A 48484-nucleotide genomic window follows, 5' to 3' on the forward strand; every position below is an offset into this window, starting at 1 on the left:
GAGTAGGACGTCGCCAGGCAAATTATTTTTATATCGTCGCGGGGTGGAGCAGTCTGGTAGCTCGTCGGGCTCATAACCCGAAGGTCGCAGGTTCAAATCCTGTCCCCGCAATAAATAACCATACAATAAAAAATCCTTAGGTTTTGATCCTAAGGATTTTTTATTGTATAAAAACTAAAATATTCTTTCTAAAACATAAAACTAACATAAAAAATCTCACTGTAACTTAAGAAGAAAGTATCAAACTAAGCTAAAACAAAATAATAAGAATAGACAGTATAAATTATGGTATATAAGAATGACGGAACAAGAATTCTTCCTGTATTATCTAGCGAATAATCCATAAAAAAGATTACATGCTTTAGACCAGCAGACGAATTGAGTATAATAAAAGATAAGATAAAAATAGAAAACATAAGGTGATTATATGGATAAATATGAATGGCTTGCAAAAAATGCTGAAGACACGCAAATAATAGCAGAAAAGTTAGCAACCTTATTAGATAGTGGTGATGTCATCACATTAGAAGGAGATTTGGGAGCAGGAAAAACTACTTTTACAAAAGGGCTGGCTAAAGGATTGCATATCAACAGAACGGTAAACAGTCCTACCTTTACCATTATAAAAGAATACAACGGTCGCCTGCCTTTATACCATATGGATGTATATCGGGTCAAAGACTCATTTGAAGATTTAGGATTCGATGAATATTTTGAAGGAAATGGTGTTTGTGTAGTTGAATGGGCACATTTAATACAAGACCAGCTGCCTCAGGATTATTTGAAAATTAGTTTATTATATGAACAAGAAAACACGAGAAAAATTATTTTTGAACCAAAGGGTGCAAGATATATGCAAATATGTAAGGAGCTATTTTAATGAAAGTACTTGCGATAGACACATCTAATTTTGTTTTAGGAATTTCTATATTAGATAACGATAAAATAATTGGTGAATATGTAACAAATTTAAAAAAAAATCATTCAGTACGAGCTATGCCAGCAATTGAACAGTTAATGCGAGATTGTGATGTAAAGCCAAAGGATTTAACAAAAATAGTTGTTGCAAATGGTCCAGGTTCTTATACTGGCGTAAGAATTGGTGTTACGATTGCTAAAACACTTGCATGGACATTACAAATACCATTGGTCGGGATATCAAGCTTAGAAGTTCTTGCTGCATCAGTGGGTCGTTATTATGATGGATCTGTATCCCCTATTTTTGATGCAAGAAGGGGACAAGTGTATACAGGTTTGTATAGATTTTCAAATAACTCTTCTACTCCATTAAAAAAAGACCAGCTAATTTTAACCACAGATTGGGTAGAGCAGTTAAAAGAAAAAAAAGAAAAAATTCTGTTTGTTGGCAATGATGTCTCTTTACACCAAGAAGTTATTGCTACTGCTCTTTGTGAACAAGCACAATTTGCGCATGTGGCGGATCAAAATCCAAGACCATCTGTTTTAGCTGCTTTAGGGTCTGAAAAAGAAGGGCAAGATATCCACAGCTTTACACCGAATTATATTCGATTAGCAGAGGCAGAGGCAAATTGGTTAAAAGCAAATAAGGGAAAAAAGGACGAACAGGCATAATGGAGAAGTATGATTTTCGTTATATGACGGTTAAAGATATTGAGGAAGTTTATACTATAGAATCCATCTCTTTTCCTACTCCTTGGAGTAAAGAAGCATTTTATAATGAATTGACACAAAACCGTTTCGCTACATATGTAGTTATTGAACATGAAGAACATTTGGTAGGATATTGTGGTGTATGGATTGTAGTGGATGAAGCCCATATTACCAATATTGCGATACTTCCACAATTTAGAGGATATAAATTAGGGGAGAACTTGCTAAGAAAAATTATGCAGGAAGCGAAAAACCGAGGAGCTAATACAATGACATTAGAAGTAAGAGTCTCGAATATTATCGCACAAAACTTATATAGAAAATTAGGTTTCCAGGATGGAGCCATTAGAAAAAGGTATTATACAGATAATCAAGAAGATGCATTAGTAATGTGGGTGAAAATATAATGGAAAATAACTTAATCATATTAGGAATTGAAACAAGCTGTGATGAAACAGCAGTATCTATAGTGAAAAATGGCACAGAAATCCTTTCAAACGTAGTTGCTTCACAAATAGAAAGCCATAAACGATTTGGGGGAGTAGTGCCTGAAATAGCTTCTAGACATCATGTGGAACAAATTACTCTAGTAATAGAAGAAGCATTACAGCACGCTAAAATTACTTATGAGGATATTGATGCAATTGCAGTAACAGAAGGACCAGGACTTGTCGGGGCGTTATTGATAGGTGTTAATGCAGCAAAAGCAGTTAGTTTTGCACATGATATCCCCATAATAGGTGTACATCATATAGCAGGGCATATATATGCAAATCAACTTGTGGATAAATTAGAATTCCCTTTATTAGCTTTGGTTGTTTCAGGTGGACACACAGAGCTAGTATATATGAAAGAACACGGTCATTTTGAAGTTATAGGAGAAACAAGAGATGATGCGGCAGGAGAAGCTTATGATAAAGTAGCAAGAACATTAAATATGCCTTATCCGGGCGGTCCACATATTGATCGATTGGCTCAAGTAGGTTCACCTACTATTAAACTTCCTCGTGCATGGCTGGAAAATAGTTATGATTTTAGTTTTAGCGGATTAAAATCTGCAGTTATCAACACTGTGCATAATGCTGAGCAACGAGGTGAAATGATTAAGCCAGAAGATTTAGCTGCAAGTTTTCAAGCGAGTGTTGTAGAAGTGCTAGTGACTAAAACGATAAAGGCTGCAAAAGAGTATGGTGTCCAACAAGTGCTATTGGCTGGAGGTGTTGCTGCCAATAAAGGACTTAGAACAGGGTTAGAAAATGCATTCCAACAATTGCCTACAGTAAAATTAACGGTTCCTCCTCTGTCACTTTGTACAGATAATGCAGCAATGATTGCAGCAGCAGGTACTGTTTTTTATCAAAAAGGCCAAAGATCAAGTTTTAACTTAAACGGTAATCCTGGGCTTGATATAACAATCCATAATTAATAATGAGTTTCGTATAAATAATCCCTGTAGTGTGAATAGGGATTATTTATACTTTAGAAAATTATAAACATAAAAATTGTTGATAACATTGTGTGCGACAAAAGAAAAAATCTATAAGAAATTATTTGTCCTGTGGATAAAAAGCGAGAAAAGTTAGAAAACTGTGGATATTGTGAATAATTAACAAGTCTATTGTGGATAATGTGTATAAATATGTGGAAAGCTAGTGTTATCACTGTTGTATTGTGGATAATATTGTGGAAAAAAACCGGATACATGGATATCCGGTTTTTTATCTAATTATCTGATAATTGTGTCCATTCTTCCATTAATTCATCTATTTGATTTTTAAAGGATTGGATTTCATTATTTAAGGAATAAACCTTTTCATGATCCTGAAATACCTCTGGATCACATAATAATTCTTCTTGCTTTGCAACTTTTTGTTCTAAGTCTTCAATAAACTTTTCAATTTCTTCAATGCGTCTTAGTCGCTGTCGTTCTACTTTTTTTGCTTCTTTATCTAGTTGATAATTGCTTTTATCTGTGTCTGCTGCTGTGGCTTTATTATCAGCATTCATTTTAGCAAGTCGCAATAATTCTTCTTGTTCTAATTTTTTTTCTACATAATAGTCGTAATCACCTAGAAATTCAGTAGAACCTCCCCTTTGCAATTCGATTACTTTTGTAGCAATACGATTAATGAAATAGCGGTCATGGGAAACAAAAAGGATTGTTCCTGGATAATCGATTAGAGCGTTTTCCAACACTTCTTTACTATCTAAATCAAGGTGGTTTGTTGGCTCATCTAGAATTAAGACATTAGATTGTTCCATCATTAATTTCGCAAGAGCAAGCCTAGCCTTTTCTCCACCGCTAAGAGAGTTAACGGTTTTTAGTACATCATCTCCAGAAAATAAAAAATTTCCTAGTACTGTTCGGATTTCTTTTTCATTTTTTAAAGGAAAGTCGTCCCATAATTCATTTAACACTCGTTTATTAGAAGAAAGTTCTGCTTGTTCTTGGTCATAATAGCCAATCATCACATTAGATCCAAAAGATATAGAACCAGTGAAATTTGGAATTTTTTTAATAATAGTTTTTAAAAGAGTAGATTTACCGACACCATTTGGTCCAACTAAAGCGATGCTGTCTCCTCTATTGATATAAAAATTAATATTTTCTGAAACAATTTTTTCATCATAGCCAATGGTTACATCTTTGATTTGCAGTACATCATTTCCTGTTTGCTTTGCAATATTGAAACCAAAGTTAGCTGATTTTTCGTCTCCATCAGGTCTATCTAGCCTGTCCATCCGATCTAGTTTTTTTCGTCGGCTTTGTGCTCGTTTAGTAGTAGAAGCTCGAGCCAGATTTTTTTGAATAAAAGATTCTAATTTTGCTATTTCATCTTGCTGTTTTTCAAATAATTTCATATCGTGCTCGTAATTTTCTGCTTTTTGTTTAAGATAATTGCTATAGTTGCCAGTAAAGCGCTGAATATGATGACGTGATATTTCATAGACCTGTGTTACAACTTTATCTAAAAAGTAGCGGTCATGGGATACAATTAAAACAGCACCATTATAGCCTTGCAAATATTGTTCTAGCCATGATAATGTTTCAATGTCTAAATGGTTTGTTGGTTCGTCGAGTATTAGAATATCAGGTGTTGTCAGCAATAATTTTGCGAGAGCAAGTCGTGTTTTTTGCCCACCACTTAAACTGGAAATTTTTGTGTTGTAATTAAAGGAACTAAAGTTTAAGCCATGGAGAACGGATCTAATATCTGCTTCGTATTGATATCCCCCATCTTCTTTAAAGTTAAACTGTAGGCGATCGTACTCTTTCAGTATTTTTTCAAATTTGCTTGGTTCGGCTATTGTTGCTGAATCAGACATTAAGTGCTCTAACTTGCGTAGTTCTACTTCTTGTTTTTGCAGATTTTTAAATACAGTAAGCATTTCATCCCAAATCGAAAGCGTGGATGCTAATCCAGTATTTTGAGCAAGATAGCCGATTTCGATTGTTTTAGGCTTAATGATTTCTCCAGAATCATAAGATAAGTGACCTGCAATCATTTTTAATAGGGTGGATTTTCCTGCACCATTTCTGCCTACAAGGGCAATTCTATCCTGTGTTTGAACTTCTAATTTTATATTGGATAAGATAAGATCAGCTCCAAAATACTTGGATAGCTGATTTACTTGTAAAAGTATCATTTTTGCTTCACCTCAGGGAAATATGTACCATAAGTGTAACTCAAAAGAGAGGAAAACTGCAATAAAGTGCATATGACATTGATTGGTCACCACTTTTGTCATTACGGGTGTATATGCTTTAGAGTATAATTAGAATAAAGAATATACATACACATTAGGCAAAAAATAGTGTATGATTTTGCATAGAGGTGTTTATAATGAGTGAATTTACGCACTTTAATAAAGATGGCAGAGCGAATATGGTAGATATAAGCGACAAGCGTGAAACGGTTCGGACAGCAATTGCAAAAACAAGCGTTAAAGTAAATTCTGAAATATATAAGAAAATAACGATGCAGGAAATGAAAAAGGGAGACGTTTTGGGAGTTGCGCAAGTAGCAGGTATTATGGCAGCTAAAAAAACGTCTGATTTAATTCCAATGTGTCATCCTATTCATTTAAGTGGAGTAGATATTTCGTTTAAATGGGAAAAGAGCCATGAGAATTATGAAGTGGGGATTACTGTACAAGTGAAAACTATTGGCAGTACGGGGGTAGAAATGGAGGCATTAACAGCAGCCGCTGCGACAGCCTTAACCATCTATGACATGTGCAAAAGTGTAGATAAAGGAATGGTTATTGGACCAACTTATTTAGTAGAAAAAACTGGCGGCAAAAATGGGGATTATAGAAGATAACATCCAGTTAGCTGTTTTAGTTGTAGATTTAAAAAATAAAATGTTTTTTTAAAAATTACGGGTAGGGGATAAACATGAATAATGAGGTAATGAAGATTCCGCAGGCAACAGCAAAACGGCTGCCTTTGTATTATCGATTTTTAAAGAATTTGCATTCTGCCGGTAAACAGCGAGTTTCATCAGCGGAGTTGAGTGAGGCTGTTAAAGTAGACTCTGCGACAATTAGAAGAGATTTCTCTTATTTTGGAGCGCTGGGAAAAAAGGGATATGGATATAATGTGAATTATTTACTGTCCTTTTTCCGAAAGACATTAGATCAAGATGAATTAACAAAAGTGGCTTTGATTGGTGTAGGTAATTTGGGTGTTGCTTTTTTAAAGTATAACTTTCTGAAAAACAACAACACAAAAATTGAAGTGGCATTTGATGTGGACGAAGCAAAAATCAAGGAAAATATTAGTGATGTAACCATTTATCATATGGATAATTTAGAAAAAATCATTAAGGAAAATGATATTCAAGTAGCGATTTTAACTGTTCCTGCAAATGTTGCCCAAACAATTACAGATCGATTGGTGGAAAGTTCAATAAAAGGGATTTTAAATTTTACACCTGCGAGGTTAAGTGTACCCCCAAGTGTTCGTATCCATCATATTGACTTAGCAGTAGAATTGCAATCGCTTGTCTACTTTTTAAAGCATTATCCAAATGTGGAAGAGGAAGAAGAGTGAAAATAAAAAAGCGCAAGTAAGAAGAGAAAACGTTCTTATACTTGCGCTTTTTCTATTTCTTTTTATTCTTATTAGCTGACTTTTTAATAAAAAAATGAAAAGCGATAAGTCGAATGCCTGAACCTATATCGAAGGTTGCAAGTATAACTAGAATATAGGTGAAAAATCCCCAGCCCTGATTTGTTTGTATATTCTCAATGGCAAAGTATGTAAACACAATTCCCAAAAGAATATATAAAAAGCCGGAAAATAAAGCAGATTGCTTCATCTAAAATCCTCCAATAAATTTTGTAATCTGATTAGACTGCTCCATCCATTTTTGTATAGTATCTTGATTTAATTGGATGACAACAACCAGTGTGTTCATGGATACGTGTGCAAATATCGGCACTAAAATTCTTTTTGTTTTCACATACAGATAGGCAAATGTAAAGCCCATGCTTGCATACAAAAGAATATGGGAAAATTCATTATGCGCTAGTGCAAATAGGATGGAGCTTATTAAAGCAGATAAAAAGAAATTTAAACGTTTATATAATGTTCCGAAGATTATTTTACGAAAAACTACTTCTTCTAATATTGGCCCAATTATGCTAATCACAAGAATAACAATGGGAGAGCGTTCTACAAAAGTCATTAGTCTTTCTGTATTTTCGGATCCTTGCGTAACCCCAAATAAACTCTCAATCATGCCAGCAGCACTTTGAGCAAATAAGGATAAGAAAATGCCTCCTACTGCCCAGGAGATAGAGGTGCTTAAATTTGCTTGGTTATTTCGCACAGGATTTTTGAATTCATGACGCAATAATAGTAAGACTATTATCAGGGTCGCGGCAAAACTTAATATTAGCCAAATAACAACAGCAGAAAACCTCATCTCTTCTTGCTGGAAGCCGAAAAATGAGCCAAGCAAATAAAGAAGAGGGATGCCTATAATGGAAGAAAATTGCATCGCAATATAAGTGGTTAAAATAATCCAATATTCTTTTTTCAATGCACAAAGCTCCTTTTATTATCAGGTTTTCATTTATCACTTTAAAGGGGCAAGTTTCCACAAACTTTCACTTGTTATACTAAAGGTATTCTAGAGGGAGACAAAAATGGCACTAATAGACCAATTGTAGTATTGCTTTCGTTATGAAAGCAATTTCCTGGTTCTATAATAACTAGAAAGCTTTTAGAATCCCTAAATCATAAAAGAGATTTTCAATAAAAAAGTGCCCATACTTACTATTTTACTAATAAATGCTGCCATCTTTCAAATAGAAGCTACTAAAAAACGCGAAATGTATAAAATTAGTGGAAGTGTTAATACTTTTTAGGAATAAAAAAGTATTAAAAAAATGTAAAAAATAATGCTTGTCTCTTGCAAAATAATAAAAGATTAATTAATATAATACTTGTGTTAGCACTCGAGTCGACTGAGTGCTAATAAATAATTATTAAATTACATATTATTTGAGGAGGTTGTTTCACTTGTTAAAGCCGTTAGGAGATCGTTTAATTATTGAATTAGTTGAAACTGAAGAAAAAACTGCAAGTGGTATCGTATTACCAGATTCTGCTAAGGAAAAACCTCAAGAAGGTAAAGTGGTAGCTGTAGGTAGTGGTCGTGTTTTAGATAATGGTGAGCGCGTTGCTCTTGAAGTATCTGTTGATGACCGCATCATCTTCTCAAAATATTCTGGTACAGAAGTGAAATATGAAGGAAAAGAATATTTAATCCTTCGTGAAAGTGATATTTTAGCAATCGCAGAATAATCTACTATTTTAATCATATAAAACAAATTAACCAAATGAAATAGATAAATTAACCATCAATTTGAGGAGGTTTTACAAAATGGCAAAAGATATTAAATTTAGTGAAGAAGCTCGCCGTGCAATGCTGCGTGGAGTTGACGCTCTTGCAGATGCTGTTAAAGTAACACTTGGACCAAAAGGACGCAATGTAGTATTAGAAAAGAAATTTGGTTCACCACTTATCACAAATGATGGTGTTACAATCGCAAAAGAAATCGAGCTAGAAGATGCATTTGAAAACATGGGTGCAAAATTAGTTGCTGAAGTTGCAAGCAAAACAAACGATGTTGCTGGGGACGGTACAACAACTGCAACTGTATTAGCACAAGCGATGATCCGTGAAGGATTAAAAAACGTAACTGCTGGAGCTAATCCAATGGGTATCCGCAAAGGGATGGACAAAGCGATTGTAACAGCAATTGCAGAGCTGAAAGCAATTTCTAAACCAATCGAAAGCAAAGAATCTATTGCACAAGTTGCTGCAATTTCTGCTGCTGACGAAGAAGTAGGTAAACTAATTGCAGAAGCAATGGAACGTGTTGGAAACGACGGTGTTATCACTATCGAGGAATCTAAAGGTTTTACAACAGAACTAGATGTAGTAGAAGGTATGCAATTCGATCGTGGATATGTATCTCCTTATATGGTGACAGATTCAGATAAAATGGAAGCAGTTCTTGAAAATCCATACATCTTAATTACAGACAAAAAGATTTCTAACATTCAAGAAATCTTGCCTGTATTAGAGCAAGTGGTTCAACAAAGCAAACCATTATTAATTGTTGCTGAAGATGTAGAAGGAGAAGCAAATGCTACATTAATCATGAACAAACTTCGCGGTACTTTCAACGCAGTTGCTGTTAAAGCACCAGGATTTGGAGATCGCCGCAAAGCAATGCTAGAAGATATTGCTGTTCTTACTGGCGGTGAAGTAATTACAGAAGATTTAGGCTTAGATCTTAAATCAGCAACAATCGAATCATTAGGACGCGCTGCAAAAGTAGTGGTAACAAAAGAAAACACTACAATTGTAGAAGGTTCTGGCGAATCTGAGCAAATCGCTGCACGCATCAACCAAATCCGTGTTCAATTAGAAGAAACTACTTCTGAATTTGACCGTGAAAAATTACAAGAGCGTCTTGCTAAACTTGCAGGCGGTGTAGCAGTAGTAAAAGTTGGAGCAGCTACTGAAACAGAATTAAAAGAACGCAAACTACGCATTGAAGATGCATTAAACTCAACTCGTGCTGCTGTAGAAGAAGGAATTGTAGCAGGCGGTGGTACTGCACTTCTAAACGTATACAATAAAATTGCTGCTATTCAAGCAGAAGGCGACGAAGCAACTGGCATTAACATCGTTCTTCGTGCAATTGAAGAACCAGTTCGCCAGATCGCACACAACGCAGGTCTTGAAGGTTCTGTTATTGTAGAGCGCTTGAAAAACGAAGCAGTTGGCACAGGATTCAACGCTGCTAACGGCCAATGGGTAAACATGATCGAATCAGGAATTGTTGACCCTACAAAAGTTACTCGTTCTGCATTACAAAACGCAGGTTCAGTTGCTGCAATGTTCTTAACAACAGAAGCAGTAGTAGCTGACAAACCAGAACCAGCTGGTCAAGGTGGAATGCCTGATATGGGCGGCATGGGTGGAATGGGCGGCATGATGTAATATAGGTGTAAAAACCTTGTTATATCAGTGTTTATAAGTCTTTACACCTTGTATAGTGTCCGAAAAAGTGACCGATATTAGTTAATAAGATTTTTCGAGAGGTCTTTCATTAAGTTACTGAACTTATTGGAAGCCTCTTTTTTTATGTTCTTAGTCATATGTGCGTATATATCCATTGTAGTGTTAATATCTGAATGCCCCAAGCGTTCTTGTATTTCTTTTATGTGTACATTTGCTTCAATTAGTAAAGAAGTATGAGTATGTCTAAATGAATGGGGCGTTACTTGTTTTTGTATAGATGTTTTCTTTAGTATTCGCTGCATTCTAATGGATAAATGTTTTATTGTTTTAGGGTAACCCTCATTTGTTGCTAAAATAAAATCATTATCTTTATAAAAAGGTCTGTTTTCTTCCTTCACCTTATCTTGTTCTTGTTTGTGTAGCTGGAGCAGGTCAACTAAAAGAGGGTCTATTGTTATTGTGCGTATTGACCCCTCTGTTTTTGGTGTCAGTAATGTGTATTTTAGCTTGTTATTTGTAGGGTTATAGTAAGTTTTTATTACCCTTAGTGTATAATGGTCAAAGTCAATATCAGACCATTTTAAAGCCACCATTTCCCCAATTCTTAAACCAGTATAAGCTAATATAGTAAAAGCTAGTAGATCACCTTCTAAGCCTTCATTTTTTGCTACTGTTAGAAATTCTTCTAATTCTTCCTTTTCGAGAAACTTTTCATTTATTGAATTGTCATTTTCAAGGTCTGAAACAGTTTTTTTCTTTTTAGGTAGTTTAATTCCTTTTGTTGGTATCTCCTTAATTAAATTAAGAGAATGTGCATACTCAAATACCATGTTTGCAGAAGTATGGATACTGGAAATATAGTTTGTACTAAATTGAGTAGCCAGCTTATCTATAACATCTTGATAGGCTTTTTTATTTATTTTTTGAATTGGAGTTTGTCCATATTCATTTATTATATGTTTTAAAGCAATATGCCTAGCTCTTAAGCTACTTTCTTTAGCATCTTGACTATAATATCTTTCCCAGTCATTACATAGATCAGCAAAAACCATTTTAGAGGGCTGTATATATTCACCATCATTGATTTGTCTTTCAAATAAAGCTGCTGCAAGTTTAGCGTCCTTCTGTGTTAAAAATCCTTCTTTACTTTTTCTTATATCTTTGCCCGTTACTGGATCAGTCCCCATGTAAACACGAAAGCCCCATCTAATGCCTTTTTTAGTTTCCTTTTTGTAAATACGAGCCATTGCTATTCACCTACTCTATTAATGAAAAACGTTTTTTTATAAATTTTTCAATATCTTTTAATTCTCCATTAATGAAGTCTTTTAATTCTTCTTTAGTAATTGAATTATCCGTTTTCACTTCAATAGAACTATTAAGCATACGAATGATACTGGCTAAAATCATTACATCATCTTTATCGGAGTATTTTAAAAAATTCAATACATTAGTCAAATAAGTAGTTTCAACAAGGTCTAAATCACTATTTAAGATATGTTCGAATTCTAATTTAATATATTCTTCTTGATCGTTTTTAGCCTTTTCGAAAGATTCCTTCATAGTTTTGAAAGCTGCTTTTTTTTCATCATCGGATAAATCTGAAAGAACCTTTTTACCAGTCGTTAAGTAAAGCATTGAAATATTTCCTAACTCTGCAATTTTTTTTAATCGTTCATTATTAGGTGTGCTTATGCCACGTTCCCAACGAGAAACAATACTATCGCTAGCAGGTGGGTCGAATTTTTGGCCAAACTCTTTCATGGTTAGCCCTAATTCATTTCGTATAAGTTTGATCCTTGAGCCTATTTTCTTCTTTTGCAAGTTCTTTTCGTCCATTTTTTAGCCTCCTTGATAAGATAATAGCACACCGACAAAAAAAAAGCGACGTAAACCGACGGAAATTAGTTGCTTTTTTAAAAGTCGTTTGATAATATAAAATTACAAACCGACGTAAACAGACGTATGTTAGGAGGTGTATTGAATGAATAGAATTGTTGGTTATAGAAAAATGATAGGATTAACTCAAAAAGAAATGGCGAAAAGATTAAACATTTCAGAAGGGACTTACAGAAATAAAGAAAAAGGAAAAGTAAGTTTTAAAGATGGTGAAATGAAAATCCTTTTCGATCTAGTTAACAAAGAACTTCCAGGGGTTACTATTAATGATATTTTTTTTACTAATGAACCGACGTAAAACGACGTTTATTAAGGAGGGTGAATATGCTTAACATTCAAATTGACGATAAAGTTGTTAATTCCATGCTTGAAAAAGCCATTAATGAACGAGTTGAGGAATTAGCAAAGCAAAAATACTTCTTAACTTATAGTGATTTATCCGAGTATCTAAATATTAGTAAACCAATTATTGAAGATCGCCTAATAAAAAACGGATTGAAATATTACAAAGTCGGTAGCAAATATTTGTTTAAAAGAAGTGAAGTAGATGAATTTTTAGATGATATGACTTCAAACATGAACGCTACCAATAATGACATTAAGTATTATCAAAAAATGAAAAGGGGAGCTGCTAATAGATGAAATTAAATCTTTCACGACCAGAGGCTTATAGTTTAATGAGTGAAGCAGATCATGAATATATGAATCAAAAAATCAAGGAATTAGAAAAAATTATTGGCAATTGCTCTAATGTTAATTTGCAATTTTATCTTATTGAGCAAGAGCTTTTTCTTGAAATATCATCAGGCAAACGATTATTGTATCGGTTAATGTTTAGCGTAACTAAAGAGGTTGACCTGCCTTCCCTACATACTAATAAAGAAAATGTTATTCAATTATCTAAGAATAACGAGTGTTTTAAGTGTGTAGATAATGAAGCAGTTTTAGAAGTGGCAGAGGTACTAGAAAATGCTTTAACAAGAGAACCGCCTTTTATTATGACAGTAAAAAACGGTGTAGGAGAATATCAAGAGATTGCGAGCAGAGAAGAATTTTTAGAACACTACCTAAGTTGGGCAATCGGAACGCTTTACGACCTTACAGATACAGAAGAATAAACTTCACAGATTTAATAATAAGGGGGTGAGTAACTATGCAAACTAAAATAGCCAGTTATACATCAAAGATAACCGAGTTATTACCTAACAGTAAGGTTATAAAGCTTATAGGATACACTAAAGGCAATACAGATTACCAAAAAGCTAAAAGTCCAGTAGGTTCATGGAAAAACAGTGATTCCCTAAATGAAGAACAGATAAGTGGCTGGATAGATCAAGACGGCTGGATAGGTGTAAGGATACCTAAAGGACGTTTTCTTGTAGATGTAGACGACACGCAGGAAGGGGAGTTATTGAAAGAACTTCTTGAAGGCGAAAATATTCATCACCATGCTATAAAAACTCCTAACGGATTTCAGTTTATTTTTAAAGGTGAAGATAAAAAGACAATCGAACAAGGGCAATATCAAAAATATGTTAATCGTTTAGGGATTGCTCAAGATACAAGAGCAGCCGAAAAAGGTTATATAGTTTTCCCAACAGAAACAACAAAAGGGCGTTATGTATTAACTCAAAGCATGGGCGAATTAGATGAAGTGCCACATTACCTTTATAAAGTGTGGAACGGTCAGAAAACACCTTCCCCTATGTCCTATCCTTATGATGGTAGTGGGTCAAGGGATGGCGATTTTTACGACTTGTCTAGAAGGCTATTAACATGCGGTGTAAGTAAAAAAGATGCACTGGAAAGCCTTCAATTAGCTTATAAATATTTTGTACCATATAAAGAGGATTTCCCCCTTAGTACGATAAAAGAAAAAGTCGAATCAGCCTTTAAAAAGGTAAAAGAAGGAAAAGATGAATCAACTAATGAAATTGCAGACTTTGAAACTCATGTAAATGATACAAGCGATAAGAAAGTTATTCCTAAACCTTTTAAGGTAGGCGCAAATGCTACTCTTTTTGAAGAGAAGGAGGACAAGGACGGAAATTTAATAACAAAACTTGTATCAAGAAAAACACCTTATATAACAAAAGAATTTCATAATGTAGAACGTCCACAAGTTCTTTACGAAATCGAATGGAGGGAACAAAACAGAACAGTTAAAGAAGTGGTGCCAGCTTCAACTATTGCTATTAGAAAAGAGTTACTAGAATTAAGTGATAAAGGCTTTTCTGTTAATGATAATAATGTAAAAAAAATTATCACTTACTTTGACCAGTATTTATTGATTAATACCATAGACCAACATTATGCAGTAGAGCGTTTAGGTCATATCAAGGACACGTTTATTCATCCTGCTATAACTAAAGATGTTGAGATTATGGCAATAGATCATGGTGAAAAGCAGCTACTTGAGGGGTTTAAAGTAGCAGGAACAGGCGACACATGGAAAAAGGAAGTGTTTGAGCGAGTTAAACAGCAGCCTAAAGCAGTTTTCTTTATACTTTCTAGCTTTGCAAGTGTCATTACTAAAGATTTACGTCTACAACCTTTTGTTGTTGATTTAAGTGGAACAACTTCACAAGGTAAAACTACAACATTAAAAGCGGCTGGAAGTGTTTGGGGAAACGAAAGCTTAATTAGTGAATGGAACGCCACAAAAGTATCCATTGAGAGAAAGGCGGCATATTTAAACAGTTTTCCTTTATTACTGGATGATACACGAAAAGCAGACGAACGAATATTAAAAGATGTTATTTATCAGTTTAGCGGTGGGCGGTCAAAAGGTAGAGGGTCTTTAAAAGGCAGCCAGAGAGAATACACTTGGAACAATATTTTATTAAGTACAGGTGAGGTATCTTTAAATGAATATGCTAAAAATCAAGGTGGAGCTGCAGCAAGGATAATTCCTTTAATTGATGAACCGTTAAAAAAAGATCATGAGAACATCATACAGCTACATGAAGCAATGGAAAGTAATTATGGGGCAATAGGAATAGATTTCTTGAAAGTGTGGCTAGAGAATAAAAAAGACCTTATCACCGAATATCATAATTTTAGAAAATTCTATGTGGATAAGGCAAAAGGTAATGAAGTGTTAAACCGTTTAGCTGGATATTATGCAGCAGTTCATTTTACCGGAAGTATATTAAAAGACAAAATGAACTTTGATATAGACCTAAAAGCAATAGCAGGTTTATTTGACGATATAGCAAATGAAAATAAGTCAACAGATAAGCCAATGCAATTTTTAGAAGAAATTCTAACCGATCTAGACAGCAGCAGACAAGATATATATTATGACTATTTACCGCAAGTTCATAAGGCTATATATAAAAAGGGTCAGCTTTATTTAATTCCTGCTTATCTTTCAAGGTTTTTAGGAGTAGAAGAAAAGGCGACACGTAGAGAATGGTTAAAACGTGGACTAACAGTTGGAAAGCAAGAAAAAAACTCTTATGTTGATTATAAACCATTAAAGCACAAAGGAAAAACATATAGAGTGATACCAGTAAACATGGATATTGTTAAGGAATTAGGCTTTGATTTTGAAGAAGTGAGTGGAAATGATTTTCTAAATTAGTAAACTTGTAACCTTCATAAAGCCTATTGTATCAAGTGTTTGAGGTCTAACGGTTACAAAGGGTTACAAGTGAAAAGTAATAGCTTGTAACCTTGCTAAGCCTTAGAGCCACAAGGGATAGAATATAATAGGTTACAAAAGTTACAAGTATTTAGTTATATACTCATATAAGAAGATGTTAATAATAAAAAAAACTAAAGCTATATATACAGTATTTTTTATAAAAAAGTTGTAACCTTGTAACCATGAAGGGGAAAACCCTTGGGAGAGTAAGGGATATTAGGGTTACAAAGATTAGATTTTAATTGTAACCTTGTAACCTTGTCTTGTAACCTTTTATGGTTGAAATAAAAAGAAGAAGAGCAACCAACAATGAAGGAAAACATCATGCAAATTATTTTTTATGTCAAAAAACCGACGTAAAACGACGTAAAAACAACGAGAGTGTGATATAATAAAGTCAAATAAATGTACGAATATCAAGGGGTTGACCAATTTTGGACAAGGTACTGGAACGATTAAAATACCAATTAGAAAATAATAGTTACAAAGATGAAGTATTAGTGAGTTATTACGATCTTGTAGAACTTATCCAAGAATATGAAATAGCAACAGGCAAAAAGAAAAGGTGGACAGATGAAAGGTGGTGAGTAAATGGCGGGTTTTTTCGATAAGATTTTTAATCGCAGAAAAGAGCCACAAAGGACAGAAAGAGCGGACGTAATGAACGGGGGAGCGGCAATCTTTACACCTTTTAGCGGAAATGCTTATGAAAGTGATATATACAGGGCGGCAGTCGATAGCATAGCGAGAAATGCTGCAAAGCTAAAAGGAACGCATGTTATAACGTCACCAGAAAAACGTAAAGAAGGAGATCACTATTTAAACCGCATTTTACAAGTAAGACCTAATCCATATATGACAGCTTATGATCTTCTTTATAAACTGGTAACACATTATTACTTGTATAACAACGCTTTTGCGTATTTACAGAAGGATGATAAGGGCTATTTAGTTGCTATTTACCCCTTATCCCCGCAAAGCGTGGAATATATAACAGACACATTAGGTAATTTATATTGTCGTTTCTTATTCGCTAATGGTCAGCAAGTTACATTGTCATTTTCAGAGGTTTTTATAGTAAGGCGTTTCTTTAACTCTAACGATCTATTAGGTGATACTAACACGGCAATATTGCCAGCTTTAGACCTAGCACATACGCAAAATGAAGGGTTAGAAAATTCTATAAAAGCTAATGCAACAATAAGAGGTATTTTGAAATATAACCAAGTATTAAGCCCAGACAAACTAAAAGAGGAAAAGGAAGCCTTTATAAACGATTATTTAACAGTAAGTAATAATGGCGGAATTGCAGTAATTGACAGTAAAGCAGAATATACCCCATTAACACTTACACCGACAGCCATTGATGACAAGCAGCTAGAGGCGGTTAAAAAGAAAATTTACGAGTATTTAGGCATTAGTCAAAAAATCGTAAATAGCACTTATACAGAAGATGAATGGGCAGCATTTTACGAAAGCGTCCTAGAACCTTTAGCCGTTCAATTTAGCCTAGAACTAACAGACAAGCTTTTTACCGAGCGTGAACAAGCTTTCGGCAATTCCATTATTTTTGAAGCAAACAGGTTGCAATTTGCTAGTAATGCAACCAAAACAAACATTATCAAGGAATTGACTCCTTTAGGGTTATTTACGATTAATCAAGCATTAGAAATATTGAATTTACCACCAGTAGAGGACGGCGACAAACGACTGCAAACCTTGAATGTAGTCAATGCAGATAAAGCCGATCAGTACCAGTTGAATGAAGGAGGTACAAAGGAATGAAAGAGCTTAGAGTAGCAGAATTAAGAGCAGTCGACCCACAAGGGGAAAGCAGCCTTATTTTAAATGGTAGACCGATTGTTTACGATCAGCCTACCACCATAAAAGCACCATTTGGGGAGTATATCGAGATTATACAAAGGGGCGCATTAGATGGGGCAGACCTATCAGACATTCGCTTATTGTATAACCATGATATGAATAAAATTCCACTAGCAAGAACACCTAAAACCATGTCCTTTTCGTTAGATTCGGCAGGATTAACAATGAGGGCAGAATTACCAGACACCGAGGAAGGGAAAAGCGTTTATACGGCAGTAAAACGACAAGACCTTTCAGGCATGTCATTTGCTTTTAAAGTACCAGAAGGCGGCAGCCACTTTGACGCAAAGACAAACACTAGAAGCATTAGCAAGATAGAAAAAGTTTATGAGGTTTCAATCGTTCCATTCCCTGCATATCCTCAAACAAGCATTGAAGCAAGGGCAACAATTGAAAGCACATGGGCGAAGCTCAAAGCACCAGAGCGACAAGCAGCAAAAATAAAAGTAAATCAAATATTACTAAGGAGTTTTTAAAATGAACAAAGAACTTCTTGCATTCTTAAACGAGATTGCAAAAATAGCAGAGGAACGAGATCTATGTATTTCAAAATTTGAATTTGATGATTTCCCTGTCGCAGATAGTACACCAGAACAACCAACATTAGTAATTACAGTAAAAACAAAATAAAGTGAGGTATATAAACTATGAATTTTAAAACAGTAGCAGAAGCATTTAATTATTACAAAGGCCATTCCTTAACTGATATTGAAAAGAGAGCAGCAGAGATCGGCAATCTTATTGATAGTGACCCAAACGCAAGCGTTGAAGCTTTAAACATTGAATTAGATGGATTGAAAGAAGCTAAAAAGAATTTAGAAACACGCAGTCAACATAATCAAGGTGGAACATTCAATCCAATCACTGGAATGAACTTCAACCAACAACAAACAGTACCAACAGAAAACATTTTTGAAAGTACAGAATACCGCAGCGCATTTTATAAAACATTATTAGGGCAAAAGCTTACAGATGTTGAAACAAGAACTTTTAATAAGGCAATGGAACTCCAAGAGGCAGAACGTAGAGCAGATGCCTTCAACACTACAACAAATAGCGCAGCAGTATTACCAACAACAACATTAAATGAAGTAATTAAGAAAGCTAGAACAATGGGTGGCTTAATTGCACATTGTAGAAACTTCAATATTCCAACAAATATCAGCGTACCGATTGGAACACCAACAAATAAAGCGCAATGGCACGTAGAAGGGGCAGTCGTAGATAGTGAAAAACTTCAAACAGCGGCAGTAAGCTTTGCAGGCTATGAAATTATTAAAGTATTCTCTATTTCAGCAGCAGCTAAGAAAATGACAGTCCAAGCATTTGAAGCCTACATGATTGATGAATTAACTAATTGTGTAATGGAAGCTATTGCAGACGCTTTAGTGAATGGTACAGGTGCAGGACAAGGTACAGGATTACTCACAGGCATTACATGGGATGAAAGCAACAGCCTAGACCTTACAGGCCAATATACGGACTTTACAAAAGCATTAGCAACCTTAAAACGTGGATATGCAGCAGGAGCAAAATTTGCTATGAGTAACGCTACACTATACAACAAGGTTTATAGTTTGGTAGATTCTAACGGCAGACCGATCTTTATAGCAGACCCTAAGAATGAAAGCATTGGCTATATTCTAGGTAAGGAAGTAGTCATTGACGATAACTTAGCAGATGACACAATCATTTTAGGAAACTTCAACTATATGGGTTATAACATACCGCAGGGAGTTATGATCGAAACGTCAAGGGAAAGCAGCTTCAAGAGTGGGCTTATTGATTATCGAGCTATGGCGATTGCAGATACTAAGCCATTAGTTAGTGAAGCTTTTGTAAAACTATCAGCACCAGCAGGGGCATAAGCCTAACTACATTAAGGGGGTATCAGTGATAACGCTGGTATCCCTTTTTTAAAAGGAGAGATCATATTGTTAATTGATATACAGGAAGCAAGGGATGCATTAAGACTTGATGGTCCAGACAATGACACGATCATTATTCCGTTATTAGAATCTATTCCTTCTTATCTGGAAGTAACCACAGGTAGGACATGGGATACAGAACCAGTACACCCATTAGCACAGACTGTTACTAAGTTTATCTTACAGCTATGGTATGACCCAGAAGGGCAGGACAAGGACAGACTACAACGCACCATAAACAATCTATTAACAGCCTTAACGGCGATAGGCAGGGGCATGTAATGGCTAAGGATTATGCAGCATCCTTTTATAATGGCACAAAGTGGCGCAAATGTTCAAAGGGATATATGCAAAGCATGAATTATATTTGTGAAAGGTGTGGTGATCTAGCAAGCATATGCCACCATAAAGAATATATTACACCACAGAATATAAATGACTTTAACATAACATTAAATTGGACTAACCTTGAAGCTTTATGTCAAACATGTCACAACCAAGAACATCATAGCAGCGAGATATGTGTTACTGGATTAGCGTTTGATAGCAAAGGAAACTTAATACAAAAGTAACACCCCCCACTAAGAAAAGGTAAGGATAAGGCTTAAACACCGATTGCCGAACCTTTCGTGACCCCTCCATGAGTTTTTATATTACGGGAGGGGTAAAATCGACACTAAAAAACGAATAAAGGAAGGTGATTTTATGGCGACTTCAAAAAAGAATATAACAGTTTCCAGTGATATGAAAAAACTTAAAACATTATTGCGGCAGATTCCAAAAGATAGACTACCGATAGCCCAGAGCCTTTATAATGAACTTGTTTTCATGCAAAATACGCTAGACACCTTAAAAGCTCAAGTAGATAAAGATGGCCCAACAGCCATGTTTAAACAAGGAAGTCAAGAATTTTTAAGGGAACATCCAGCATTAAAGGGCTATAACACCACTGTACAGCGTTACAGCCTTCTTTATAAGCAATTAGTAGACTTATTGCCCCCATCAGACACAGGGCAGAAAAATGACGCTTTAATTGACTTCATAAAGGGGTGATAAGGTGAATTATGTATTAGAATACTGGAATGCAATTAAAGAAGAGAAAATAATCGTTTCCCGCCGAGTATATCGACAGTATGAAAGGCTGGTAAACGAGATCAATAATCCGGAACAATATATTTTTGATGAAACAAAGGCGAACAAGCCTATTGAGTTTATAGAGCGTTTTTGCAAGCACAGTAAAGGAGAATGGGCGGGTAAGCCAGTCATACTAGAACTCTTTCAAAAAGCTTATATTGCTGCCTTATTTGGCTTTATAGACAAAGACACAGGCTTAAGGCGTTATCGTGAAAGTATGTTTTATGTAGCAAGAAAAAATGGTAAAACGACCATGCTTGCAGGATTAGCAGCTTATATGCTTATAGCAGATGGAGAGGGAGGAGCAGAAGTTTACAGCATAGCTTCAAAGCGTGACCAAGCCCGCATTTTATTTGATGAAACACACAACATGATACAGCAAAGCCCAGACCTATCCAAGCATATTAAGAAGCGCAAGAGTGATCTTTATTTTCCCCTCACTATGTCAAAGCTTATGCCATTAGCAAAGAATAGTAATACATTAGATGGGCTTAACAGCAGCATGGTTATTATTGATGAGCTGCACAGCATAGCGGATCGTAACTTATACGAGGTTATGAAGCAAAGTCAATCAGCACGGCAGCAGCCTATTTTAATTATGATTACCACGGCTGGAACGGTGAGGGAAAATATATTTGATGATATGTATTCCTATGCTTGTAACGTAGTAGACGGCAAGTTTGAAGATGATAGCTTTTTACCTATTCTTTATGAGCTAGACAAAAAGAAGGAATGGACAGATCCAGCAGCATGGCAGAAGGCAAACCCAGCTTTAGGAGCAATTAAGAAATTAGACGATCTAGAGCGCAAAGTAGAAAAGGCAAAAAACAACCCTAATGACATTAGCGGCGTGTTAACAAAGGATTTTAATATTAGAGATACCGTAAAGAGCGCATGGCTTACATTTGATGATATAAACAACGAAGAAACCTTTGATATAGAGCATTTTAGAAATTGTTATGCCATAGGCGGTGCAGACTTGAGCGTAACCACAGATTTATCTTGCGCTACTCTTTTACTGGTGGATAAGGACACGCATAAGCGTTTCATTCATCAAATGTACTGGTTGCCTCGTGATAGCTTTGAAAAGCGTGTACAAATGGACAAGATACCTTATGATAAATGGCTTAATCAAGGGCTATTAAGACTTTGTAACGGAAATAGTATTAATTACGGTGATATAACAGCATGGTTTTTAGAAATGCTTAATATTTACGGCATAACGCCGTTATGGATTTATTATGACAGTTATTCGGCTAAATATTGGGTAGAAGAAATGGAACAACACGGCTTTAAAATGATTAGATGTATTCAAGGGGCGAGAACCTTAAGCTTACCTATGCAAATGATGGGCGCAGACTTGCAAGCTAAAAAAATAAATTATAATAACAGCCCTATTCTTAAGTGGTGCTTAACCAATACAGGCGTAGAAACCGACAGGAACGGAAATATTGTACCAGTTAAGAACCAAGCGGCTAAGATGAGGATAGACGGAACAGCATCCATGTTAGACGCTTATGTAGGCTTATTTGAACACTATGAAGAATTTTTAAGGGCATTGTAAGGGGGATAAATCATGAAGTATATAAAGGACAAAAAAATAACTATAATGACAATGGCTGCAAACAGCGGCCCCGAACCTGGGGAAACATCACAGCCGTTAAAAAACGGTAAAAATATTTGGGTTTATTATCGGCAAGCTTCAGCAAATGAAATTTCCATGTATTCCACAACAGTTTACAAGGTGGAAGTTGTTTTTAAAATTGCATGGCGCAATGATATTGATACCACTATGAAGGTACTCTTTAGGGGAAAAGAATATGCTATAACTCGCATAGATGACTTTGAAGGCTATAAAGAAGATTTAACAATATATGCTTATAAAACAGGGAGATGACAAAAAATGAAAGAGAGCAGCCGTTGATTTTTTATCAGCGGTTTTTTTATTTGTCATAAACCAGCCTTCCCGCCCATACCTATGTAATATCAAGGTGGGGAGGAGGATGACCGATTGAGTAAAAACAAGATTAAAAAGACCGTATCACTAAATATTACTAACCCAGATGACGCAGAGATCATCAAAAAAATTAGTGAGCCTAATTTTAATTTTAACAACTATGTAAGAAAGCTAATGTTAGATGATATTAGAAGGGAAAAGGCAAGAGTAGTCCAGAAGAATAAAGGGGGCATTAAAATTGTGTTAGGGTAGCCATACCGAACATAAAGCCCCCTCCCACTTTATCGCTTGAGTAACACTGTTACACAATTGACACCGTCAAATGTCACGACAAATGGAAGGAGTTATTTTTATTATGATAGAAGATAAGGGGTTAGGCAACAAAAAAATAAAAAGAGTGAATGTAAGTTTAACAAACAAAGTCAACTATAAATTAAATCGTTTGGCCACAGCTTGCAATGTTCGTCCAACTACATTAGCTGGGATGTTAATTGAAACGTGTTTAAATGACCCGCAAATCGTTAATAGATTGCAAGATATATATAATGTCCATACACCTTATAAAGTCATTCCAGTGCAAAATAAAGGCGAAATAGACTTTATTATAAGGGGGTAATAAGTATGGAATGGCATAGTTTTTTTATTGGTTTGTTATCAGCTTCTTTTGCTTATGCTTTATTCAGCCAAAATGAAGATGAAGAACCTATTATAGAAAAAGATCAGAACGATGATGATATAGAGATAAATGATTTTACAGCTAGGCACGTTACATTAAGCTGCCAAACGTGCAGGAAGTTAAAAAGGCATAAGGAAATAGAGCCTAATTTATTTCAATGTGTAAAATGTAAAAGGCATGTAGATATACGAGTATCGTAAATGAATATGTATGATTGATAATGCAGTTTGTGCTGCATTATTTTTTTTGATCGGGAATGTACTCAAATAAATCTCCTACTTGGCATTCAAAGGCCTTACATAACGCATACATTTGTTCTATTTCAATTCGCTTAACATCTTCATGATAAAGTGCGGATATAGTTGCAGGACGTATTCCGGTTATTTCAGCTAATTGTTTTTGTGTCCATTTCTTTTTACCTAACCATTCTGAAAGATGTATTCTTATAGGCATTATATTTTCCCCCTGAACATATTATGTCTTTTTTCTACATAATACCACATAGGAGTAATATAATTGTATGGTTTGATTGACATATTACGACAGGGGTAATATAATTACTTTATAAGTTATTTTGATACCGAAAAAAAATGTTGAAAAATGGAGGTTAAAAAATGTCACTTTTAACAATGGAACAAAAAACACTTGCAGTAGACTTTATTAGAAAAGGAAAAAGTGCCGAAGCTATCGATTATCTTAGTGGAATTCTTACCATTAATCGTTACTCTGGAAAAGAATCTAGAATATTTTCTAAAGGTTTCGTAAAGGGATATGCGGTTGCTACCGAAGTAATAGCATTCTTGGTAGAAGATATAGATAACGGAGGATTACATAATGACTGAAACATTAAAAAATCTTACTTGGGACTTAACTAATGAGATTGCAAGTGTTGGTACTAAAGTGGAAACCTTGAAAGATGTTCAGGTTCTTATGGCGCATTTAAGGGAAGATATGGATGGAGCTGTTTATCGAAATGAAGAAGCAGCTTATTACAAAGAAAACCATCGTATGGTAAGAGTGTTATCTGAGCTTTTATACTACACAGTCAATGATCTTAACCGGATTTATGACAATGCTGATAAAATTGGAGAGCGAATCCATCGCTTATCTAGAAAAAATGAAGAAAACTAAAGTGGCTAGATAGAACCATTTATTTAGTGTCCGAAAAGTGTCCGAAAGGGTTTGGAAATGTACTTTTTCCTAGAATAAGATCGAAGTAAAATGTTGATATAATAACCTTTGTTAATGACTATTTCCTTCTATTATATATGTGCCTTTATGGGCGGCATGATGTAATAAGCCGCTTCGCCCCTTGATATATAAGGGTTTTATGTAAGATGAGCGTGAAATGATACCATAGAGGATTTTAAAGAAGGCTTCTCATAAGTTGACTAAACTTATGGGAAGCCTTTTTCTTTGTTATATCTGATCAATAAATTCGAGTATCCAAGAAAGACCTTACTTTTTATATTTAATAGAGATTATAATAACATGCAAAAGTAGGTTTTTGAGGCTTTATTCCTCTTATAAAAGCAGAAATCATTAGAACCATACAATTTCTTTAGCTATCCAACGACTTTTTTATCATTCCTCTGAGCTGCCCCCAAAAGCTTCCGGAATCATCGTAAATCCTTCAATAATTGTATTTTCTTCCACCTCGATCATCAGATAACGTTTTCCACTTAGTTCCACTTGTTTAACGTACTTTAAATCTGGTGGACTGATCGAAATATTAGCGATTTTTGTTTGAATCTTAATTGATTTGGAAGTGAATTTCGGCAAGATGCTACTTGCCTTTATCTCATATTTGTCATCATCAATAATTTTTTTGAAGGCTGTTTCTACCTTTTCTGTGCTTATATCTTCAATGCCGCTCATCTTTAAGACTTGTTCAATGTCTTTTGAGTCTAATTTTGGTTGTTCTTCCTCTTCGTTTTCTACAATCATCCGATTAATTTCTTCATAGACATTGGAGAGGGTGGAGGTATTTAATTGATCTCCTGTTACGTCTTTAATGATTTCTTCAAACACAATTTTATCGTCTTGAGCGGTCATGATTTCTTCTCCATTTAACACTTCTTCAATAAATTGATAATCTGGTTCATATACTTTGCCTGCTGAATAGAGTATGTGGTTGACGTCTGCTGCATTGTCCGTAAAACATGGGAAGAGAAATCCTGCCATTGGAGATTGGAGGTTAATGATTGGGTCAACAATAATATTGTATTTGAACTCTTTCTCCACATAGTCAAAAAGCAGCTCTTTTTTTGGCTCTTGTGTATTATTTATGCTGCATAAAATAAAGGGATGGGAGTAAACAGTATCTCTTTCACTCACCTCAGTCTCTTCATTTCGGCGTTTTGTTGGCTTTAAATACTCCCCGTGAATGAATGTGACAACAATATCTTTCTCATATTGTCTACTCGTCAGCATTTTGTCTACAATTTGAAGCATTTGCTCTTTCCATTCATCTGCGTCTTTGCTAAGTAATCCTTGATGTAAAATAAGCTGACTGTTATTTACAGCATCTCTTTGAAACTTTAATTCAAAAAGCTTCTCATCCAATTGACCAGCAAGCAATTTTTTAAAGTTATTCAAAAATAACTCTTGCTGATCTTGGTCAAGCATCCCAAATGGTTGACTTTGGTAATGATAAATGTCACTAGATTCCTTCATAATATATACATTAAAAATGTCAGAGATTTTGAGTAAATCATTGTTTATTTTGAATTGTTTTCGAATATTGGCTATATCTTTCTTGTTCATGATTTTTTACACTCCTAAGCTAACTCGATTGCATTGCTATAAAAATATAAGTATTTTCTAACTTCTAGTAATTTATTTATTTTACCATATTTGTTTTGTGAATTATAAGTAACTAAAGGGAAACGGCATTTTTTACAGAGAGGTAAAATATGAAAGAACTTGAGGGTCCTTAATAGGAAATGTAGTCACCTATAAAACCACTTCCTATATAAATTAGAAGTGGTTTTTGTGCTGGCAAACTTAGTTTATAATGTCTCAAAACGGGCCTCTCAACCAATTATTAGAAAAACAAAGGTTGTTTAGTAAAAGGAAAAAAGGGAGGGGCATTTAAATTCTGCAAGTTTTTGTTTTTTTATAGGAATTATAAATTTAACTTAATTAATGCAAAGAATGATTATACACTTAAAAACAGAGGTCAAGCAGCCTTGTCCTCTGTTTTTAACAATCCTATAGTTCCTGTCCATTTGTTGCAATTACGTTTTGGTACCAGTAGAAAGATTTTTTCTTTTTGCGTTCGAGCGTACCGCTTCCATCATCATTTTTATCTACATAAATATAGCCGTAGCGCTTCGACATCTCACCTGTTGATGCACTTACTAGATCGATACAGCCCCATGACGTGTATCCCATAAGTTCTACACCATCTTCAATTGATTCACCCATTGCTTTAATATGCTCTCTCAAGTAGTCAATGCGATAGTCATCGTTGATTCTTCCATCTTCTTCTATTTTGTCATATGCTCCAAGGCCATTTTCAACGACAAATAAAGGCACGCGGTAGCGATCATATAATTGGTTTAAAGCGAGGCGGAGGCCAACTGGATCAATTTCCCAACCCCAATCACTTGCTTGGAGGAATGGATTTTTTACACCTGAGAAGATGTTTCCAGCTGCTTTTTCTTCTGCTGTCTTCTCTTTCTTTTCTGTACGAGACATATAGTAGCTAAAGGAAATAAAGTCAACAGGGTATTGCTTAATTATTTTAAGATCTTCATCTTCCATTTTTATGTTGATTCCATTCTCTTTAAAGAAGCGCTTGGAGAATGCCGGATATTCTCCTCGAACTTGAACATCTCCACAAATATAGTTAAACAATTGCTCTTCTTGAAATGCATACAGTACATTTGCTGGATTACAGTCGATCGCATAAACAGGAGCATAGATAAGCATGCAGCCAATTTGTGAGCCAGGAATGATTTCGTGACATGCCTTTACTGCCAGGCTGCTTGCTACAAACTGGTGATGCAGTCCCTGAAAACTTTCCTGCAGGCGAACATCTTCAGTAGCTGGAGAGAAGCCAAGTCCAAAAATCGGATGGAATACCGCCCCGTTTATTTCATTAAATGTTAGCCAGTACTTTACTTTTGTTTTATAACGGTTGAATAGAGTGGTTGCATAGCGCTCGAAGAAGGTAATCACTTCACGGCTTCTCCAACCGCCGTATTCTTTGATTAAGTATAATGGCATTTCATAGTGGGAGATTGTTACAACTGGCTCAATGTTATACTTTAGGCACTCGTCGAAAACTCGGTCATAAAATGCTAAGCCTTCTTCATTTGGCTCAAGCTCGTCTCCATTTGGAAAGATACGTGACCAGGCAATAGACATACGGTAAGCTTTGAATCCCATTTCAGCAAATAGTGCAATATCTTCTTTATAACGGTGATAAAAATCAATGCCATCATGGTTCGGATACGTATATTTTTCTTTATCGATCTCAAAATTAAATCCAGGAGTAGAAATTACTTTTAGACGAACTTTTCCACCGGGCATTACATCAGCAAGGTTCATGCCTTTACCGCCTTCAAGATAGGCGCCTTCTAATTGATTGGCAGCTGTTGCACCGCCCCATAAAAATCCATCTGGAAATTGATCATTTGATTTACTCATGTAGAATCCCTCCGATATTTTTTTGTTGCGCTCTTTCTATGTAGAAAAGACAAATAAAAAAACCTAAATCATGTAATGAAGACATAGCTGTCTCATTTTTACGCGATTTAGGTTTTGCCTGCATGAGCAGTAACAATCCTACTAGGAATTTGTTTAATTGTGTTTACTATAACATCATTTTTTCATTCAATCAAGAATTTTGCAAACGTTATCTTTTTAACTTTTTATATAGTAAGATAGTTCTAGAGAACGTAAAAAAATAAAAAAAGAAAGCGTTGACATTATCTCGATATCCATGCTAAATTACAGGTAACAAATAAAACATAATAAATTCCTTGAAGGAATGTTACCTTAAGTGGGCATAACCTGAACTGATTAAAAACACGCTATGGCTATTCGTGTGTTGTTTATAATCGGCTCAGGTTTTTTATTTGCTATAAATACAAAATTCCATATAGAAAGAAGGGGCAAAGATGAAATATGAACAGTTAGCAAAAGATATTCTTGCAAATGTGGGTGGAAGAGAAAACGTTTCTAGTGTGGTTCACTGCATTACACGTCTGCGCTTTAAATTAAAAGATGAAAGTAAAGCAAATACAGAAGTGTTGAAGAATATGGATGATGTTGTTACTGTTATGAAAAGCGGAGGGCAATATCAAGTAGTTATTGGAAACCACGTACCAGATGTGTACAAAGCAGTTACTGCTGTTGGTGGCTTCCAAGGTCAAGCACCTGTCGAAGCAGAAGAGGAAGGTCCAAAAGGTTCACTTTTCAGTCGCTTTATTGATATGATTTCAAGTATTTTTACACCAGTACTTGGTGTATTAGCAGCAACGGGAATGATCAAAGGCTTTAACGCATTATTTGTAGCACTTGGATGGTTGGAAAATACGTCAGGTACGTACCAGATTTTAAATGCAACAGGAGATGCACTTTTTTACTTCCTACCAATCTTCTTAGGTTATACAGCTATTAAGAAATTTGGTGGTAGTCCATTTGTTGGGATGGCAATAGGCGCAGCATTAGTATACCCAACATTGTCAGCATTAACGACTGGTGATCCTTTATATACTGTATTTGCAGGAACAATGTTTCAATCACCAATCTACATTACATTTTTAGGTATTCCGGTTATTTTAATGTCTTATTCTTCATCCGTTATTCCAATTATTATTGCAGCTTTTTTTGCAGCTAAAGTGGAAAAATGGCTAAAGACAGTTATTCCAGATGTAGTGAAAGCATTTGTGGTACCTCTATTAACATTAGTTATCGTTGTGCCAGTTACATTTATCGTTATCGGTCCTATTGCAACATGGGCAGGAAGTCTATTAGGTCAAGGAACATTAGCAATTTATAACTTAAGCCCAATCATTGCAGGTCTACTATTAGGTGGCTTTTGGCAAGTATTTGTTATCTTCGGTCTTCATTGGGGATTAGTTCCGATTGCATTCAACAATGTTGCAACTATGGGTTATGACACGATTCTTGCAACTGTATTTGCAGCATCTTTTGCCCAAACGGGTGCGGTTCTAGCAATCCTAATTAAAACGAAAAATCAAAAGTTAAAATCATTAAGTATTCCAGCATTTATTTCGGGTATCTTTGGTGTAACTGAGCCAGCTATTTACGGAATTACACTTCCATTAAAGAAACCATTTATTATGAGTTGTATCGCTGCTGGAGTAGGTGGAGCTATTGCTGGCGCTACAAATGTAAAGGGTTTCATAATTGGTGGTCTTGGAGTATTTGGTATTCCTTCATATATCAGTCCAGAAGGAATTGGAATGGATTTATACGGTGCAGTAATTTCAATGGTCGTAGCTTTTATAGCAGGTTTAGTTCTAACATTATTATTCGGTGGAATTAACAAGGAACAAAAAGCTACAACAGAAACAAAGGCAGCAGCAAACGAAGTAGCTGCAACAAAAGTTGATAGTGAAGAAGTGGTTAGTCCGTTAAATGGAGAAGTAAAAGCATTGTCAGAAGTAGAGGATGGGGCATTTTCTTCAGGGGCGCTAGGCTATGGTGTAGCAATTGAGCCGATTGAAGGAAAGTTGCTTGCTCCTGTATCAGGAACAGTCTCAGCATTATTTCCAACTAATCATGCCATAGGTATCACAACTGACTCAGGTGCAGACATTTTAATTCACATTGGAATGGATACCGTTCAGCTCGACGGTAAGTACTTTACTGTACACACAACTCAAGGTGATTACGTAGAAAAAGGGCAATTACTTATTGAGTTTGATATCGAGCAAATCCAGCAGGCTGGTAAACTTGTCACAACACCCATTGTTGTGACAAACTATAAGGAATATAGTATCGAGCTAACCAATCAAAAGCAAATGAAAACAGGCGATGCATTATTTAAACTAACTACTAAATAATTGGAAGTTTCAGGGGGAAGGGAAGATTTTGTTCCTTTCTTCCTGGTTATTCAAGAAAGGAAGGATATTATTATGGCTTTTCAAAAGGGATTTTTATGGGGTGGCGCAATTGCTGCTAACCAAGCAGAAGGGGCTTATTTAGCTGAAGGAAAAGGGTTAACAACAGTAGATTTATTGCCGAAAGGGGACAAACGCTTTGATATTATGTTTGGTAACCTTACTTCGTATGAACCATTAGAAGGGGAATTCTATCCATCCCACGAGGCAATTGACTTTTATCATCGCTATAAGGAAGATATTGCACTATTTGCTGAGATGGGCTTCAAAGCATTGCGCTTATCCATCTCTTGGGCTAGGATTTTTCCAAACGGAGACGATATGGAACCGAACGAAGCAGGCCTTCAATTTTACGATAATGTATTTGATGAATTATTAAAACATGGTATTGAACCAGTCGTAACAATTGCTCACTTTGATGTACCAATTAATCTAGTGAAGAGTTACGGCAGCTGGAGGAATCGCAAGCTGGTTACTTTTTTTGAAACTTACGCTACGACCCTGTTTAAGCGATATAAGGACAAGGTAAAGTACTGGATGACGTTTAATGAAATCAATATGCTCTTACACTTGCCATTTGTTGGAGCAGGACTTGTGTTTGGAGAGGGAGAAGATAAGGTGCAAGTGAAGTACCAAGCAGCCCATCATCAACTAGTTGCCAGCGCATTAGCAGTAAAAGCTGGCCACGAAATTATTCCAAATGTCAAAATTGGCTGTATGCTGGCTGCTGGTCAGACGTATCCTTACTCTTGCAATCCAGATGATGTAATGGATGCAATGGAAAAAGATCGAGACTCTTTCTTTTTTATTGACGTTCAATCTCGAGGTAAATATCCTGGTTATGCAAAAAGATTTTTTAAGGACAATAATTTAACGATTGAAATGGAAGAACAGGATGAAGAGCTTCTTCAAAAATATACAGTTGATTATATTGGCTTTAGCTATTACGCCAGCAGGACAACAAGTACAGATCCGGAAATTAATAAGAAGACATCTGGAAATGTATTTGGCTCTATTGAAAACCCTTATTTAGAAAAATCGGAGTGGGGCTGGACAATTGATCCTAAAGGCTTCCGCATTACTGCAAATCAATTATACGACCGTTACCAAAAACCTTTATTTGTTGTAGAAAATGGTTTAGGTGCTGTTGATGTTCTGACAGAAAATGAAGAAGTTAATGATGATTATCGCATTAACTACTTACGAAAGCATGTTGAAGAAATGTCAGAAGCAATTGAAGATGGAGTCGAAATTCTTGGATATACAAGTTGGGGGCCAATCGATCTTGTAAGTGCATCAACTGGTGAAATGAAGAAGCGCTATGGCTACATTTATGTGGATAAAGATAATGAAGGAAATGGAACACTCAATCGTTTAAAGAAGAAGAGCTTCGACTGGTATAAAGAAGTTATTGAAACGAATGGAGAAAAACTATAAGGTCTATAAAATGGGAAAGCACGCTTGTGGCTTTCCTTCTTTTTCTAAAACATACAATCACGATCACTTTTCCATTATAATAAAGGAAAGAGTACCATATTAAACTTATAGGTGGTCAAATGAAAATAGTCCAAGTATATAATAATAATGTTATTAGTACATTTAATGAAAAAAATGAAGAATTAGTTGTTATGGGAAGAGGTCTCGCTTTTCAAAAAAAGCCTGGAGACTTAGTGGATGAGGAGAAGATTGAGAAGACCTTTGCTTTAAAAAATAAAGACATGTCCGAAAAATTTAAGACTCTTTTATACGAAGTGCCTATTGAATATATGGAAATAACAGAGGAGATTATTAATCGTGCTAAAAGCAAGTTAGGGAGAACTTTGAGCGACAGCTTCTATATCTCTTTAACAGATCATATTCATTTTGCGGTAAAAAGGAAAGAAAAAGGATATGAAATTAAAAATGCTTTATTATGGGAGATCAAAAGGTTTTACAAGGAAGAGTTTTCCATCGGAATGAAAGCGCTGCAACTAATTGAGGAAAGGCTAGGTATACTTTTTCCAGAGGATGAGGCTGGTTTTATTGCTATGCACCTTGTTAATGCTGATCTGAACCAGGAAATGCCCAATATCGCTAATATTACGAAAGTGATGCAAACTATTTTAAACATTGTGAAATACCATTACAAAATGGAATTTGATGAAGACTCTTTAAATTATTTTCGATTTCTCACCCATTTAAAATTTTTTGCCCAAAGGCTTTATAGCAATACTTATATAGAAGATGATGACCCATTTTTATATGAGCTTGTTAAGCAAAAACATAAAGAGGCATTTGAATGCACAGAAAAAATTAATGAATACATTGAAAAACAATTTAACTATAATCTTACGGATAATGAAAAGTTGTATTTAGCTATCCATATACAGAGAGTGGTCAATCGCTGACTGCCCCCAAAAAAGTTGCAGGAGATAGTTTAATACAGAGAGAATCTGTTATTGCTAGAAAAAAGGTTCGCAAATAAGCGGAGAGTTAAATAATAAGGGGATAATTAATCGAGGCTTCTCAAACGTTTAAGCAAATTTTTGGGGAAGCTTCTTTTTCGTCTTTTTTTTTGAGAAATGTGGGGGGAACTTGTCTTGATGTCATAGATGCTTGGTACGAGGAAGAAGAACGAAAGAAGAATCGATTGAACAATAAAAAATTGCTCTTTCATTTGAGTACAAGTAATTTATCATGCATTAGCGGGCTTTTGCCCTCCACCTAAGGGAGGATAAGAGTCTAGGTGGGGGGGAATTTGCTGAGTAAAAGCCTGATTGAAATTTTACTTTATCAAATGTTATTTATTTCTCCATTTCAATCGGAAGAAGCCAATAGAAGGTTCGAGCGGGCATTCATTGCTTCCTTAAAAGGTACTTTGGTTCAATAATAAAACGATGATATAAATAATTTAGCAAAGCTACAAATAAACTTAAATAAAATAGATGTTTCCTTTTCAGGTTTACCATTTTATATATATTAAATTTTTCCGCAAGAGTGGTTAGTGGGTAAGCGAATAAATAGTCAGCAAATACATTAGTAATAATATAAAGCCATATTTTTTGGTAGGTTAATTTAAATATCCATAAATTTAATGTGAAAAAGAGACCAAATACAAATGTTATATCTGAAGCAAGACTTGGAATAATTGGTTTATGTACTTTCCACCATTTATGGCTTTTGGAAAACTCGCTTATTAAGCATATTAGCAATGAGCTAAAAGTAGCGGTAGGTAAAAATCTTCTGAATGATTTTGTTCCAAAAAGAAAAAAGGTGAACCATGGACCAATAAGAAGTATGTACATTTTCCAGTTTTTCATAATAATTCCTCCGTAAGTAATTTTAATATATGGGGTCATCTTCTTATACTCAAATTAAGTATGTACTCCAAAAAATATACTTCTTGTAATACTATTATACTTTCCTTAATATGCGGACTTATGTAAAAATCAATTCATTATAATGATCCCAATGTTTTTTAACCAGCTATTTTATATTCTCTTTACAGTAGCAAAATTACTCATTATCATATGGCGGGATAGATAAAAGAATAGATTTAGTTGATTTGTCAGACAAGAAAGAAAATCTTCTTTTTAATAATATTCATTAATACAGGTTAATAGAAAAGGCTTTCTCCATTTAAAATGTTATTCACAAAAGTACAATTTAAATGGGGAAAGCCTTTTGGGATGGAATATATATAATAAAAATGGATTAAGCTTTTTAAGCTTAATCCATTCTCATTGGTTCTTGTTGTTTTTCTACTACTTCTTCTTTTATTTTTTCATCGCTTATTTCCTGATGCTCTTTGCGCATTTCACCGCATGTGATGCATTGACCACTATAATAATAATTAAATTTATGGTAACCTCTCAGTTTACATATTAATTCTCCAAAGATCATGCTTTGCCAACTCCTTTATGTATAGATTTATTTTACAATAAAAAGGAAAGTCTCTATCGTTAAATAATGGTAACGTTGCTGGCAAGTTAGTAACAATAAGTCATTTTTTTTAACACTCTGCGTCAAAATGATCAAAGTATAACAAATAGAAAACTATTGTGTTACATTTTTTTAACTTTTGCAGGAAAATAAAAGGTAAGGTATTATTTTTGGAACTTTTTTCATCGTTTCTCGTAAATAGGAGAAGATTCTTTTTAGAAGGGTCTGAAAATTCCTAAAAAGTGCTAATTCATGTAAAATAAATATAACTGTATACAAAAAGAAGTTTGCATTTTAGTAAGAAGTAAATGGAGGGAATAAAATGGGTGTTATGCTAAGCAAAGGGCAAAAGGTGGATTTAACGAAGGTTCATCCAGGTTTAACAAATGTGGTAGTCGGATTAGGCTGGGATATTGCGCAAAATGGCAGCAACTATGACTTAGACGCATCTGCGTTTCTGTTAGGACAGAATGGTAAGGTGCATAATGACCTGGATTTTATTTTCTATAATAACCCTAGTGGTGCGAACGGTTCTATCATCTATAGCGGAGATAACAGAACAGGTGCAGGAAATTTTGATGATGAGCAAATAAGAATAGATTTATCAAGAGTGCCTCAAAGTATTCAGCGTATTGCCTTTACAATTACGATACATAATGCATATGAGAAAGGGCAAAATTTCGGGCAGATCTCTAATGGCTATGTCCGCATATTTAATGAGAGAGATAATGTAGAGCTAATTCGTTTTAATCTTGGAAGGGATTATACGGTAGAAACCGCTATTGTAGCGGCAGAATTATATCGCCATAATGGGGAATGGAAATTTAATGCGATCGGCAGCGGTTTTCAAGGGGGATTGGCAGCATTATGCCAGAATTTTGGCGTAACAGTTGATGATGAACCAGTTCAACAGACGATTAATCAGTCTGTTTCCCAACCACAATCCTTTTCATCTGCTCAAGCAACACCATATAATAACCAAAATCAATTGGGCCAAACAAACTATCAAAATCAATCAAGTCCGCCTAACTATGGACAAGCTCAGCAATCTCCACCATACCACACGCCAAATAGTGGATATCCAGATTCTTCTTATAATCAGCCTGTTGCAGCTTCCCAAACATACGGAGGAGATGATGTTGTTTGCCCTCGATGCCATGGAACGAATATACGTACAGGGGAGAAGGGATTTGGCCTAGGAAAAGCGGCAATTGGCGGGTTGATTTTAGGTCCAGTAGGTTTATTGGGCGGATTTATTGGCAAAAACCAATTAAAGTTTACTTGTAATAATTGTGGGAATGTCTGGTCTCCTTCCAATACTGATTATGCAGAATGGGGCAGACAGCAAAAACAAAAAGCAAAAGAATTATTTATGCGATTTAAAAGCCCAGATGTGCTGGATGCGGTGGTTGCCGCTTGTGCATTAGTGGGAATGGCCGATGGAAAATTAGATCCTTCTGAAGAAAGAAAAATGATGGAATTTATTCATCAAAGTGAAGAACTGCGCGTTTTTGATACAAATAAAGTGCAGCAACAATTTAATCAGTTTGTAAGGAGACTAGAGTACGATCAGATTATCGGCAGAGCAGAGTGTTTCAGAGCACTTGGCAAAGTTCGTTCAAAGCCGGAAGTTGCAAGATTAGTTGCAAGATACTGTATAGCGGTTGGATATGCAGATGGTCATTTTGATCAACGGGAAAAACAAACAGTTATCGAAATATGTCAGGAGCTTGGGTTAAATCCAAATGAATTTTTGTCATAAGAGATAAAAAGGAATCAGTTTCGGTCTTCATGGAGTTGGGCAAGTTTTATGAAGGCCGAAAAATATTTATTTATTCTAGAAATAAGTTACACTATTAATTTTTCTAGAATAATAAAAAGGAGAAAAATATGCCTAATTCTGAATCTAATATTAAAATTAACAGAATAATTAAAAATATAGAAAAGGTCATGATTGGCAAAAGAGAGGTTGTAGAATTAAGCATTGTAGCATTATTGGCACAGGGGCATGTTTTATTGGAGGATGTTCCAGGCGTTGGAAAAACCATGATGGTCCGGTCTTTGGCAAAGTCAATTGGAGCAAGTTTTAGAAGAATCCAATTTACCCCTGATTTGCTTCCTTCAGATGTAACGGGAGTATCTATCTACAATCAGAAAGAAATGGAATTTCAATTTGTTCCAGGTCCTATCTTAGGAAATATTATATTAGCAGATGAAATTAATAGAACCTCTCCGAAGACGCAATCTGCATTATTAGAAGCTATGGAAGAAAGCAGCATCACTATCGACGGGATAACCCACTCTTTAAATAAACCCTTCTTTGTTATGGCTACACAAAATCCAATTGAATATGAAGGAACGTATCCTTTGCCAGAAGCGCAGCTAGACCGCTTTTTATTAAAAATGAATATGGGCTATCCAACGATGGAAGAAGAAATGGAATTGCTGACAAGAGTACAGATGCAGGCGCCGATTGAAAATTTGCATTCTGTCGTTTCAATAGAAGATCTGGTATTGCTTCAAAATGAAGTAAAGCAAGTTTATATTGATGACATAATTAAACGATATATTGTGGAATTATCGATGGGAACACGCAGCCATCATCATGTCTATTTAGGCGCAAGTCCGAGAGGATCCATTGCTTTAATGAGGGCAGCACAAAGTTATGCCTTTATTAAAGGTCGAGATTATGTGATTCCAGATGATATTCAATATTTAATAAAAGCGGTGGTTGCACATCGAATTATTGTAAAGTCAGAAGCAAAATTTGAAGGGGTTTCAGCAGAAGATATTATAGATGATGTTGTATCGCAAATTGCTGTTCCTGTACAGAGGCTTGTAAGTAAATGAGTCATTTGAAAAAAATGTTAACTCCTTTATGGAAGTTAATTTTGTTATTTATGCTAATTGGAGCTGCTTTTGCTTATGCAATGTTTCAAGGAGGTTTTGTCAGCTGGTTTTTATTTTACAGTTTTCTTCCTTTTGCCGTGTATGGTTTACTATTAGTCCTTTATCCGCTTAGAGATTGGGAGGTCACAAGAAAGCTTGCAAAACATGAATATAATGCGAAAGAAGTATTAACGGTAGAAATAGAACTGAAAAGAAAAACTTTTATACCGCTTTTTTATTTGCTTGTTGAGGATGGTATAAGTTCTCTATTAACAAATAAATCAATGAGTAAAAAACTCTTTTTCCCAGGGTTTAAAAGAACGATTCACTTTACGTATCTACTTGATGAACTGCCTAGAGGAGAGCATGGATTTTACCATACTACTATTAAAATAGGTGATCCCTTTGGGTTTATGGAAAAGGAATGGGAAATTCGGAATTTAGAAAAAATTATTGTTTTTCCTGAATATGAGGAAGTTATCTATAAACCTTTTACCAATCAGTATGAACAGGGAATGGCAGCATCAAAGAATATAATACAAAGAGATACTACTATGGCGGTGGGGATAAGAGAATATCGCCCTGGTGACCGTTTTTCATGGATTAATTGGAAAGCAAGTGCTAAACGAAATGATATAATGATTAAGGAATTTGAGCAAAGACAAACAGATGATATTTTTGTTGTGTTGGATTGTAAGGAACATGCTGCTTTTGAAACTATGGTTTCTTTTACAGCTACATTAATTAGATCGATATTAAAAAAAGGAGCACAAGTTGGCTTTTTATCTATGGAGAAAGAAAAAACAGTTTTTTCGATAAGAGGAGGAGAAGTGCAGCAGCGCCTGCTTTTCCATCATCTAGCGAAACTAAAAAATAATAGCCCGGTTTCCCTTGTACAATTACTGGAAAGTGAATTTTTTACTTTTCAGCAAAACACAACGATAATGCTAGTTACTGCTGATCTTTCAAAGGAACTAATAAAGGCAGTGAGTTTGTTGGCTGGCCAAAAATATAATCTGAATATATTTTTGGTCAAAGACAGCAATAAAGGGTTATCAAATGAAGAGATGCTTTTAAAAAGCGAGGCATTTAGAAGTAGGGTCCGTGTAATTCTTATCGAAAAAGGCAGGTTTCAGGATGCGTTTTTGGAGGTGGAAACACGATGAATCAAAAGCTGGAATCGAAGAAGACTATTTTCAATTTTATTCTTTATGCATTAGGTTTTTTTCTTGTTTGGGAATGGTTAAGGCCAATTGAAAAACTAACGAATACTGGCCATATTGCTGTTTTCATTTCTTTTCTATTGCTTGCACTTATACTTGCTTTTTTACAAGTTCCACCCATTTTAAGTGGGGGAATAAAAAGCGTTTATATTCTCTTTATGTTGCAGCATTTATATGATGAATCTTCTTTTCTTACCTTTCATTGGATAAGTATGTTTTTAGAAGAAATAGCAGCAAATTTTGCAATAATGTTTGATACGAATTGGCCGGAGATGTCTAATTTATTCAAAAGTTTATTGTTTTTTATTTTATTATGGCTAATGTGCTATTTAATTGACTACTGGTTAATAAAAAAAAGAAAAATATTTACTTTTTTGTTATTAACAATGATTTATATAACGGTATTAGATACCTTTACTCCTTATAGTGCAAATGAATCGATAGTAAGAACCGTTATTATTGGGTTTATTATAATGGGGATGTTGACGTTTTTACGTTTAAAGGAGCGAGAAGGAGGAGTTTTGAGAGAGCGATACCTTTTTAAGTGGATGCTGCCATTATTAGTTTTTATAGCAATAAGCGCAATTTTGGGCTATTTGGCTCCAAAAGCAGAACCAAGGTGGCCAGATCCAGTTCCTTTTATCCAATCATTAAATGAGAATGCTGGTGGAGATGATCAAACAAAAGGTGGTCAGCGGGTAGGGTATAGTGTAGATGATTCTCAGTTAGGAGGACCTTTTAAAGGGGATGATACTGTTGTGTTTCAAGCGCAGACATCAGCTCCTCATTATTGGAAGGTAGAAACAAAAGATACCTATACTGGAAAAGGGTGGATCCAGTCGGAGCAATCTATCGAAGCAAATGAACTGGGCAAAGAAACGATAGAGGAAGGGGCGGAAATACCGTTTGTTTCTTTTGAAGAAGGTGGGAAAGTAAAGTTTGCTGAATATAAAAGCAGTGTGGAGTTTGAGGAGCCTTTCTCTTATCTTTTATATCCTTTAGGTGTAGAATCTATAATAGATGTAGAATCGACACTTGAACTAGAGAAGGGGATCGAACGGATTACGCCTACGTTTCCTGTGAAGAGTTACAGTGTAAGATTTAATAAGCCTGAATATAGCCTAGAGGCTTTGACGACTGACAATTTCAGCACATTTGTTCAAGAGAATCAAGAGATGGCTCAAAGGTACTTGCAGCTTCCAGATACTTTGCCCAAGCGGGTGATAGATTTAGCAGCAGAGATTACTGCGAACGAAGATAATTCGTTTAGTAAAGCACGTGCAATTGAAAAATATTTTTCCCAAAATGGGTTTGTATATAGTAAGGAAAATGTAGCAGTGCCAAGTGAAGAAGATGATTATGTCGACCAGTTTTTATTTGAAACAAAAAGCGGGTACTGTGATAACTATTCTACCTCTATGGTGACATTACTGCGGTCAATTGGCATTCCTGCAAGATGGGTAAAAGGTTTCACAGAAGGAGAAGCAATTAAAAAAAGCACAGATGGCGATGTATATGAAGTAACAAATAATAACGCCCATTCTTGGGTAGAAGCATATTTCCCCAATGTTGGCTGGGTATCATTTGAACCTACTCAAGGATTTGCGAATGAAAATACGTATATAAATGATGTCCAAAATGAGGTCAACCAAGAAGAATCTAATCAGCAGACAGAAGAGACAGAAAAAAAGCAGGAAACGCCACAGGCCTCTCAAAAGGAAGAACAACAAAATGCTTTTACGGAAAAAGAGGAATCTTCTGTTTTGGGAGCAAAGGTTAAAAGGTTTGTTGAGGATAATTGGAAATGGATGGTGCTAGGTGGAGCGTTGATTCTTGTAATAAGCTTGTTGCTTTACAGATACCGCTATAAATGGCTGCCTCATTATTATATTTGGGAATTTAATCACACAAAAACCAATAAGGACTTTCCAGAAGCCTATTTAGTATTGCTTAAAATATTGGAAGTTTCCGGTATGAAGAAACAAAAAAATATTACATTAAGAGAATATGCGAAACAAATAGACCATCTTCTTGATACAGAAGAGATGGTGATTTTAACAGCTAACTATGAAGAGTTTTTATATAAAGGAGCTGTTTATAGCGGCGATTGGAATGAATTGAGAGAATTGTGGGAAAATTTAATTAAAAAAACAACTGCTTGACCAGTAATTCGACATGTTGTTACAATGTTCTCATCTGTATAAAACCTTCATATATCCTCGATAATATGGTTCGAGAGTTTCTACCAGATCACCATAAATGATCTGACTATGAAGGCAGGTTAAAGTCTTTTGCTATATAGAAACTTACTTGAGGAAGGTTTACTATATATTGGCATTAGGGACTAGAATTCTGCCTTCATTTATTAGAAGGGGGTATTCTAGTCTTTTTTGTTTTTGCTTGGCTAGAATAAATTATCTTTTTAGCATGATTTTTTATAGTTAAGAAAAGGATAGTAAATAGGATAGGTTTAAATAGACTAATCTTTGAGGTGAATGGAATGGGGAAAGCTAGTATTGAAGGTCAAGAAATGATTGTTGTTCTTGATTTTGGTAGTCAATATAATCAATTGATTACAAGACGTATAAGAGAGTTTGGTGTGTATAGTGAATTGCATCCGCACACTATTACAGCAGAAGAAATTAAAGCATTGAAACCATCTGGAATTATTTTCTCCGGTGGACCAAACAGTGTGTATGGTGAAAATGCTTTTGGCTGTGATGAAAAGATATTCGATCTAGATTTGCCGATTTTTGGTATTTGTTATGGCATGCAGCTTATGACAAAACATTTAGGCGGAAAAGTAGAAAAAGCAAAACACAGTGAATATGGTAAAGCGGTTTTAACAATTGAACATGATAATAAGCTTTTTGCTGAACTGCCAAAAGAGCAAACGGTTTGGATGAGTCATGGTGATTTAGTAGTAGAAGCACCTGCTGGATTTAGAGTGGATGCAACAAATGTTTCTTGTCCGATTGCTGCAATGAGCAATGAAGAAGCAGGGTTATATGCTGTTCAATTCCATCCAGAAGTTCGTCATTCTGTTTATGGTAATGATATGTTGAAAAACTTTGTATTTGGCATTTGTGGCTGTAAAGGCGACTGGTCCATGGAAAACTTCATTGAAATTGAAATGGAAAAAATCCGTCAAACTGTTGGAGATAAAAAAGTTCTTTGCGCACTTAGCGGTGGAGTAGATTCTTCTGTTGTAGCAGTATTGATTCATAAAGCAATTGGTGACCAACTTACTTGTATCTTCGTAGATCATGGGTTATTGCGTAAAGATGAAGCAGAAGGTGTTATGAAAACTTTTACAGAAGGCTTTAATATGAACGTAATTAAAGTCGATGCAAAAGAACGTTTCATGGCTAAACTAGAAGGTGTAAGCGATCCGGAGCGAAAACGTAAAATTATCGGTAATGAATTTATTTATGTTTTTGATGATGAAGCAACTAAATTGGAAGGAATTGACTTCTTGGCGCAAGGTACACTGTATACAGATATTATTGAAAGTGGTACTGCAACTGCTCAAACAATTAAATCCCATCATAATGTTGGGGGACTTCCAGAAGATATGCAGTTCCAATTAATTGAGCCATTAAATACATTATTTAAAGATGAAGTAAGAGCTTTAGGAACAGAATTAGGAATTGAGGATGATATCGTATGGAGACAACCATTCCCAGGTCCTGGTTTAGGGATTCGTGTCCTAGGCGCTATTACGGAAGAAAAATTGGAGATTGTTCGTGAATCGGATGCAATCTTACGTGAAGAAGTGAAAAAAGCAGGATTAGAACGTGATATTTGGCAGTATTTCACTGTGCTTCCTGATATTCGCAGTGTAGGAGTTATGGGTGATGCTCGTACGTATGATTACACAATAGGTATCCGTGCTGTCACTTCTATTGACGGAATGACTTCTGACTGGGCAAGAATGCCTTGGGATGTCCTTGAAGTAATTTCTACAAGAATTGTAAATGAAGTCCGACATATCAATAGAGTAGTGTATGACATTACTAGTAAGCCGCCAGCAACTATTGAGTGGGAGTAATTAAAACTTAAAGGAGTTGCCTCAAAAGGGCAAATCCACTGAAATTTAAAATTAAGAATGTTGATATATTAACATTCTTGGACAAGAAAAGGGGCATCCAGTAGCTGGGAATGATCGGCTTACAGGACAGCCCCTTTGAGTTTTTTGTTTTAAGTTCATCACAAATAGCAAATAATATGCATGGAACTATTCATCTATGGGGAAAATATATAAACGAACATTAAAGAGTAAAAAATAAAAAATGTTCGTAATTTATATTGACGTAAATTTCCCAAGCTGATACACTGGATTAGCAGCAAAGAGATTTATACTCGTATAATATTGGGAAATATGGTCCAAGAGTTTCTACCGAGCTACCGTAAATAGCTTGACTACGAGGTAAGTGTTTATAGAGGGAAGTATTTGATCTTATCATTTCTTTTATTCTAATTTCCCTGGCTATCTCACACAACCCTTAGTCAACGCTCCGTATAATTTTTGGAGTGTTTTTTCATTTTTTACAGCAGAAGAGAGGGGCAAATAGAATGAAGAAGTTTTTCAAATTTGAAGAACTAGGCACAAATTATCGTAAAGAGTTTTTAGGTGGATTCACTACCTTTTTAGCAATGGCATATATTCTAGCAGTTAATCCATTTACGTTAACGCTTGGAGATATAAAAGATCTTGATTCAGCATTGCGCATGGACTATGGAGCTGTATTCGTAGCAACTGCCCTAGCAGCTGCAGTCGGTTCTTTAATTATGGGGCTGTTTGCTAATTACCCTATTGCTTTGGCTCCAGGTTTAGGATTAAATGCATTTTTTGCCTATACAGTTGTGCTAACGCAGGGGCAGCCTTGGCAGCATGGATTAGCAGCCGTTTTTATTTCTAGTGTATTTTTCTTTTTATTGACCATTACGGGACTTCGTGAAAAATTAATTAATGCTATTCCTGTGGAGTTAAAGCTTGCAGTTGGTGCTGGAATAGGATTGTTTATTACATTTATCGGATTGCAAAATTCCGGAATTATTGTGGATAATCCAGCAACATTGGTGCATATTGGGGATTTAACAAACCCTAGTACATTGTTGGCTGTTTTTGGTATCTTTGTGACTGTTATATTAATGGTAAGAGGCATTCATGGCGGCGTGTTTTATGGAATGATTATCACGGCAGTTGTAGGGATGATTTTTGGTGTTATTGATACACCGTCTAAAGTAGTAGATTCTGTGCCAAGCCTTGCTCCAACATTTGGAGAATTATTTTCAGCATTTGGAGATAGCAGTTTTTATACACAAAGTATGCTAGTTGTTATTTTGACTTTCTTGTTTGTAGATTTCTTTGATAATGCAGGTACGCTTGTAGCAGTAACAAACCAAGCTGGACTAATGAAAGACAATAAATTGCCAAGAGCGGGAAAAGCGCTGTTAGCTGACTCTGTTGCTTCTATGGTGGGCTCTATTTTTGGAACGTCTACTACTACTTCCTTTATTGAATCATCTGCAGGGGTAGCAGCGGGAGCAAGAACTGGATTTGCTTCAGTGGTGACAGCCGGTTTCTTCCTTTTATCACTATTCTTTTTTCCGCTGTTGTCAGTAGTTACATCTGCTGTTACAACACCAGCCTTAGTAGTTGTAGGGGTTTTGATGGTTTCTTCTTTAGGAAAAATTGATTGGACAAAATTTGAAGTTGCTGTACCAGCATTTTTAACCATCATTGTAATGCCTTTAACATATAGTATTGCTACAGGTATTGCAGCTGGATTCTTATTCTATCCTATTACGATGATTGTTAAAGGTCGCGCAAAAGAGATTAATCCAATAATGTATGTATTCTTTGTTATCTTTGCGCTTTATTTTATTTTCTTGCAATAGTGTAATAGGGACAAAAAAGGGACTGCTGAATGCGTCCCTTTTTTTGTTTATGGTTTTAGTATTTTTTCGTTGACTTCCCATACAGACTTTAATAACATTAAATCTATCTAAAAGTCAGTCGGAGCGAGGAAAAGAATATGCCTAATCTATTAATAAAAAAAGCACTTAATAATAATGTGCTTATAGCTGAACATTCATCCTATGGAGAAGTTGTTTTAATAGGAAAAGGGATAGGGTTTAATCGAAAAAGAGGAGACTTTATTGATACAGATATTGTAGAAAAATTATTTGTTCTAAAAAACGAAAAAGAACAAGTGAATTATTTGAAACTTCTGCCACATGTTGATAATGATTTGCTAGAAGTTATTATAGCTTCGATTGAACTAATCAAGAGTAAAACTAATGCTGTTTTAAATGAACATATCCATGTTGCGCTTACGGATCATATAATGTTTGCTGCTTCTAGGCTATCAAATGGATTAGTACTAAACAATCCATTTCTTATAGAAACAAAAGCACTTTATCCATTTGAATATCAAATTGCTGAAGAAGTGGTTCAATTAATAGAAGAACAAAAGGGACTTCATTTGCCTGTGGGTGAAATCGGTTTCATAGCTCTTCATATTCATAGTGCTATGATGAATAAGGAACTTTCGGAAGTGAATCAACATTCACAATTGGTTACGAAGTTAGTAAATCTGATTGAAGAGCAGTTGGAAGTGAAAATTGATAAGGATAGTATTGATTATATGAGGCTTGTGCGTCATTTGCGTTTTACAATTGAACGAGTTCATACAGGGGAAAGAGTGGAAGAACCAGAAAAAATAACTTCCCTATTGAAAGATGAATATCCTATATGCTATAATCTCTCATGGAAGCTCATTAAAGTAATGCAACAAACTTTAAAAAAGCAAGTGTACGATGCTGAAGCGGTGTATTTAACGATGCACTTACAACGGCTTCAGAAAAAAGTTAAATAGCTATTATCTTAATAAACGTGTTACTGATTCGATCAGGCATGAGTGAAAAAGATGATTGATTTAAGAGTTTTAGGGCAATATATCCCTATAACTTCTTTCAGTTATCTTCACTCATGCCTGTTTTTTGTTTGTTTGGGATTTCTTGACAACGCTTTTATGAGCTAAATAATTTTTAGGAGGAAAACTGAATGTTTAAAAAGATTTTTGGTGTCTTGCAAAAAGTCGGAAAAGCATTGATGTTGCCAGTGGCTATCTTGCCAGCAGCAGGTATTTTGCTAGCGTTTGGTAATGCATTGCAAAATCCGGCGCTTTTAGAACTTGCACCGTTTTTTAACAATAGTGGAGTAGTTATGGTTGCTTCTGTTATGGAAAACGCAGGAAATATCATTTTTAGTAATTTAGCACTATTATTTGCTGTCGGTGTAGCGGTTGGATTGGCTGGCGGCGAAGGTGTAGCTGGATTAGCAGCAATCATTGGTTACCTTATCATGAATGTGACAATGGGGACAGCGCTTGGAATTGATGCTGCTGCTTTAGAAGGTAGTAAAGAATATGCAAGTGTTTTAGGTATCCCGACTCTAGCAACAGGTGTATTTGGAGGTATTATTGTCGGTATTGTTGCAGCATATGCATATAATAAGTTTTTTGAAATCGAGTTACCTTCTTATCTAGGTTTCTTTGCTGGAAAAAGATTTGTTCCAATTGCAACTGCTGTATTTTCATTAATTTTAGGTTTATTGATGATAGTGATTTGGCCACCGATTCAACATGGGCTAAATACTTTCTCTGAGAATATGTTAGGCGCTAACTTAACACTTTCTGCTTTTATTTTTGGTGTTATTGAACGTTCATTAATTCCTTTTGGTCTACATCATATTTTCTATTCTCCTTTCTGGTTTGAATTCGGTAGCTATACTACTCAAGCTGGAGAAATTGTAAAAGGTGATCAAGCAATTTTTATGGCACAAATTAAAGACGGGGTCCAAAATTTAACTGCAGGAACGTTTATGGTTGGTAAATTCCCATTCATGATGTTTGGTTTGCCAGCTGCTGCTCTTGCAATTTATCATGAAGCACGTCCTGAAAGAAAAGCGATTGTAGGTGGTTTGATGGCATCTGCTGCGCTAACATCTTTCTTAACAGGTATTACAGAGCCATTAGAGTTCTCTTTCTTATTCGTAGCTCCAGTATTATTTGGTATTCACGCGATATTTGCAGGTCTATCATTTATGACTATGCAATTACTAAATGTAAAAGTTGGTATGACATTCTCTGGAGGATTAATCGACTATATTTTATTCGGTCTAATCAATCCTCAAACAAATGCATGGATTATAATTCCAGTAGGATTAGTATTTGCGGTTATTTACTACTTTGGTTTCCGTTTTGCAATCCGCAAATTCAATTTAAAAACTCCAGGTCGTGAGGATGAAGAGGAAGAAGAATCTGCAGGAACAACAACTACTAGCGATCTCCCATATGAAGTATTAGAAGCGATGGGTGGACAAGAAAATATTGGACACTTAGACGCATGTATTACTCGTCTTCGTGTAACGGTTAATGATATTAAAGAAGTAGACAAAGATCGTCTGAAAAAATTAGGAGCGGCAGGAGTACTTGAAGTAGGTAATAATATTCAAGCTATTTTTGGTCCTCGTTCTGAAACGATTAAGGGACAAATGAAAGATATTATGAGTGGAAAAAGACCACGTCCTACTGCAAAGCCATCTATGGAAAAAGAAGTGTCACAGCAAATTGAAGAAGTTAATCCAGGAGCGCTTCAAGGGAATGCGGAAGGAAATGATTCTTTTATATCACCTATAAAAGGACAATTAGTTCCAATTACAGAAGTTCCTGATGCAGTATTTGCTGGGAAAATGATGGGAGATGGCTTTGCGATTATTCCTTCTGAAGGTACAGTTGTATCACCTGTTGACGGAAAAATTGTAAACTTATTCCCTACAAAACATGCTTTTGGCATCTTGGCTGATAATAGCCGCGAAATTCTTATTCATTTTGGTATTGATACTGTCAAACTAAAAGGAGAAGGATTCGAAACATTAGTATCTGAAAATGATACAGTAACAAAAGGTCAGCCGATTTTAAAAGTGGATTTAGACTTTATTAAAGAAAATGCTACATCTACTATTACTCCAGTTGTATTTACTAATCTTTCTGAAGGGCAGTCTGTAAAGCTTAATAAGCAAGGGAATGTAGATATTAAGGAAGAAGATATTATTTCTATTGAAAATTAATTTCTCTATATAAAAAAAGAAACTCGGCTGCAAGTGGTTGGGTTTCTTTTTTTATATAAACTTTGTTAAAGTTAATTGCTGATTTTTTCGTTACATTATTTGGGGTGGAAGGCATGAGTTCCCTGTGGACAAAGCGGATGGCTGGAGTGAACACTGATAGCTGAATTTAAAAGAAGTTTTGTTTTGAGAGCTGATAAATCCTCTGTTTTTCAAGTGGTAGTGTTGTGACAGCTAGTGGAGAGCAATTGACTTTCTTCTTTATAGAAAAGACTGTTTTTAGGGATGTTTTTTTGAGGGAAAGAAAAGTAATTACTATTAAAAAGTTTTGATGATTAAACAATCGAACTCATGTTGTCTGTTTTTTACTATCGCGATTAGGGCGTAGGGTAGTTGTACTACAATTTGATTTAGGTAGAGAAATCAGATGGAATGTTTATATTATTTCTGGTTGGATTCTTTCGGAGTTTTGTATAGATAATTTATTTGTTGAATGGAAAAATCTTAACGGGAGGCTTTAAGAAGATTTTCTCCTTCGAGCAATTCTGGAATGAAGATAGTTTTATTTAAACTGAATAAGAAGAATTAATGGAATAAAAAATATAAAAAGTATTGACCGATAGATTAATGGGTGATATTATATAAAGGTTGCTTCTGACAGCAACGAAAAAATATAAACATAACTTATCAACAATGATTTAATAGAAAAAAACTTCTTAAAAAAGTTGTTGACTTAACAAAAGAAGTTATGGTATATTAATAAAGTCGCTTCTGAGCGATAGAAACAAATTGCTCTTTGAAAACTGAACAAACAAAACGTCAACAATAAACGTTTATAACTTCTGTTATAAACAAACAAGTAACAAAAAGCTAGAGTTTAGCTTCGGAGCTAATCTTACTCTTTATT

General features: G+C 35.2%; 48 protein-coding genes, 1 tRNA gene and 2 riboswitches. Of the genes, 39 read left to right on the forward strand and 10 right to left on the reverse strand.

Annotated elements, in window-relative coordinates; all coding sequences use genetic code 11:
* The first annotated feature begins 37 nt into the window (after positions 1 to 37).
* The 5 genes from CWS01_RS15500 (at position 38) to tsaD (ending at position 3058) form a co-directional block, all read left to right on the forward strand.
* A tRNA-Met gene (locus CWS01_RS15500) sits at positions 38 to 111 on the forward strand.
* A 316-nt stretch (positions 112 to 427) separates the two neighbouring features.
* Complete coding sequence (gene tsaE / locus CWS01_RS15505; protein WP_101178100.1) at positions 428 to 880, forward strand: tRNA (adenosine(37)-N6)-threonylcarbamoyltransferase complex ATPase subunit type 1 TsaE; 453 nt, start codon at positions 428 to 430, stop codon at positions 878 to 880.
* Positions 880 to 1593 (forward strand): tRNA (adenosine(37)-N6)-threonylcarbamoyltransferase complex dimerization subunit type 1 TsaB, encoded by a 714-nt coding sequence (gene tsaB / locus CWS01_RS15510; RefSeq protein ID WP_101178101.1) that lies wholly within the window; start codon positions 880 to 882, stop codon positions 1591 to 1593. Before tsaE ends, tsaB begins: the two co-directional genes overlap by 1 nt.
* On the forward strand, positions 1593 to 2039 hold the full coding sequence (gene rimI, locus CWS01_RS15515) for a ribosomal protein S18-alanine N-acetyltransferase (RefSeq protein WP_101178102.1): 447 nt from the start codon (positions 1593 to 1595) through the stop codon (positions 2037 to 2039). The genes tsaB and rimI overlap by 1 nt, the downstream gene beginning before the upstream one ends.
* Positions 2039 to 3058, forward strand: a complete 1020-nt coding sequence (gene tsaD, locus CWS01_RS15520; protein WP_101178103.1) for a tRNA (adenosine(37)-N6)-threonylcarbamoyltransferase complex transferase subunit TsaD — start codon at positions 2039 to 2041, stop codon at positions 3056 to 3058. Before rimI ends, tsaD begins: the two co-directional genes overlap by 1 nt.
* 296 nt (positions 3059 to 3354) lie before the next feature.
* Here tsaD and CWS01_RS15525 read toward each other — a convergent pair whose 3' ends face one another.
* Complete coding sequence (locus CWS01_RS15525; protein ID WP_101178104.1) at positions 3355 to 5280, reverse strand: ABC-F family ATP-binding cassette domain-containing protein; 1926 nt, start codon at positions 5278 to 5280, stop codon at positions 3355 to 3357.
* A gap of 197 nt (positions 5281 to 5477) precedes the next feature.
* Here CWS01_RS15525 and moaC point away from each other — a divergent pair, with 197 nt between their 5' ends.
* Positions 5478 to 5957 carry a cyclic pyranopterin monophosphate synthase MoaC gene (gene moaC / locus CWS01_RS15530; RefSeq protein WP_101178105.1) on the forward strand — a complete coding sequence of 160 codons (480 nt, stop codon included), beginning with the start codon at positions 5478 to 5480 and terminating at the stop codon, positions 5955 to 5957.
* A 74-nt stretch (positions 5958 to 6031) separates the two neighbouring features.
* A complete protein-coding gene (locus CWS01_RS15535) occupies positions 6032 to 6688 on the forward strand; it encodes a redox-sensing transcriptional repressor Rex (RefSeq protein WP_101178106.1) in 657 nt (218 codons plus the stop codon).
* 52 nt (positions 6689 to 6740) lie between these two features.
* Here the strand turns inward: CWS01_RS15535 and CWS01_RS15540 are convergent, their stop codons facing one another.
* Positions 6741 to 6956, reverse strand: coding sequence for a DUF4305 domain-containing protein (locus CWS01_RS15540; RefSeq protein ID WP_101178107.1), 216 nt, complete (start codon positions 6954 to 6956; stop codon positions 6741 to 6743).
* Positions 6957 to 7682 carry a CPBP family intramembrane glutamic endopeptidase gene (locus tag CWS01_RS15545; RefSeq protein ID WP_101178108.1) on the reverse strand — a complete coding sequence of 242 codons (726 nt, stop codon included), beginning with the start codon at positions 7680 to 7682 and terminating at the stop codon, positions 6957 to 6959.
* 482 nt (positions 7683 to 8164) lie between these two features.
* Here CWS01_RS15545 and groES point away from each other — a divergent pair, with 482 nt between their 5' ends.
* Entirely contained in the window at positions 8165 to 8449 is a 285-nt protein-coding gene (gene groES, locus CWS01_RS15550; RefSeq protein WP_101178109.1) for a co-chaperone GroES, read from the forward strand.
* A 79-nt stretch (positions 8450 to 8528) separates the two neighbouring features.
* Positions 8529 to 10160 carry a chaperonin GroEL gene (gene groL / locus CWS01_RS15555; protein ID WP_101178110.1) on the forward strand — a complete coding sequence of 544 codons (1632 nt, stop codon included), beginning with the start codon at positions 8529 to 8531 and terminating at the stop codon, positions 10158 to 10160.
* A gap of 77 nt (positions 10161 to 10237) precedes the next feature.
* Here the strand turns inward: groL and CWS01_RS15560 are convergent, their stop codons facing one another.
* A complete protein-coding gene (locus CWS01_RS15560) occupies positions 10238 to 11428 on the reverse strand; it encodes a site-specific integrase (protein WP_101178111.1) in 1191 nt (396 codons plus the stop codon).
* A 10-nt stretch (positions 11429 to 11438) separates the two neighbouring features.
* The gene (locus tag CWS01_RS15565) at positions 11439 to 12020 is read right to left on the reverse strand and encodes a helix-turn-helix domain-containing protein (RefSeq protein ID WP_101178112.1); all 582 of its coding nucleotides are present in this window, start codon (positions 12018 to 12020) and stop codon (positions 11439 to 11441) included.
* 145 nt (positions 12021 to 12165) lie between these two features.
* Between CWS01_RS15565 and CWS01_RS15570 the strand changes: the two genes are divergently transcribed.
* The 17 genes from CWS01_RS15570 (at position 12166) to CWS01_RS15640 (ending at position 23508) form a co-directional block, all read left to right on the forward strand.
* Positions 12166 to 12378 (forward strand): helix-turn-helix transcriptional regulator, encoded by a 213-nt coding sequence (locus tag CWS01_RS15570; protein ID WP_101178113.1) that lies wholly within the window; start codon positions 12166 to 12168, stop codon positions 12376 to 12378.
* Positions 12379 to 12404: 26 nt separating this feature from the next.
* Positions 12405 to 12722, forward strand: a complete 318-nt coding sequence (locus tag CWS01_RS15575) for an excisionase family DNA-binding protein (RefSeq protein ID WP_101178114.1) — start codon at positions 12405 to 12407, stop codon at positions 12720 to 12722.
* Complete coding sequence (locus tag CWS01_RS15580) at positions 12719 to 13198, forward strand: hypothetical protein (protein WP_101178115.1); 480 nt, start codon at positions 12719 to 12721, stop codon at positions 13196 to 13198. Before CWS01_RS15575 ends, CWS01_RS15580 begins: the two co-directional genes overlap by 4 nt.
* A 35-nt stretch (positions 13199 to 13233) precedes the next feature.
* Positions 13234 to 15666 (forward strand): DUF927 domain-containing protein, encoded by a 2433-nt coding sequence (locus CWS01_RS15585; RefSeq protein WP_101178116.1) that lies wholly within the window; start codon positions 13234 to 13236, stop codon positions 15664 to 15666.
* A gap of 497 nt (positions 15667 to 16163) precedes the next feature.
* A complete protein-coding gene (locus tag CWS01_RS22715; protein ID WP_168714412.1) occupies positions 16164 to 16316 on the forward strand; it encodes a hypothetical protein in 153 nt (50 codons plus the stop codon).
* Positions 16317 to 16320: 4 nt separating this feature from the next.
* On the forward strand, positions 16321 to 17514 hold the full coding sequence (locus tag CWS01_RS15590) for a phage portal protein (RefSeq protein WP_101178117.1): 1194 nt from the start codon (positions 16321 to 16323) through the stop codon (positions 17512 to 17514).
* Complete coding sequence (locus CWS01_RS15595) at positions 17511 to 18089, forward strand: HK97 family phage prohead protease (protein ID WP_101178118.1); 579 nt, start codon at positions 17511 to 17513, stop codon at positions 18087 to 18089. Before CWS01_RS15590 ends, CWS01_RS15595 begins: the two co-directional genes overlap by 4 nt.
* 1 nt (position 18090) lies before the next feature.
* The gene (locus CWS01_RS22460; RefSeq protein ID WP_157827676.1) at positions 18091 to 18243 is read left to right on the forward strand and encodes a hypothetical protein; all 153 of its coding nucleotides are present in this window, start codon (positions 18091 to 18093) and stop codon (positions 18241 to 18243) included.
* Between the two features lie 17 nt (positions 18244 to 18260).
* Positions 18261 to 19481 (forward strand): phage major capsid protein, encoded by a 1221-nt coding sequence (locus CWS01_RS15600; RefSeq protein ID WP_101178119.1) that lies wholly within the window; start codon positions 18261 to 18263, stop codon positions 19479 to 19481.
* 66 nt (positions 19482 to 19547) lie between these two features.
* Entirely contained in the window at positions 19548 to 19823 is a 276-nt protein-coding gene (locus CWS01_RS15605) for a head-tail connector protein (protein WP_101178120.1), read from the forward strand.
* Positions 19823 to 20113 carry an HNH endonuclease gene (locus CWS01_RS15610; protein ID WP_101178121.1) on the forward strand — a complete coding sequence of 97 codons (291 nt, stop codon included), beginning with the start codon at positions 19823 to 19825 and terminating at the stop codon, positions 20111 to 20113. Before CWS01_RS15605 ends, CWS01_RS15610 begins: the two co-directional genes overlap by 1 nt.
* 133 nt (positions 20114 to 20246) lie before the next feature.
* Complete coding sequence (locus CWS01_RS15615) at positions 20247 to 20594, forward strand: hypothetical protein (protein ID WP_101178122.1); 348 nt, start codon at positions 20247 to 20249, stop codon at positions 20592 to 20594.
* 4 nt (positions 20595 to 20598) lie between these two features.
* A complete protein-coding gene (locus CWS01_RS15620; RefSeq protein ID WP_101178123.1) occupies positions 20599 to 22239 on the forward strand; it encodes a terminase large subunit in 1641 nt (546 codons plus the stop codon).
* A gap of 12 nt (positions 22240 to 22251) precedes the next feature.
* The gene (locus CWS01_RS15625) at positions 22252 to 22572 is read left to right on the forward strand and encodes a phage head closure protein (protein ID WP_101178124.1); all 321 of its coding nucleotides are present in this window, start codon (positions 22252 to 22254) and stop codon (positions 22570 to 22572) included.
* Between the two features lie 114 nt (positions 22573 to 22686).
* Positions 22687 to 22884 carry a hypothetical protein gene (locus CWS01_RS15630; protein WP_101178125.1) on the forward strand — a complete coding sequence of 66 codons (198 nt, stop codon included), beginning with the start codon at positions 22687 to 22689 and terminating at the stop codon, positions 22882 to 22884.
* Positions 22885 to 22987: 103 nt separating this feature from the next.
* Positions 22988 to 23248 (forward strand): hypothetical protein, encoded by a 261-nt coding sequence (locus CWS01_RS15635; RefSeq protein WP_101178126.1) that lies wholly within the window; start codon positions 22988 to 22990, stop codon positions 23246 to 23248.
* A gap of 5 nt (positions 23249 to 23253) precedes the next feature.
* Positions 23254 to 23508, forward strand: a complete 255-nt coding sequence (locus CWS01_RS15640) for a hypothetical protein (RefSeq protein ID WP_101178127.1) — start codon at positions 23254 to 23256, stop codon at positions 23506 to 23508.
* 37 nt (positions 23509 to 23545) lie between these two features.
* Here CWS01_RS15640 and CWS01_RS15645 read toward each other — a convergent pair whose 3' ends face one another.
* Complete coding sequence (locus CWS01_RS15645) at positions 23546 to 23761, reverse strand: helix-turn-helix domain-containing protein (protein ID WP_101178128.1); 216 nt, start codon at positions 23759 to 23761, stop codon at positions 23546 to 23548.
* A gap of 161 nt (positions 23762 to 23922) precedes the next feature.
* Between CWS01_RS15645 and CWS01_RS15650 the strand changes: the two genes are divergently transcribed.
* Positions 23923 to 24150, forward strand: a complete 228-nt coding sequence (locus CWS01_RS15650; protein WP_101178129.1) for a hypothetical protein — start codon at positions 23923 to 23925, stop codon at positions 24148 to 24150.
* On the forward strand, positions 24143 to 24439 hold the full coding sequence (locus CWS01_RS15655) for a hypothetical protein (protein WP_101178130.1): 297 nt from the start codon (positions 24143 to 24145) through the stop codon (positions 24437 to 24439). Before CWS01_RS15650 ends, CWS01_RS15655 begins: the two co-directional genes overlap by 8 nt.
* 453 nt (positions 24440 to 24892) lie before the next feature.
* Here the strand turns inward: CWS01_RS15655 and CWS01_RS15660 are convergent, their stop codons facing one another.
* Both CWS01_RS15660 and CWS01_RS15665 read right to left on the reverse strand, forming a co-directional pair.
* The gene (locus tag CWS01_RS15660; protein ID WP_101178131.1) at positions 24893 to 26074 is read right to left on the reverse strand and encodes a DUF4317 domain-containing protein; all 1182 of its coding nucleotides are present in this window, start codon (positions 26072 to 26074) and stop codon (positions 24893 to 24895) included.
* Between the two features lie 447 nt (positions 26075 to 26521).
* On the reverse strand, positions 26522 to 27964 hold the full coding sequence (locus CWS01_RS15665) for a glycoside hydrolase family 1 protein (RefSeq protein WP_101178132.1): 1443 nt from the start codon (positions 27962 to 27964) through the stop codon (positions 26522 to 26524).
* A 473-nt stretch (positions 27965 to 28437) separates the two neighbouring features.
* Here CWS01_RS15665 and CWS01_RS15670 point away from each other — a divergent pair, with 473 nt between their 5' ends.
* From CWS01_RS15670 to licT, 3 genes are all read left to right on the forward strand, one after another.
* The gene (locus tag CWS01_RS15670; protein ID WP_101178133.1) at positions 28438 to 30351 is read left to right on the forward strand and encodes a beta-glucoside-specific PTS transporter subunit IIABC; all 1914 of its coding nucleotides are present in this window, start codon (positions 28438 to 28440) and stop codon (positions 30349 to 30351) included.
* Positions 30352 to 30423: 72 nt separating this feature from the next.
* Positions 30424 to 31845 carry a 6-phospho-beta-glucosidase gene (locus CWS01_RS15675; protein ID WP_101178134.1) on the forward strand — a complete coding sequence of 474 codons (1422 nt, stop codon included), beginning with the start codon at positions 30424 to 30426 and terminating at the stop codon, positions 31843 to 31845.
* 119 nt (positions 31846 to 31964) lie between these two features.
* Positions 31965 to 32795 carry a BglG family transcription antiterminator LicT gene (gene licT / locus CWS01_RS15680; RefSeq protein ID WP_101178135.1) on the forward strand — a complete coding sequence of 277 codons (831 nt, stop codon included), beginning with the start codon at positions 31965 to 31967 and terminating at the stop codon, positions 32793 to 32795.
* A gap of 447 nt (positions 32796 to 33242) precedes the next feature.
* Here licT and CWS01_RS15685 read toward each other — a convergent pair whose 3' ends face one another.
* Together CWS01_RS15685 and CWS01_RS22465 are read right to left on the reverse strand one after the other, a co-directional pair.
* Positions 33243 to 33707, reverse strand: a complete 465-nt coding sequence (locus CWS01_RS15685; protein ID WP_101178136.1) for a hypothetical protein — start codon at positions 33705 to 33707, stop codon at positions 33243 to 33245.
* 409 nt (positions 33708 to 34116) lie between these two features.
* Positions 34117 to 34290, reverse strand: a complete 174-nt coding sequence (locus CWS01_RS22465) for a hypothetical protein (protein ID WP_157827677.1) — start codon at positions 34288 to 34290, stop codon at positions 34117 to 34119.
* A gap of 361 nt (positions 34291 to 34651) precedes the next feature.
* Between CWS01_RS22465 and CWS01_RS15690 the strand changes: the two genes are divergently transcribed.
* From CWS01_RS15690 to ptsG, 8 genes are all read left to right on the forward strand, one after another.
* Complete coding sequence (locus CWS01_RS15690) at positions 34652 to 36091, forward strand: TerD family protein (protein ID WP_101178137.1); 1440 nt, start codon at positions 34652 to 34654, stop codon at positions 36089 to 36091.
* A 128-nt stretch (positions 36092 to 36219) separates the two neighbouring features.
* Positions 36220 to 37179, forward strand: coding sequence for an AAA family ATPase (locus CWS01_RS15695; RefSeq protein WP_101178138.1), 960 nt, complete (start codon positions 36220 to 36222; stop codon positions 37177 to 37179).
* A complete protein-coding gene (locus tag CWS01_RS15700) occupies positions 37176 to 38384 on the forward strand; it encodes a DUF58 domain-containing protein (RefSeq protein ID WP_101178139.1) in 1209 nt (402 codons plus the stop codon). The genes CWS01_RS15695 and CWS01_RS15700 overlap by 4 nt, the downstream gene beginning before the upstream one ends.
* Positions 38381 to 40603 (forward strand): transglutaminaseTgpA domain-containing protein, encoded by a 2223-nt coding sequence (locus CWS01_RS15705; RefSeq protein WP_101178140.1) that lies wholly within the window; start codon positions 38381 to 38383, stop codon positions 40601 to 40603. The genes CWS01_RS15700 and CWS01_RS15705 overlap by 4 nt, the downstream gene beginning before the upstream one ends.
* Positions 40604 to 40630: 27 nt before the next feature.
* Positions 40631 to 40732, forward strand: a riboswitch (purine riboswitch).
* 209 nt (positions 40733 to 40941) lie between these two features.
* Entirely contained in the window at positions 40942 to 42492 is a 1551-nt protein-coding gene (guaA, locus tag CWS01_RS15710; protein WP_101178141.1) for a glutamine-hydrolyzing GMP synthase, read from the forward strand.
* A 291-nt stretch (positions 42493 to 42783) separates the two neighbouring features.
* Positions 42784 to 42886: riboswitch (purine riboswitch) on the forward strand.
* Positions 42887 to 43016: 130 nt separating this feature from the next.
* Positions 43017 to 44345 carry an NCS2 family permease gene (locus CWS01_RS15715; protein WP_101178142.1) on the forward strand — a complete coding sequence of 443 codons (1329 nt, stop codon included), beginning with the start codon at positions 43017 to 43019 and terminating at the stop codon, positions 44343 to 44345.
* Positions 44346 to 44482: 137 nt separating this feature from the next.
* Positions 44483 to 45325, forward strand: a complete 843-nt coding sequence (gene glcT / locus CWS01_RS15720; protein WP_101178143.1) for a glucose PTS transporter transcription antiterminator GlcT — start codon at positions 44483 to 44485, stop codon at positions 45323 to 45325.
* A 188-nt stretch (positions 45326 to 45513) separates the two neighbouring features.
* Positions 45514 to 47580: a glucose-specific PTS transporter subunit IIBC gene (ptsG, locus tag CWS01_RS15725; RefSeq protein ID WP_101178144.1), complete on the forward strand. Its 2067-nt coding sequence runs from the start codon at positions 45514 to 45516 to the stop codon at positions 47578 to 47580.
* Positions 47581 to 48484: the final 904 nt, after the last annotated feature.

It is taken from the genome of Niallia nealsonii, from assembly GCF_002835805.1.
Lineage (GTDB): Bacteria > Bacillota > Bacilli > Bacillales > Cytobacillaceae > Niallia > Niallia nealsonii.

Bases quoted from the DNA above. Each gene is read 5' to 3' on its own strand.
- tsaE (WP_101178100.1), top strand. From the start codon at position 428: ATGGATAAATATGAATGGCTTGCAAAAAATGCTGAAGACACGCAAATA.
- tsaB (WP_101178101.1), top strand. From the start codon at position 880: ATGAAAGTACTTGCGATAGACACATCTAATTTTGTTTTAGGAATTTCT.
- rimI (WP_101178102.1), top strand. From the start codon at position 1,593: ATGGAGAAGTATGATTTTCGTTATATGACGGTTAAAGATATTGAGGAA.
- tsaD (WP_101178103.1), top strand. From the start codon at position 2,039: ATGGAAAATAACTTAATCATATTAGGAATTGAAACAAGCTGTGATGAA.
- CWS01_RS15525 (WP_101178104.1), bottom strand. From the start codon at position 5,280: ATGATACTTTTACAAGTAAATCAGCTATCCAAGTATTTTGGAGCTGAT.
- moaC (WP_101178105.1), top strand. From the start codon at position 5,478: ATGAGTGAATTTACGCACTTTAATAAAGATGGCAGAGCGAATATGGTA.
- CWS01_RS15535 (WP_101178106.1), top strand. From the start codon at position 6,032: ATGAATAATGAGGTAATGAAGATTCCGCAGGCAACAGCAAAACGGCTG.
- CWS01_RS15540 (WP_101178107.1), bottom strand. From the start codon at position 6,956: ATGAAGCAATCTGCTTTATTTTCCGGCTTTTTATATATTCTTTTGGGA.
- groL (WP_101178110.1), top strand. From the start codon at position 8,529: ATGGCAAAAGATATTAAATTTAGTGAAGAAGCTCGCCGTGCAATGCTG.
- CWS01_RS15560 (WP_101178111.1), bottom strand. From the start codon at position 11,428: ATGGCTCGTATTTACAAAAAGGAAACTAAAAAAGGCATTAGATGGGGC.
- CWS01_RS15565 (WP_101178112.1), bottom strand. From the start codon at position 12,020: ATGGACGAAAAGAACTTGCAAAAGAAGAAAATAGGCTCAAGGATCAAA.
- CWS01_RS15570 (WP_101178113.1), top strand. From the start codon at position 12,166: ATGAATAGAATTGTTGGTTATAGAAAAATGATAGGATTAACTCAAAAA.
- CWS01_RS15575 (WP_101178114.1), top strand. From the start codon at position 12,405: ATGCTTAACATTCAAATTGACGATAAAGTTGTTAATTCCATGCTTGAA.
- CWS01_RS15580 (WP_101178115.1), top strand. From the start codon at position 12,719: ATGAAATTAAATCTTTCACGACCAGAGGCTTATAGTTTAATGAGTGAA.
- CWS01_RS15585 (WP_101178116.1), top strand. From the start codon at position 13,234: ATGCAAACTAAAATAGCCAGTTATACATCAAAGATAACCGAGTTATTA.
- CWS01_RS15590 (WP_101178117.1), top strand. From the start codon at position 16,321: ATGGCGGGTTTTTTCGATAAGATTTTTAATCGCAGAAAAGAGCCACAA.
- CWS01_RS15595 (WP_101178118.1), top strand. From the start codon at position 17,511: ATGAAAGAGCTTAGAGTAGCAGAATTAAGAGCAGTCGACCCACAAGGG.
- CWS01_RS22460 (WP_157827676.1), top strand. From the start codon at position 18,091: ATGAACAAAGAACTTCTTGCATTCTTAAACGAGATTGCAAAAATAGCA.
- CWS01_RS15600 (WP_101178119.1), top strand. From the start codon at position 18,261: ATGAATTTTAAAACAGTAGCAGAAGCATTTAATTATTACAAAGGCCAT.
- CWS01_RS15610 (WP_101178121.1), top strand. From the start codon at position 19,823: ATGGCTAAGGATTATGCAGCATCCTTTTATAATGGCACAAAGTGGCGC.
- CWS01_RS15615 (WP_101178122.1), top strand. From the start codon at position 20,247: ATGGCGACTTCAAAAAAGAATATAACAGTTTCCAGTGATATGAAAAAA.
- CWS01_RS15625 (WP_101178124.1), top strand. From the start codon at position 22,252: ATGAAGTATATAAAGGACAAAAAAATAACTATAATGACAATGGCTGCA.
- CWS01_RS15635 (WP_101178126.1), top strand. From the start codon at position 22,988: ATGATAGAAGATAAGGGGTTAGGCAACAAAAAAATAAAAAGAGTGAAT.
- CWS01_RS15640 (WP_101178127.1), top strand. From the start codon at position 23,254: ATGGAATGGCATAGTTTTTTTATTGGTTTGTTATCAGCTTCTTTTGCT.
- CWS01_RS15645 (WP_101178128.1), bottom strand. From the start codon at position 23,761: ATGCCTATAAGAATACATCTTTCAGAATGGTTAGGTAAAAAGAAATGG.
- CWS01_RS15650 (WP_101178129.1), top strand. From the start codon at position 23,923: ATGTCACTTTTAACAATGGAACAAAAAACACTTGCAGTAGACTTTATT.
- CWS01_RS15655 (WP_101178130.1), top strand. From the start codon at position 24,143: ATGACTGAAACATTAAAAAATCTTACTTGGGACTTAACTAATGAGATT.
- CWS01_RS15660 (WP_101178131.1), bottom strand. From the start codon at position 26,074: ATGAACAAGAAAGATATAGCCAATATTCGAAAACAATTCAAAATAAAC.
- CWS01_RS15665 (WP_101178132.1), bottom strand. From the start codon at position 27,964: ATGAGTAAATCAAATGATCAATTTCCAGATGGATTTTTATGGGGCGGT.
- CWS01_RS15670 (WP_101178133.1), top strand. From the start codon at position 28,438: ATGAAATATGAACAGTTAGCAAAAGATATTCTTGCAAATGTGGGTGGA.
- CWS01_RS15675 (WP_101178134.1), top strand. From the start codon at position 30,424: ATGGCTTTTCAAAAGGGATTTTTATGGGGTGGCGCAATTGCTGCTAAC.
- licT (WP_101178135.1), top strand. From the start codon at position 31,965: ATGAAAATAGTCCAAGTATATAATAATAATGTTATTAGTACATTTAAT.
- CWS01_RS15685 (WP_101178136.1), bottom strand. From the start codon at position 33,707: ATGAAAAACTGGAAAATGTACATACTTCTTATTGGTCCATGGTTCACC.
- CWS01_RS22465 (WP_157827677.1), bottom strand. From the start codon at position 34,290: ATGATCTTTGGAGAATTAATATGTAAACTGAGAGGTTACCATAAATTT.
- CWS01_RS15690 (WP_101178137.1), top strand. From the start codon at position 34,652: ATGGGTGTTATGCTAAGCAAAGGGCAAAAGGTGGATTTAACGAAGGTT.
- CWS01_RS15695 (WP_101178138.1), top strand. From the start codon at position 36,220: ATGCCTAATTCTGAATCTAATATTAAAATTAACAGAATAATTAAAAAT.
- CWS01_RS15700 (WP_101178139.1), top strand. From the start codon at position 37,176: ATGAGTCATTTGAAAAAAATGTTAACTCCTTTATGGAAGTTAATTTTG.
- CWS01_RS15705 (WP_101178140.1), top strand. From the start codon at position 38,381: ATGAATCAAAAGCTGGAATCGAAGAAGACTATTTTCAATTTTATTCTT.
- guaA (WP_101178141.1), top strand. From the start codon at position 40,942: ATGGGGAAAGCTAGTATTGAAGGTCAAGAAATGATTGTTGTTCTTGAT.
- CWS01_RS15715 (WP_101178142.1), top strand. From the start codon at position 43,017: ATGAAGAAGTTTTTCAAATTTGAAGAACTAGGCACAAATTATCGTAAA.
- glcT (WP_101178143.1), top strand. From the start codon at position 44,483: ATGCCTAATCTATTAATAAAAAAAGCACTTAATAATAATGTGCTTATA.
- ptsG (WP_101178144.1), top strand. From the start codon at position 45,514: ATGTTTAAAAAGATTTTTGGTGTCTTGCAAAAAGTCGGAAAAGCATTG.